The organism is Erwinia amylovora (assembly GCF_017161565.1).
GTDB classification, from domain to species: domain Bacteria; phylum Pseudomonadota; class Gammaproteobacteria; order Enterobacterales; family Enterobacteriaceae; genus Erwinia; species Erwinia amylovora.
This window is the reverse complement of record NZ_CP066796.1, coordinates 2991214-3048884: the sequence shown is the minus strand read 5'-3', so window position 1 is coordinate 3048884 and position 57671 is coordinate 2991214. Positions and strand designations below refer to the sequence as shown.

40 protein-coding genes and 4 pseudogenes (1 of these 44 running past the window's edge) are annotated in these 57671 nt (G+C 56.5%); 25 read left to right on the top strand and 19 right to left on the bottom strand.

What is annotated here, in order from left to right:
* Positions 1-348 precede the first annotated feature (348 nt).
* The 3 genes and pseudogenes from dnaK to nhaA all read left to right on the top strand — a co-directional run bounded on the left by dnaK (position 349) and on the right by nhaA (position 5139).
* Positions 349-2261 (top strand): annotated as a pseudogene (dnaK, locus tag JGC47_RS13925) (molecular chaperone DnaK).
* A 107-nt stretch (positions 2262-2368) separates the two neighbouring features.
* On the top strand, positions 2369-3514 hold the full coding sequence (dnaJ, locus tag JGC47_RS13920; RefSeq protein WP_004159772.1) for a molecular chaperone DnaJ: 1146 nt from the start codon (positions 2369-2371) through the stop codon (positions 3512-3514).
* Between the two features lie 464 nt (positions 3515-3978).
* Positions 3979-5139, top strand: coding sequence for a Na+/H+ antiporter NhaA (gene nhaA / locus JGC47_RS13915; protein ID WP_004159770.1), 1161 nt, complete (start codon positions 3979-3981; stop codon positions 5137-5139).
* Positions 5140-5406: 267 nt separating this feature from the next.
* On the opposite strand, the gene rpsT is transcribed toward nhaA, so the two are convergent.
* Positions 5407-5670, bottom strand: coding sequence for a 30S ribosomal protein S20 (rpsT, locus tag JGC47_RS13910; protein WP_004159769.1), 264 nt, complete (start codon positions 5668-5670; stop codon positions 5407-5409).
* 315 nt (positions 5671-5985) lie between these two features.
* Between rpsT and ribF the strand changes: the two genes are divergently transcribed.
* The 8 genes and pseudogenes from ribF to carB all read left to right on the top strand — a co-directional run bounded on the left by ribF (position 5986) and on the right by carB (position 17629).
* A complete protein-coding gene (gene ribF / locus JGC47_RS13905) occupies positions 5986-6924 on the top strand; it encodes a bifunctional riboflavin kinase/FAD synthetase (protein ID WP_004159767.1) in 939 nt (312 codons plus the stop codon).
* 36 nt (positions 6925-6960) lie between these two features.
* On the top strand, positions 6961-9777 hold the full coding sequence (gene ileS, locus JGC47_RS13900; protein WP_004159766.1) for an isoleucine--tRNA ligase: 2817 nt from the start codon (positions 6961-6963) through the stop codon (positions 9775-9777).
* Positions 9774-10283, top strand: coding sequence for a signal peptidase II (gene lspA, locus JGC47_RS13895; RefSeq protein ID WP_004159765.1), 510 nt, complete (start codon positions 9774-9776; stop codon positions 10281-10283). Before ileS ends, lspA begins: the two co-directional genes overlap by 4 nt.
* Positions 10284-10286: 3 nt before the next feature.
* Positions 10287-10757, top strand: a complete 471-nt coding sequence (fkpB, locus tag JGC47_RS13890) for an FKBP-type peptidyl-prolyl cis-trans isomerase (protein WP_004159763.1) — start codon at positions 10287-10289, stop codon at positions 10755-10757.
* On the top strand, positions 10738-11691 hold the full coding sequence (gene ispH / locus JGC47_RS13885; protein ID WP_004159761.1) for a 4-hydroxy-3-methylbut-2-enyl diphosphate reductase: 954 nt from the start codon (positions 10738-10740) through the stop codon (positions 11689-11691). The genes fkpB and ispH overlap by 20 nt, the downstream gene beginning before the upstream one ends.
* Before the next feature lie 260 nt (positions 11692-11951).
* Complete coding sequence (gene dapB / locus JGC47_RS13880) at positions 11952-12773, top strand: 4-hydroxy-tetrahydrodipicolinate reductase (RefSeq protein ID WP_004159760.1); 822 nt, start codon at positions 11952-11954, stop codon at positions 12771-12773.
* Between the two features lie 469 nt (positions 12774-13242).
* Complete coding sequence (gene carA, locus JGC47_RS13875) at positions 13243-14391, top strand: glutamine-hydrolyzing carbamoyl-phosphate synthase small subunit (protein ID WP_013035859.1); 1149 nt, start codon at positions 13243-13245, stop codon at positions 14389-14391.
* A 14-nt stretch (positions 14392-14405) separates the two neighbouring features.
* Positions 14406-17629 (top strand): annotated as a pseudogene (carB, locus tag JGC47_RS13870) (carbamoyl-phosphate synthase large subunit).
* Between the two features lie 133 nt (positions 17630-17762).
* Here the strand turns inward: carB and JGC47_RS13865 are convergent.
* A pseudogene (locus JGC47_RS13865) lies at positions 17763-18376 on the bottom strand (LysE family translocator).
* 189 nt (positions 18377-18565) lie between these two features.
* Here JGC47_RS13865 and folA point away from each other — a divergent pair.
* Positions 18566-19048, top strand: a complete 483-nt coding sequence (gene folA, locus JGC47_RS13860; protein ID WP_004159756.1) for a type 3 dihydrofolate reductase — start codon at positions 18566-18568, stop codon at positions 19046-19048.
* Positions 19049-19089: 41 nt separating this feature from the next.
* On the opposite strand, the gene apaH is transcribed toward folA, so the two are convergent.
* From apaH to lptD, 6 genes are read right to left on the bottom strand one after another with little or no spacing between them, the layout of a single operon-like run.
* The gene (gene apaH / locus JGC47_RS13855; RefSeq protein WP_004159755.1) at positions 19090-19914 is read right to left on the bottom strand and encodes a bis(5'-nucleosyl)-tetraphosphatase (symmetrical) ApaH; all 825 of its coding nucleotides are present in this window, start codon (positions 19912-19914) and stop codon (positions 19090-19092) included.
* Between the two features lie 13 nt (positions 19915-19927).
* Positions 19928-20305: a Co2+/Mg2+ efflux protein ApaG gene (gene apaG / locus JGC47_RS13850; RefSeq protein ID WP_004159754.1), complete on the bottom strand. Its 378-nt coding sequence runs from the start codon at positions 20303-20305 to the stop codon at positions 19928-19930.
* Complete coding sequence (gene rsmA, locus JGC47_RS13845; protein ID WP_004159752.1) at positions 20302-21129, bottom strand: 16S rRNA (adenine(1518)-N(6)/adenine(1519)-N(6))-dimethyltransferase RsmA; 828 nt, start codon at positions 21127-21129, stop codon at positions 20302-20304. The genes apaG and rsmA overlap by 4 nt, the downstream gene beginning before the upstream one ends.
* Positions 21122-22114, bottom strand: a complete 993-nt coding sequence (pdxA, locus tag JGC47_RS13840; RefSeq protein ID WP_013035861.1) for a 4-hydroxythreonine-4-phosphate dehydrogenase PdxA — start codon at positions 22112-22114, stop codon at positions 21122-21124. The genes rsmA and pdxA overlap by 8 nt, the downstream gene beginning before the upstream one ends.
* Complete coding sequence (surA, locus tag JGC47_RS13835) at positions 22104-23399, bottom strand: peptidylprolyl isomerase SurA (RefSeq protein WP_004159750.1); 1296 nt, start codon at positions 23397-23399, stop codon at positions 22104-22106. The genes pdxA and surA overlap by 11 nt, the downstream gene beginning before the upstream one ends.
* A gap of 53 nt (positions 23400-23452) precedes the next feature.
* A complete protein-coding gene (lptD, locus tag JGC47_RS13830) occupies positions 23453-25828 on the bottom strand; it encodes an LPS assembly protein LptD (RefSeq protein ID WP_004159749.1) in 2376 nt (791 codons plus the stop codon).
* Between the two features lie 211 nt (positions 25829-26039).
* On the opposite strand from lptD, the gene djlA reads away from it, so the two are divergent.
* Positions 26040-26864, top strand: coding sequence for a co-chaperone DjlA (gene djlA / locus JGC47_RS13825; protein WP_004159747.1), 825 nt, complete (start codon positions 26040-26042; stop codon positions 26862-26864).
* Between the two features lie 167 nt (positions 26865-27031).
* Here djlA and rluA read toward each other — a convergent pair whose 3' ends face one another.
* From rluA to polB, 3 genes are all read right to left on the bottom strand, one after another.
* Positions 27032-27685: a bifunctional tRNA pseudouridine(32) synthase/23S rRNA pseudouridine(746) synthase RluA gene (rluA, locus tag JGC47_RS13820; protein ID WP_004159746.1), complete on the bottom strand. Its 654-nt coding sequence runs from the start codon at positions 27683-27685 to the stop codon at positions 27032-27034.
* 41 nt (positions 27686-27726) lie between these two features.
* Positions 27727-30633 carry an RNA polymerase-associated protein RapA gene (gene rapA / locus JGC47_RS13815; protein WP_004159745.1) on the bottom strand — a complete coding sequence of 969 codons (2907 nt, stop codon included), beginning with the start codon at positions 30631-30633 and terminating at the stop codon, positions 27727-27729.
* Positions 30634-30803: 170 nt separating this feature from the next.
* Complete coding sequence (polB, locus tag JGC47_RS13810) at positions 30804-33167, bottom strand: DNA polymerase II (RefSeq protein WP_004159744.1); 2364 nt, start codon at positions 33165-33167, stop codon at positions 30804-30806.
* A 170-nt stretch (positions 33168-33337) separates the two neighbouring features.
* On the opposite strand from polB, the gene JGC47_RS13805 reads away from it, so the two are divergent.
* Positions 33338-34099, top strand: coding sequence for a DedA family protein (locus tag JGC47_RS13805; RefSeq protein ID WP_004159743.1), 762 nt, complete (start codon positions 33338-33340; stop codon positions 34097-34099).
* Here JGC47_RS13805 and thiQ read toward each other — a convergent pair.
* The 4 genes from thiQ to sgrR form a co-directional block, all read right to left on the bottom strand.
* Positions 34079-34792 (bottom strand): thiamine ABC transporter ATP-binding protein ThiQ, encoded by a 714-nt coding sequence (gene thiQ / locus JGC47_RS13800; RefSeq protein ID WP_004159742.1) that lies wholly within the window; start codon positions 34790-34792, stop codon positions 34079-34081. The genes JGC47_RS13805 and thiQ overlap by 21 nt on opposite strands.
* Positions 34776-36386, bottom strand: coding sequence for a thiamine/thiamine pyrophosphate ABC transporter permease ThiP (thiP, locus tag JGC47_RS13795; RefSeq protein WP_004159741.1), 1611 nt, complete (start codon positions 36384-36386; stop codon positions 34776-34778). Before thiP ends, thiQ begins: the two co-directional genes overlap by 17 nt.
* A complete protein-coding gene (thiB, locus tag JGC47_RS13790) occupies positions 36362-37348 on the bottom strand; it encodes a thiamine ABC transporter substrate binding subunit (protein WP_004159740.1) in 987 nt (328 codons plus the stop codon). The genes thiP and thiB overlap by 25 nt, the downstream gene beginning before the upstream one ends.
* Before the next feature lie 292 nt (positions 37349-37640).
* Positions 37641-39335: an HTH-type transcriptional regulator SgrR gene (sgrR, locus tag JGC47_RS13785; RefSeq protein ID WP_004159738.1), complete on the bottom strand. Its 1695-nt coding sequence runs from the start codon at positions 39333-39335 to the stop codon at positions 37641-37643.
* A gap of 255 nt (positions 39336-39590) precedes the next feature.
* Here sgrR and JGC47_RS13780 point away from each other — a divergent pair, with 255 nt between their 5' ends.
* Positions 39591-40796, top strand: coding sequence for an MFS transporter (locus tag JGC47_RS13780; protein WP_004159734.1), 1206 nt, complete (start codon positions 39591-39593; stop codon positions 40794-40796).
* Positions 40797-40851: 55 nt separating this feature from the next.
* Here JGC47_RS13780 and leuD read toward each other — a convergent pair whose 3' ends face one another.
* The 4 genes from leuD to leuA are packed head-to-tail and all read right to left on the bottom strand — an operon-like array spanning position 40852 to position 45527.
* Positions 40852-41457, bottom strand: coding sequence for a 3-isopropylmalate dehydratase small subunit (gene leuD, locus JGC47_RS13775; protein WP_004164778.1), 606 nt, complete (start codon positions 41455-41457; stop codon positions 40852-40854).
* A gap of 9 nt (positions 41458-41466) precedes the next feature.
* On the bottom strand, positions 41467-42864 hold the full coding sequence (gene leuC, locus JGC47_RS13770) for a 3-isopropylmalate dehydratase large subunit (protein ID WP_004159731.1): 1398 nt from the start codon (positions 42862-42864) through the stop codon (positions 41467-41469).
* 4 nt (positions 42865-42868) lie between these two features.
* On the bottom strand, positions 42869-43957 hold the full coding sequence (leuB, locus tag JGC47_RS13765) for a 3-isopropylmalate dehydrogenase (protein ID WP_004159730.1): 1089 nt from the start codon (positions 43955-43957) through the stop codon (positions 42869-42871).
* Between the two features lies 1 nt (position 43958).
* Positions 43959-45527: a 2-isopropylmalate synthase gene (gene leuA / locus JGC47_RS13760; protein WP_013035863.1), complete on the bottom strand. Its 1569-nt coding sequence runs from the start codon at positions 45525-45527 to the stop codon at positions 43959-43961.
* A 902-nt stretch (positions 45528-46429) separates the two neighbouring features.
* Between leuA and ilvI the strand changes: the two genes are divergently transcribed.
* The 10 genes and pseudogenes from ilvI to mraY form a co-directional block, all read left to right on the top strand.
* Positions 46430-48154 carry an acetolactate synthase 3 large subunit gene (ilvI, locus tag JGC47_RS13750; protein WP_004159728.1) on the top strand — a complete coding sequence of 575 codons (1725 nt, stop codon included), beginning with the start codon at positions 46430-46432 and terminating at the stop codon, positions 48152-48154.
* Positions 48155-48156: 2 nt separating this feature from the next.
* Positions 48157-48648 carry an acetolactate synthase small subunit gene (ilvN, locus tag JGC47_RS13745; protein ID WP_004159727.1) on the top strand — a complete coding sequence of 164 codons (492 nt, stop codon included), beginning with the start codon at positions 48157-48159 and terminating at the stop codon, positions 48646-48648.
* Between the two features lie 162 nt (positions 48649-48810).
* A complete protein-coding gene (gene cra / locus JGC47_RS13740; RefSeq protein ID WP_004159726.1) occupies positions 48811-49821 on the top strand; it encodes a catabolite repressor/activator in 1011 nt (336 codons plus the stop codon).
* Positions 49822-50337: 516 nt separating this feature from the next.
* Positions 50338-50796 (top strand): division/cell wall cluster transcriptional repressor MraZ, encoded by a 459-nt coding sequence (gene mraZ / locus JGC47_RS13735; RefSeq protein ID WP_013035865.1) that lies wholly within the window; start codon positions 50338-50340, stop codon positions 50794-50796.
* A gap of 2 nt (positions 50797-50798) precedes the next feature.
* On the top strand, positions 50799-51737 hold the full coding sequence (rsmH, locus tag JGC47_RS13730; RefSeq protein WP_004159722.1) for a 16S rRNA (cytosine(1402)-N(4))-methyltransferase RsmH: 939 nt from the start codon (positions 50799-50801) through the stop codon (positions 51735-51737).
* Positions 51737-52057: a cell division protein FtsL gene (gene ftsL, locus JGC47_RS13725; protein WP_004159721.1), complete on the top strand. Its 321-nt coding sequence runs from the start codon at positions 51737-51739 to the stop codon at positions 52055-52057. Before rsmH ends, ftsL begins: the two co-directional genes overlap by 1 nt.
* A gap of 15 nt (positions 52058-52072) precedes the next feature.
* Positions 52073-53845 carry a peptidoglycan glycosyltransferase FtsI gene (locus JGC47_RS13720; RefSeq protein WP_004159720.1) on the top strand — a complete coding sequence of 591 codons (1773 nt, stop codon included), beginning with the start codon at positions 52073-52075 and terminating at the stop codon, positions 53843-53845.
* Positions 53832-55318 (top strand): annotated as a pseudogene (gene murE, locus JGC47_RS13715) (UDP-N-acetylmuramoyl-L-alanyl-D-glutamate--2,6-diaminopimelate ligase). Before JGC47_RS13720 ends, murE begins: the two are co-directional and overlap by 14 nt.
* On the top strand, positions 55315-56673 hold the full coding sequence (gene murF, locus JGC47_RS13710) for a UDP-N-acetylmuramoyl-tripeptide--D-alanyl-D-alanine ligase (protein ID WP_004159717.1): 1359 nt from the start codon (positions 55315-55317) through the stop codon (positions 56671-56673). Before murE ends, murF begins: the two are co-directional and overlap by 4 nt.
* Positions 56667-57671: the 5' portion of a phospho-N-acetylmuramoyl-pentapeptide-transferase gene (gene mraY / locus JGC47_RS13705; protein WP_004159716.1), read on the top strand. The gene runs 78 nt beyond the window's last position; the window shows 1005 of its 1083 coding nt (coding positions 1-1005); it begins with the start codon at positions 56667-56669; its stop codon lies beyond the right edge, outside the window. Before murF ends, mraY begins: the two co-directional genes overlap by 7 nt.

Genomic DNA, 57671 nt, shown 5'->3' with positions numbered 1-57671 from the left:
GCAACTTAGCTAACGTGCACTTGCCACAGGTTATCGACTGAGCCACACGGGGGGACTCCGACCGCTGGCAAGCCGACGGCTAAATTGACGCCGGCCGCGCAGGCCAACAAAGTGCCCGGGCCGGGGCGGCACGGGGAGGCGTTCATCCCGGTTGCTAATTTTTTTGCCGCAAAGTGAAAAATTTTTTACCTGCCCCCTTGATGCCGCGTTGCCAGGCCCCATCTTAGTTGGCATCCGAGGCTACGGACCTGGAAAAAAACGTAGGGCGAGCAGTTGAAACTGTAAAAGATGCCCACATCTCATGGTTCATAACCTGATTGATACAAAATTTAAGTGGGAGATGTTTAGATGGGTAAGATTATTGGTATTGACCTGGGTACAACCAACTCTTGTGTTGCCATTATGGATGGCGGCAAAGCGCGCGTACTGGAAAATGCAGAGGGCGATCGTACCACGCCTTCGATTATTGCTTATACCCAGGATGGTGAAACGCTGGTCGGTCAGCCTGCTAAACGTCAGGCCGTTACTAACCCGCAGAATACCCTGTTTGCGATCAAGCGCCTGATTGGCCGTCGTTTCCAGGACGAAGAAGTGCAGCGTGATATTAAAATCATGCCATTCAAAATCGTTGGCGCTGACAATGGCGATGCCTGGCTGGACGTGAAAGGCCAGCGTGTGGCTCCGCCACAGATTTCAGCTGAAGTGCTGAAAAAATGAAGAAAACCGCTGAAGATTATCTGGGTGAAGCGGTGACCGAAGCGGTTATCACCGTACCAGCCTACTTCAACGATGCACAGCGTCAGGCGACCAAAGACGCCGGCCGTATTGCCGGTCTGGACGTTAAACGTATCATTAACGAACCTACCGCAGCCGCTCTGGCTTATGGTTTGGACAAAGGCCAGGGCAACCGCACCATCGCGGTATATGACCTCGGCGGCGGTACTTTCGATATCTCTATCATCGAAATCGACGAAGTTGACGGCGAGAAAACCTTCGAAGTACTGGCAACCAATGGTGATACCCATCTGGGCGGTGAAGACTTCGACAGCCGTATGATCAACTACCTCGTGGCTGAATTTAAGAAAGACCAGGGCATCGATCTGCACAACGATCCGCTGGCAATGCAGCGTCTGAAAGAAGCCGCAGAGAAAGCCAAAATCGAGCTTTCTTCAGCACAGCAGACTGATGTTAACCTGCCTTACATCACGGCGGACGCCACCGGTCCTAAGCACCTGAACATCAAAGTGACCCGCGCAAAACTGGAATCACTGGTTGAGGACCTGGTAGCCCGTTCTATCGAGCCGCTGAAAGTAGCACTGCAGGATGCTGGCCTGTCCGTATCTGATATCAACGACGTTATCCTTGTCGGTGGTCAGACGCGTATGCCAATGGTGCAGGCGAAAGTGGCAGAGTTCTTCGGTAAAGAACCACGTAAAGACGTTAACCCGGATGAAGCGGTTGCCGTAGGTGCAGCGGTTCAGGGTGGCGTGCTGGCCGGTGAAGTGAAAGACGTTCTGCTGCTGGACGTCACCCCGCTGTCGCTGGGTATCGAAACCATGGGCGGCGTGATGACCTCACTGATTGCCAAAAACACCACGATCCCTACCAAGCACAGTCAGGTGTTCTCTACTGCGGAAGATAACCAGTCTGCTGTGACCATCCATGTGGTACAGGGTGAGCGTAAACGTGCTGCGGATAACAAATCTCTGGGTCAGTTTAACCTTGACGGTATCCAGAACGCGCCACGCGGTATGCCGCAGATCGAAGTGACCTTTGACATCGATGCTGATGGCATCCTGCACGTTTCCGCCAAAGATAAAAACAGCGGTAAAGAGCAGAAGATCACCATCAAGGCTTCTTCCGGTCTTAATGACGAAGAGATCGAAAAAATGGTGCGCGATGCGGAAGCTAACGCCGAGTCTGACCGCAAGTTTGAAGAGCTGGTACAGACGCGTAACCAGGGTGACCAGGTTGCTCACAGCACGCGTAAGCAGCTGGACGAAGCGGGCGATAAACTGCCAGCAGACGACAAGGCGCCTATTGAAGCAGCCTTGACCGAGCTGAACACCGCGCTGAAAGGTGAAGACAAAGCGGAAATTGAAGCCAGGATCCAGGCTCTGATGGAAGTGTCCGCTAAGCTGATGGAGTTTGCACAGCAGCAGCAGGCCGCTGGCGGCGCAGCGGATGCCACCGAAGGTGCGAAAAAAGATGAAGACGTTGTCGACGCTGAATTTGAAGAAGTGAAAGACAGCAAAAAATAATCGCCCTTGAGCGGGCACGGTGGCCCGAGGGCTACCGGGATAAACCAGCACGGGCGTAGGATATTATCCACGCCCGTGCACGCATGTTAAGGGCAGGATCAATAACAATGGCGAAAAGAGACTATTACGAGATTTTAGGCGTTGCCAAATCGGCGGATGAGCGTGAAATCAAAAAAGCCTATAAACGTCTGGCAATGAAGTTTCATCCCGATCGCAACCAGGGCGATAAAGAATCTGAAGGCAAATTTAAAGAGATTAAAGAAGCCTATGAGATCCTGACCGATGCTCAGAAAAGAGCGGCCTACGACCAATATGGCCATGCTGCGTTCGAACAGGGCGGAATGGGCGGCGGTGGCCACGGCGGATTTGGCGGCGGCGGCGGCGCTGATTTCAGCGATATCTTTGGCGACGTATTCGGCGATATTTTTGGCGGAGGCCGCCGTCAGCAGCGCGCCGCTCGCGGTGCCGATTTGCGCTACAACATGGAGCTGTCGCTGGAAGAAGCGGTACGCGGCGTGTCCAAAGAGATCCGTATCCCTACGCTGGAAGAGTGTGGCGTTTGCCACGGCAGCGGAGCGAAAGCGGGGACTAAACCGCAAACCTGTTCAACCTGTCATGGTGCAGGCCAGGTGCAGATGCGCCAGGGCTTCTTTACCGTGCAGCAGGCATGTCCTGCCTGTCACGGCCGTGGCTCGGTGATAAAAGATCCGTGTAATGCCTGTCACGGCCATGGCCGGGTTGAGAAATCGAAAACCCTGTCGGTAAAAATCCCGGCGGGCGTCGATACCGGCGATCGCATTCGTCTCAGTGGTGAAGGTGAAGCCGGTGAGCAGGGCGCACCGGCCGGCGATCTGTATGTGCAGGTTCAGGTGCGTAAGCACCACATCTTCGAACGTGAAGAGAATAATCTGTACTGTGAGGTGCCAATCAACTTTGTCATGGCTGCGCTGGGTGGGGAAATTGAAGTCCCGACGCTGGATGGCCGCGTCAATCTGAAGGTGCCAGCAGAAACGCAGACCGGCAAGCTGTTCCGCATGCGCGGTAAAGGCGTTAAATCAGTGCGCGGTGGCGCGCAGGGCGATCTGCTGTGCCGCGTGGTGGTAGAAACACCGGTCAGCCTGAATGAAAAACAGAAAGCGCTGCTGCGTGAACTGGACGAGAGCTTCGGTGGCCCGTCCGGCGAGAAAAACAGCCCGCGTTCCAAAACGTTTTTCGATGGCGTGAAGAAGTTTTTCGACGATTTGACCCGCTAATGAAACTGGACGTGGCTTCCTGCTCAGGCGCAGGAAGCCACGTCCAGTTCTTCCCTCTGATATACGCCTCTGTTGCTCAGTTTCACGTTCTGTTGACGAAAATACTCTTCCTGATATCAAAGATTAATGAATCTGTTGCTAATGGCGTCTGGAATTATTTTATTAAGATGATTCACTTCAATTTGCCTGATGGACTCAGGTTCATTAAGTCGCTTCAGGTATCTGTTTCCCGCGTGAAGCGCATGGATCTTGTACAGGGTAAACTGGCGATACTCCACGGCGCCCCGGGCGGCATTAACTTGCGTGCTGGTTCATTATTCTGTTTCAGCCTCTCCTTGCCTGATATAAACAAATCGTCAATATCGATATTTTTGTAAGAAATAAACTGTTTTTTTTGAACGGCCTTAACACGTATTCTATCCGTAATCCGGACAACATCATCCGGGTATTCAGCGGAGCCTGTAATGAACCTGTTTCTAAAAAAACTAGTAAAAAATGACGCCACCGGTGGCGTTATACTGATTATCGCTGCAGCGATCGCCATGTTTCTTGCCAATAACGACAATACCCGGCAACTCTATCAGGCGCTGCTGGCACTGCCGGTCCAGTTTCGTGTTGGCGCGCTGGATATCAATAAAGATCTGCTTTTGTGGATTAATGATGCGCTGATGGCGCTGTTCTTCCTGTTGATCGGGCTGGAAGTAAAGCGTGAGCTAATAATGGGTTCGCTGAAGGGAAGGGAACGCGCCATGTTCCCGCTGATCGCCGCGCTGGGCGGTATGCTGGCACCGGGCCTGATCTATGCCACATTTAATCACCATGATGCACAGGCGCTAAACGGCTGGGCTATTCCTACCGCCACCGATATTGCGTTCGCGCTGGGGATCCTGGCCCTGCTCGGCAGTCGCGTGCCGGCGGCACTGAAAATGTTCCTGATGGCGCTGGCGGTGATTGATGACCTTGGTGCCATCGTCATTATCGCTTTTTTCTATACCAGCGATCTGTCACTGCTTTCACTGGCCGTGGCGGCTGCCTCCATTGCGGTTCTGGCCGTACTCAATCTCTGCGGCGTGCGTAAAACATCGGTTTACCTGGCGGCCGGTATGGTGCTGTGGGTGGCGGTACTGAAATCCGGCGTACATGCCACGCTTGCAGGGGTGATTGTTGGCCTGTTTATTCCCCTTAAGAAGCAGGAAGGGCATTCCCCGGCGGTTGAGCTGGCGCACGGTCTTCACCCCTGGGTTAGCTGGCTGATCCTGCCGCTGTTTGCTTTCGCTAATGCCGGTGTTTCTTTGAGCGGCGTTTCTTTTGATGGCCTGTTTTCGGCGGTGCCGATCGGAATTATGCTTGGATTATTCATCGGCAAACCGCTGGGGGTCACCCTGAGCTGCTGGCTGGCGATAAAGCTAAAAGTGGCCGCGCTGCCGGAAAATACCCGACTGCTGGATATTGCTGCGGTCGGCGTGCTCTGCGGTATTGGATTTACCATGTCGATATTTATCGCCTCGCTGGCCTTTGACGGCGCACACGAAGCGCTGGTGACGCTGGCTAAACTCGGCATTCTGAGCGGTTCGGTTATCTCTGCGCTGGTCGGCTATACGCTGCTGCGGATGAAACTAAGATAGTCGCTGACGGAGGCAGGGCAAGGCGCAGCTGAACGGTTGCCCGCTTTGCAACTTCTGGCTGGCGTAACAGGCTTTTTGATACCGTACAGAGTGCGGTGAGGCAAGGCAAAAAGTAACAATAAAGCGCAGCTTACTGCAGTAAGTGAGCATGTTGAGGCGCTTTTTAATGCAGCATCAGCGCCGCGCGGCAAACGGCCATATTCCACTCAAATAAAAAAACCGCCGGGAAGGCGGTTTCTTTATCAAAGCTCGACTAACAAGCAGGCATTAAGCCATTTTGCCGATCTGTGCAGCCAGGTTTGCTTTATGGCGTGCAGCTTTGTTTTTGTGGATCAGGCCTTTAGCAGCCTGGCGATCCACAAGTGGTTGCATTTCGTTAAATGCATTCTGCGCAGCCGCTTTATCGCCGGTAGCGATAGCCGCGTAAACTTTCTTAATAAAAGTACGCATCATTGAACGACGGCTAGCGTTATGCTTACGACGCTTCTCAGACGTTACGGCGCGTTTCTTAGCTGATTTGATATTAGCCAAGGTCCAACTCCCAAATAGTTCTATGAGGACATTCAAAGGCCGAGGAATATGCCCTTTTCGCCTTCGGTTGTCAATGGATTTGTGCAAATAAGCGCCGGTGAAGCTAAGGCACTTGGTTACGTTTCGATGGCGCAAGATTCTATCAGCTTCGGCCCGGCTAATACAGCTTAATCACAAGAAAAATATCATCCCGCGCTGGAACAGCACCATACACAACCAAATGCCAGGAAGAAAGCATCAAAGCCGTTATTCGTGGGTTAACCTTCAGGGCTGTACAAGGTATAATCCGCCGATTTCCACAAATTTGAGCCAGCCATGAAGTTGATACGCGGCATACATAACCTTAGAGAGCAGCATCGCGGCTGCGTACTGACTATCGGCAACTTCGATGGTGTACATCGCGGGCACCAGGCGCTGCTGGCGCAGCTGTGCGCAGAAGGGCGTCAACGTCATTTGCCGGTGGTGGTCATGCTGTTTGAACCTCAGCCGCTGGAAATGTTCGCGGCAGAAAAAGCGCCCGCCCGGCTAACAAGGCTGCGCGAAAAACTGCGTTACCTGGAACAGGCTGGCGTTGATGCGGTGCTGTGTATAGGCTTCGACCGCCATTTTGCCGCGCACAGTGCGCAACGATTTATAACTGACCTGCTGGTGAAAAAACTCCGCGTGCAGCTGCTGGCGGTGGGCGATGATTTTCGCTTTGGCGCTGGTCGCCAGGGCGATTTCCTGTTATTACAGAAAGCTGGCGTTGAATATGGCTTTAATGTCATCAGTACCCAGACTTTTTGCGATGGCGGAAAACGCATCAGCAGTACGGCGGTGCGCCAGGCGCTGGCTGAAGATGATTTACCGCTGGCGCAATCCCTGCTGGGGCGTCCGTTCAGCATATCCGGTCGGGTGGTGCATGGCGATGCGCTTGGCCGTACTCTGGGTTTCCCTACTGCCAACCTGCCACTCAGGCGTACCGTTTCTCCGGTAAAAGGGGTATATGCCGTTGAAGTGCTGGGGCTGGGCGAGCGCGCGCTGCCCGGCGTGGCAAATATTGGTACAAGGCCCACCGTTGCCGGGCTACGTCAGCAGCTGGAAGTGCATCTGCTGGACGTCGCCATTGACCTGTACGGGCGACATATTGAGGTGGTATTGCTGGATAAAATACGCGATGAGCAGCGCTTCACATCGCTCGACGCACTGAAAGAACAAATTGCTAACGATGTGGTGACAGCCCGACGTTTTTTTGGGCAGCAAACATCGGTCTAAGTTTAAACAGAACCGACATACGGAACCGAGAATCTGATGAGTGACTATAAATCTACCCTGAATTTGCCGGAAACGGGGTTCCCAATGCGTGGCGACTTAGCCAAACGCGAACCTGGCATGCTGCAACGCTGGTATGATGACAAGCTCTACAGCGTCATCCGCGAAGCTAAGAAAGGGAAAAAGACCTTTATTCTGCACGATGGCCCCCCTTACGCTAACGGCAGCATTCATATTGGTCACTCGGTTAACAAGATTCTTAAGGACATTATCGTTAAGTCGAAAGGCCTGGCGGGCTATGACTCGCCTTATGTCCCGGGCTGGGACTGCCACGGTTTGCCGATTGAGCATAAAGTCGAGCAAACCATTGGTAAGCCGGGTGAGAAGGTCAGCGCGGCGGAATTCCGTGCCGCCTGCCGTGAATACGCCGCCCGGCAGGTAGAAGGCCAGAAAGCGGACTTTATTCGTTTGGGCGTGCTGGGTGACTGGGATCGTCCTTACCTGACGATGGACTTCAAAACCGAAGCCAACATCATTCGTGCGCTGGGCAAAATCATCGGTAACGGCCATCTGCACAAGGGGGCCAAGCCGGTACACTGGTGCATGGACTGCCGCTCTGCGCTGGCCGAAGCGGAAGTGGAGTATTACGATAAAACCTCCCCTTCCATTGATGTGATGTTCAATGCCGTGGACAAAGACGCGGTGCAGGCCAAATTTGGCGCTGCCAGCGTTGACGGTCCGATTTCACTGGTTATCTGGACTACCACGCCGTGGACCATGCCGGCCAACCGTGCCATCGCCCTGCATCCTGAATTTGAGTATCAGCTGGTGCAGATTGAGGGGCGTGCGCTGATCCTCGCTAAAGATATGGTCGACAGCGTGATGAAGCGTGTTGGCGTGCCGCAATGGACCGTGTTGGGCAACGTGCAGGGTGCGGCGCTGGAGCTGATGGGCTTCCGGCATCCGTTTCTTGCCCAGGTTTCTCCGGTGGTTCCTGGAGAGCATGTGACGCTGGAAGCCGGTACCGGTGCGGTTCACACCGCTCCAGGCCACGGGCCGGACGACTATGTTATCGGTCAGAAGTACGGGATTGAAACCGCCAATCCCGTCGGGCCGGACGGCAGCTTCTTGCCGGGAACTTATCCAACGCTGGACGGCGTAAACGTATTTAAAGCCAACGATATAATCGTCGAGCTGCTGCGTGAGAAAGGCGCACTGCTGCATGTTGAAAAACTGCATCACAGCTACCCGCACTGCTGGCGTCACAAAACCCCGATTATCTTCCGCGCCACGCCGCAGTGGTTTATCAGCATGGATCAGAAGGGGTTGCGCGCACAGTCACTGAAAGAGATTAAAGGCGTGCAGTGGATCCCGGACTGGGGCCAGGCGCGTATTGAATCGATGGTCGCCAGCCGCCCCGACTGGTGCATCTCGCGCCAGCGTACCTGGGGCGTGCCGATGGCGCTGTTCGTGCATAAAGACACCGAGCAGCTGCACCCGGATTCGCTGGAGCTGATGGAAAAAGTCGCCGTGCGCGTAGAGCAGGACGGTATTCAGGCGTGGTGGGATCTCGATGCCCGCGAGCTGATGGGCGCTGATGCGGACAACTACGTGAAAGTGCCCGATACGCTGGACGTCTGGTTTGACTCGGGTTCCACCAGCTATTCAGTGGTTGAGGCGCGCCCTGAATTTGGCGGCAATGCGCCGGATATGTATCTGGAAGGTTCCGATCAGCATCGTGGCTGGTTTATGTCATCCTTGATGATTTCGACCGCGATGAAAGGCAAAGCGCCCTATCGCCAGGTACTGACGCACGGTTTCACCGTTGATGGTCAGGGCCGCAAGATGTCAAAATCGCTGGGCAACACCGTCAGCCCGCAGGACGTGATGAACAAGCTGGGCGCGGATATTCTGCGCCTGTGGGTGGCATCGACCGACTATTCGGGTGAAATTGCCGTTTCCGACGAAATTCTGAAACGCTCTGCCGACAGTTATCGCCGCATCCGTAATACCGCGCGTTTCCTGCTGGCCAACCTCGCCGGGTTCAATCCTGAAACCGATAAGGTCAAGCCCGAAGAGATGGTGGTGGTTGATCGCTGGGCGGTCGGCCGTGCGCTGGCGGCACAGAATGACATCATTGCCTCATACGAAGCTTATGATTTCCATGAAGTCGTGCAGCGCCTGATGCAGTTCTGCTCGGTTGAAATGGGTTCTTTCTACCTGGATATCATCAAAGACCGCCAGTACACCGCTAAGGCCGATGGCCTGGCGCGCCGCAGCTGTCAGACTGCGCTGTGGTACATCGCCGAAGCGCTGGTGCGCTGGATGGCCCCGATCATGTCCTTCACCGCTGATGAAATCTGGGGCTACCTGCCAGGCAAGCGCGCGCAGTATGTGTTTACCGAAGAGTGGTTTGACGGCCTGTTCAGCCTGGCGGATAACCAGCCGATGAACGATGCCTACTGGGCTGAACTGCTGAAAGTGCGCGGTGAAGTGAACAAGGTGATTGAGCAGGCGCGTGCTGACAAGCACGTGGGCGGTTCGCTGGAAGCCAGCGTAACGCTGTATGCCGATGCCCGGCTGGCGGATAAACTGAGCGGCCTGGGTGAAGAACTGCGCTTCGTACTGCTGACATCGGGGGCCGAAGTGGCAGATTACGCGCAGGCTCCCGACAATGCCCAGCAGAGTGAAACGGTAAAAGGTCTGAAAATTGCCTTGAGCAAAGCGGAAGGCGAGAAATGCCCACGCTGCTGGCACTACACTGGCGATATCGGCCAGAATGCCGGGCAGGCTGAAATGTGCGGCCGCTGTGTCACTAACGTCGCTGGTAGCGGCGAAGAGCGTAAGTTTGCATGATGAAAAAATCCGTTCTTTCAACCGGACTGCGCTGGCTGTGGCTGGTGCTGGTGGTGATTGGCATTGATTTTGCCAGCAAGCAGTGGATTATGAATAATCTGATGCTGCACGAATCGATGTCGGTAATGCCGTTCTTCAACTTCTTTTACGCTCACAACTACGGCGCGGCGTTCAGTTTCCTTGCCGATAAAGGTGGCTGGCAGCGCTGGTTCTTTGCCGGCATTGCCATCGCTATTGTTGTGGTGCTGCTGGTGATGATGTATCGCAGTAAAGCCAGCAACAGGCTGAACAACATCGCCTATGCGCTGATTGTTGGCGGCGCGCTGGGTAACCTGTTCGATCGGGCATATCATGGCTTCGTCGTCGACTTCATCGACTTTTATGTCGGTGACTGGCACTTTGCGACATTCAATATTGCCGACTGCGGCATCTGTATTGGTGCTGCATTGATCGTACTGGAAGGGTTTATCAGCCCGGCCAGTAAGCAGTCTGAGCATAAAGGGTAGTGCATGACTGATTCAGTACAAAGTAGCAGCGCGGTGCTGGTGCATTTCACGCTAAAACTGGCGGACGGTTCTACGGCGGAATCCACGCGTAATAATGGTAAGCCGGCCCTGTTTCGTCTGGGCGACGGGAGCCTGTCGCACCGGCTTGAAAGCCATCTGGTCGGGCTTGCCGTTGGCGGTAAGGCGGCGTTCGCGCTGGATGCACAAGACGCGTTTGGCAGTATCAGCCCGGATCTGATCCAGTATTTTTCGCGTCGCGACTTTGTTGATGCCGGAGAGCCAGAAATTGGTGCCATCATGCTGTTCAGCGGCATGGACGGCAACGAAATGCCGGGGGTGATCCGTGAAATCTCCGGCGATTCCATCACCGTCGATTTCAACCATCCGCTTGCCGGACAAACTATTCACTTCGACATCGAAGTGCTGGAAATCGATCCGTTACTGGAGAAGAGCAATGCAGATCCTGTTGGCTAACCCGCGTGGCTTCTGTGCGGGCGTTGATCGCGCTATCAGCATCGTCGAGCGTGCGCTGGAGATGTATGGCGCCCCGATCTACGTGCGTCATGAAGTGGTACATAATCGTTACGTGGTCAACAGCTTGCGTGAACGCGGTGCAATCTTTATCGAAGAGATCGAAGAAGTACCGGATGAATCAATTCTGATTTTCTCCGCTCACGGCGTTTCACAGGCGGTGCGAGCTGAAGCCAAAGCGCGTAAGTTGACGATGCTGTTTGACGCGACCTGTCCGCTGGTCACCAAGGTGCATATGGAGGTGGCGCGTGCCAGCCGCAGGGGCACCGAGGCAGTGCTGATTGGTCATGCCGGTCACCCGGAAGTCGAAGGCACCATGGGGCAATATAATAACCCGCTTGGCGGCATGTATCTGGTTGAAAAGCCGGAAGATGTGTTAAAGCTTCAGGTGAAGAGCGAAGATAACCTGTGCTTTATGACGCAAACCACACTGTCGGTTGATGATACCAGTGATGTGATCGACGCCTTGCGCGCTCGTTTCCCTAAGATTGTCGGGCCGCGCAAGGATGATATTTGCTATGCCACCACAAATCGTCAGGAGGCGGTACGCAACCTCGCGCGTGAGGCCGATGTGGTATTGGTCGTCGGTTCTAAAAACTCCTCCAACTCCAACCGCCTGGCGGAGCTGGCTCAGCGAGCAGGCAAGCCGGCGCGGCTGATTGATTCCGCGGAGGATATTCAGGAAGCGTGGGTGGAAGGGGTGAGCTGCGTTGGCGTCACAGCCGGAGCGTCCGCGCCGGATATTCTGGTTCAGCAGGTGATACAGCGGCTGAATGAACTGGGTGGCGAGGATGCCGTTGAGCTGGTCGGGCGGGAAGAAAACATTATTTTCGAAGTGCCGAAAGAGCTGCGAGTAGCGGTTCGGCAGCTGGACTAATTTCTCCGGGGCGCGAAAATAGCGCCCCGCTTTTTTGCCTGCATCGCGCAATGACTTTCATCATATACCGATTGCGTTGCTGCCTGTTTACCCTCTCTGGCTTTCCCTTTTTCCTCATCTCGAAAAATCTGTTTTACTGATAATCATCGCGCTCTGGCGTAAAATCCTAATAACAGGTGGTTAATGGTGGCGCAGGGGTTAACGCATGATTAACCTGTAAGCGTTGTACAGGCACAGATATCAGTCAGGAATGAATAATTATGAGTAATGCAGAAATCCGTATCGCCATTGTAGGAGCAGCAGGGCGTATGGGACGTCAGCTGATACAGGCAACTGAGCAGGCTGAAGGGGCGCGTTTGGGGGCTGCACTGGTACGCAGCGGTTCATCACTGGTTGGAAGCGATGCCGGAGAGCTGGCTGGCTGTGGCGCATTGGGGATTACCATCACCGATAACCTTGAAGCGGTGGCCAATGACTTCGACGTGCTTATCGATTTCACGCGTCCGCAAGCCACGCTGCACTATCTGGCGTTTTGCCGCCAGCATCAAAAAACGATGGTGATCGGCACCACCGGTTTTGACGACGCCGGCAAAGCCGCCATCGAGGCAGCAGCGCAAGAAATTGCTATCGTCTTTGCCGCCAACTTCAGCGTTGGGGTGAACCTGGTGCTCAAGCTGGTGGAAAAAGCGGCCAAAGTGATGGGCGAATATGCGGATATCGAAATCATCGAAGCGCATCATCGACATAAAGTGGATGCGCCATCCGGAACCGCGCTGGCAATGGGGGAAGCCATTGCCGACGCGATGAACTGGGACCTGAACCAGCATGCGGTGTACGCCCGTGAAGGCTTCACCGGAGAGCGCGAAGCGCAGACCATTGGCTTCGCCACCGTTCGTGCCGGTGATATTGTCGGCGAGCACACGGCGATGTTTGCAGATATTGGCGAACGTGTCGAAATCACCCACAAGGCATCAGATCGTATGACCTTTGCCAAAGGCGCTGTTCGTGCGGCAAAATGGCTTGGTGCTAATAAAGCAGGTCTTTATGGTATGAGAGATGTGCTAAATTTGCATGGCTTATAGTTGCATGGCACAGTTTTTAACAGGCTGTCTTTCCGTTTAGGTTTATGATTTAAAGGGTGATATAGATATTGCCCTTTTTTTATCTTGTTAAAATAATGCTTTGTTGCCTTTATCAACACAAGGCTTGTATAAGTGATAATTTAGTCAGTTACTGAGCCTGTAAAAACGCTATTTCTGACCATTTGGTCCACTTTCTGGCCCACGCGCGCCGACATTCCGTAAAAGATTGCAGACAACCGATTTTATCAGCCGGATATGTTATGTTTTCAGAGTTAATCTTCCGATTTTTACTTCAATGAGCTAAAAAAAGGTGAAAAACGGCCTTGCAGGGTAGACATTATCAGGGGCGATCATTAGAATGCGCGCAATTTGCCAAAAACTGAGCAGTCAGGCAGTTTTGACATTGATTTTGGCCAGGTTCCTGAATTAATATGCAGATATTATGACTGTTTATTCCCCGGAGGATGTTTTGATTAAGTCAGCGCTTTTGGTTCTGGAAGACGGAACCCAATTCCACGGTCGGGCCATAGGGGCAACCGGATCGGCAGTGGGAGAAGTTGTTTTCAACACTTCAATGACCGGTTATCAGGAAATCCTCACTGATCCTTCCTATTCCCGCCAAATCGTCACTCTTACTTACCCCCATATCGGCAATGTCGGCACCAACTCCGCAGATGAAGAATCGACTCAGGTTCATGCAGCAGGGTTGGTTATCCGCGATTTACCGCTGATTGCCAGCAACTACCGCAATGAAGAAGGGCTGTCGGAATATCTGACCCGCCACAACATTGTCGCTATTGCCGATATCGATACGCGCAAACTGACCCGTCTGCTGCGCGAAAAGGGGGCACAAAACGGCTGTATTATTGCCGGAGAGGCGCCGGATGCCGCCGCCGCTCTGGAAAAAGCGCGCACGTTTCCTGGCCTGAAAGGCATGGACCTGGCGAAAGAAGTGACCACCCCGGATGCCTATACATGGCTTCAGGGCAGCTGGACGCTGGAAACGGCGCTGCCAACGGCGAAAGCAGAAGGTGAGCTGCCGTACCATGTGGTGGCTTACGACTATGGCGTGAAGCGTAATATCCTGCGTATGCTGGTCGATCGCGGCTGCCGCCTGACGGTGGTTCCGGCACAAACCAGCGCAGAAGAGGTGCTGAAGCTCAATCCGGACGGCGTGTTCCTCTCTAACGGCCCGGGTGACCCGGAGCCGTGCGACTACGCGATCACCGCGATTAACCGCCTGCTGGAAACGAATATTCCACTGTTTGGCATTTGCCTCGGTCATCAGCTACTGGCGCTGGCCAGTGGGGCTAAGACGGTGAAAATGAAACTCGGCCACCACGGCGGTAACCATCCGGTTAAAGACCATGATAATAATACGGTCATGATCACCGCGCAGAATCACGGTTTTGCCGTTGATGACAGCAATCTTCCGGCCAATCTGCGCGTCACCCATACCTCACTGTTTGACCACACGGTACAGGGCATTCACCGCACCGATAAAGCGGCATTCAGCTTCCAGGGCCATCCGGAAGCAAGTCCTGGCCCGCATGATGCTGCCCCGTTGTTCGATCACTTTATCGAACTGATTGACGCTTACCGTTCGACTGCCAAATAATCAGGAGCGAAGAAATGCCAAAACGTACAGACATAAAAAGTATCCTGATCCTTGGTGCTGGCCCGATTGTTATTGGCCAGGCCTGTGAATTTGACTACTCGGGTGCGCAGGCGTGTAAGGCGCTGCGCGAAGAGGGTTACCGCGTCATCCTGGTCAACTCCAACCCGGCAACCATTATGACCGACCCGGAAATGGCCGATGCCACCTACATCGAGCCGATCCACTGGGAAGTGGTGCGCAAAATCATAGAAAAAGAGCGCCCGGATGCGGTACTGCCGACGATGGGCGGTCAAACCGCGCTCAACTGTGCGCTGGAGCTGGAACGCCAGGGCGTGCTGGCTGAATTCGGCGTCACCATGATCGGCGCTACCGCCGATGCCATTGATAAAGCGGAAGATCGTCAGCGCTTCGATAAAGCAATGAAGAAAATCGGTCTCGACACCGCGCGTTCCGGCATTGCGCATACCATGGAAGAGGCGCTGGCGGTGGCCGCGGATGTTGGCTTCCCGTGTATTATTCGTCCCTCCTTTACCATGGGCGGCACCGGCGGCGGCATTGCCTATAACCGTGAAGAGTTCGAGGAGATCTGCGAGCGCGGTCTTGACCTGTCGCCGACCAATGAGCTGCTGATCGATGAGTCGCTGATTGGCTGGAAAGAGTACGAAATGGAAGTGGTGCGTGATAAAAACGACAACTGCATTATCGTCTGCTCCATTGAAAACTTCGATGCGATGGGCATCCACACCGGTGACTCAATTACCGTTGCGCCGGCACAAACTCTGACCGATAAAGAGTATCAAATCATGCGTAACGCCTCGATGGCGGTGCTGCGTGAAATCGGCGTGGAAACCGGCGGCTCTAACGTTCAGTTCTCGGTCAACCCGGAAAATGGCCGGTTGATCATCATTGAAATGAACCCGCGCGTCTCGCGCTCCTCGGCGCTGGCTTCAAAAGCCACCGGCTTCCCGATTGCCAAAATTGCCGCCAAATTGGCGGTGGGCTATACGCTGGATGAGCTGCTGAACGATATCACCGGCGGCCTGACCCCGGCCTCGTTTGAGCCGTCCATCGACTATGTTGTCACCAAAATCCCTCGCTTTAACTTTGAGAAATTTGCCGGGACTAACGACCGTCTGACCACGCAGATGAAATCCGTGGGGGAAGTGATGGCGATTGGCCGTACCCTGCAGGAGTCAATGCAGAAAGCGCTGCGCGGCCTGGAAGTCGGCGCGCACGGCTTTGACCCGAAAGTCGACCTGAACGATCCTGAGGCGCTGGCCACCATCCGTCATGAGCTGAAGGATGCCGGTTCTGACCGTATCTGGTATATCGCCGATGCCTTCCGCGCCGGACTGACGGTGGAAGATGTTTTTGCCCTGACCAACGTCGATCGCTGGTTCCTGGTACAGATTGAAGAGCTGGTGCAGCTGGAGCAGCAGCTGGCGCAACAGGGCGTTAGCGCGCTTACTTACGATTTTCTGCGCACGTTGAAGCGCAAAGGCTTTGCCGATGCGCGCCTGTCGGTGCTGGCCGGCGTACCTGAAAGTGAAATCCGTCAGCTGCGCGAACAGCACAACCTGCACCCGGTCTATAAGCGCGTGGATACCTGTGCGGCGGAGTTCTCCACCGATACCGCCTACATGTACTCGACGTATGAAGAAGAGTGCGAGGCTCATCCAAATCAGGACCGTGACAAAATCATGGTGCTGGGCGGTGGGCCGAACCGTATCGGCCAGGGCATCGAGTTTGACTATTGCTGCGTGCATGCCTCACTGGCGCTGCGCGAAGACGGTTTCGAAACCATTATGGTCAACTGCAACCCGGAAACCGTTTCCACCGACTACGACACCTCCGACCGCCTGTACTTTGAGCCGGTCACGCTGGAAGACGTGCTGGAAATCGTGCGCATTGAGCAGCCGAAAGGGGTGATTGTGCAGTACGGCGGTCAGACTCCGCTCAAGCTGGCGCGCGCGCTGGAAGCGGCAGGCGTGCCGGTGATCGGCACCAGCCCGGATGCGATTGACCGCGCTGAAGACCGCGAACGTTTCCAGCAGGCGGTTGAGCGCCTCGGCCTGAAGCAGCCGGCAAACGCTACCGTGACCGCCATCGATATGGCCGTAGAGAAAGCCGCGATTATTGGCTACCCGCTGGTGGTGCGCCCTTCGTACGTGCTGGGCGGCCGCGCAATGGAAATCGTCTATGACGAAACCGACCTGAAGCGCTACTTCAACACCGCCGTATCGGTATCCAACGATGCGCCGGTGCTGCTGGATCGCTTCCTTGACGATGCGGTTGAAGTCGACGTTGATGCCATCTGCGATGGCGAACAGGTGCTGATTGGCGGCATTATGGAACATATCGAGCAGGCTGGCGTGCACTCCGGTGACTCGGCCTGTTCATTGCCCGCTTATACGCTGAGCGCAGAAATCCAGGACGTGATGCGTCAGCAGGTGGAAAAGCTGGCGTTTGAGCTGGGCGTGCGTGGCCTGATGAACGTGCAGTTTGCGGTCAAGGATAATGAAGTTTACCTGATTGAGGTCAACCCACGCGCCGCCCGTACCGTACCGTTCGTCTCCAAAGCGACCGGTATGCCGCTGGCGAAGGTGGCCGCACGCGTGATGGCGGGTAAAACGCTGGCCGCGCAGGGCGTGACCAGAGAGATCATTCCACCGTATTACTCGGTTAAAGAAGTGGTACTGCCGTTTAACAAGTTCCAGGGCGTTGACCCGATCCTCGGCCCGGAAATGCGGTCAACCGGCGAAGTAATGGGCGTGGGCCGTACCTTTGCCGAAGCATTCTGCAAAGCGATGCTTGGCGCACAAAGCAATATGAAAAAAGCGGCCGTGCGCTGCTGTCGGTGCGCGAAGGCGATAAAAAACGTATCGTTGAGCTGGCGCAGCGCCTGCAGGCGTTCGGCTTCGAGCTGGATGCCACCGCTGGCACCGCGTCAGTGCTGAAGGCTGCCGGTATTGAGGTACGTCAGGTGAACAAGGTGCATGAAGGTCGTCCGCATATTCAGGACCGCCTGAAGAACGGCGAGTACGCTTATATTGTCAACACCACTGCCGGGCGTCAGGCGATTGAAGACTCGAAGCTCATCCGCCGTAGCGCCCTGCAGTACAAGGTTCACTATGACACCACGTTAAACGGCGGCTTTGCCACCACCACCTCACTGAACGCCAGCGCCACCGGGCAGGTGATTTCGGTGCAGGAGATGCATGCGCAGATCGTCGGCTAAATCCAGCTAGCGGGGAAATGCTCCCGCTCAGGTGATGATAACCAGGCATGTAAGCGGCCATAAAAAAAGCCCTCCCTGTTAACCAGGGAGGGCTTTTTTAGGCCAGAAGAATATGGCAGCGCCGTGACAACCGTCAGGACAATGCGACTTTAATCCCTAACGCAATCAGCACGCCGCCAAGCAGTTTGTCCACCACTCGCTGGGCTTTAGTTAACCCACGACGTACCGGACCGCTTTGCATCAGCATCACCAACAACGGCCACCAGATGGACGACAGGCCCAAGATAATACCGGCATACAGGAGCTTTTCGCTGATGCCTGAATTGACGTCCAATACCTGAGTAAAGATCGACAGGAAGAACAGCGTGGCTTTCGGATTCAGTAAATTGCACAGGTAGCCTTGCAGGAAAGCTTTTTTTAGCGAGGTCTCTTCCTGTACGCCATTGTTGAAGTTAATTTTACCGTTACCGCGCGACATAATTGCCTGAATACCAATATAAATCAGGTAGGCAGCACCGGCGTATTTCAGCAGCATAAACAGCCACGGCGTGGTGGTGATCACCACCGCCAGTCCGGCGACGCAGTAGGCCATGTGCGTGGCAACGGCGCAGTTGACGCCCAGCGCGCTCATCATCGCGGCGCTGCGGCGGTAACGAGCGGCGTTTTTAACGATCAGGAAAAATCGGGTCCGGGTGAGAGCATCCCGAGCACCACGATGGTGGCAACAAATAAGCCGGTTTCTAACATAGCGATAGTCCGTGGTGAATGAATCGCAGAATTTTAGCATGCCCGCCTGATTTCAGCGGAGAAAAACATCAGCGGGTTGACGAAAGCGCTATCTTGATAAACCTTTACCTAATTACTCCTGCTTAGCTATCGACGAAAGTTTCGCCTTTACGTATGATGGCGCCAATTTTATCCCCTGTTGAGTTTTATATGATGATTAGCCTGATTGCGGCCCTGGCGGCCGATCGCGTAATTGGTATGGAAAATGCCATGCCGTGGCACCTGCCAGCCGACCTGGCGTGGTTTAAAAAGCAGACGCTGAATAAACCGGTGATCATGGGACGCCGTACCTGGGAATCCATCGGCCGCCCGCTGCCGGGTCGTCTGAATATTGTGATCAGCCGTCAAAAAGGCGTTGCTGAAGGCGTGACCTGGGTGACGACGATCGAAGATGCGTTGAAGGCGGCAGGAGAAGTGCAAGAGCTGATGGTGATCGGCGGTGGGCATGTTTATGAACAGCTGCTGCCGCAAGCTGACCGCCTGTATCTGACGCATATTGATGCTGAAGTGGAAGGTGACACGCATTTCCCGGACTACGAGCCGGATGAATGGCAGTCGACTTTTAGCGAGTTTCACGATGCCGATGAGAAGAACTCGCACAGTTTCTGCTTTGAGATCCTCGATCGCCGCTAATCCCCTGACGGACCTGCTTTCAGGTCCGGCTTTCAGGCTGACTACAGCTGTTTTTCTCGTTGTGATGGCTGTGTGAACATCTGTTTATCTTCCCAGCGCATCATCGTCAAGTTGCCCCCCCAGCAGCAGCCGGTATCAAGGCCGATAATCCCTTCTGGCGTACCCTGGCCTTCCAGTGACGCCCAGTGACCAAAGACAATGGTGTAGTCGCGTGAGACCGGGCCTGGAATGCTGAACCACGGTTTTAACGGCGGCGGCGCGCTGTCTGGGGACTCTTTGGCAATCATGTCCAGCTGACCATTCGGGAAGCAGTAACGCATGCGCGTCAGGGCATTGGTGCTGAAGCGTAAGCGGGCGAGTCCGCTCAATTCCGGTGACCAGTTGTTCGGCATATCGCCGTACATCGCATTAAGAAACAGCGGATAGGTATCGCTGCTCAGTACCGCTTCGACCTCGCGTGCACAGGTCTGCGCGGTGTCAATATCCCACTGCGGCGTGATCCCGGCATGAGCCATCACCAGCTTTTTTTCATTATCGATTTGTATCAATGGCTGGCGACGCAGCCAGTTAATCAGCTCATCGACGTCGTCAGCTTCCAGCAGGGCGCTGAGGCGGTCTTTCGGTTTATTGCGGGCGATGCCGGCGTAGACCGCCAGCAGATGCAGATCGTGGTTTCCCAGAACCAGCTTTACGCGGTCGCCAAGGGCGCGCACAAAGCGCAGAACGTCCAGCGATCCTGGCCCACGGGAGACCAGGTCGCCGGTTAACCACAGCTGGTCGGTTTCAGGGGCAAATTGCACCTGATCAAGAAGCGATCGCAACTCAGTGTAGCAACCGTGGATATCGCCAATTAGGTAAGTGCTCATGCATCAAGCCGGGTTAGTGGATATGGGTGGCAATCGCCAGACGGAACACCGGAATGTCCACGAGAAAGCTTTCGTTATCGGCATCGATCATCTGATAGTGGCCCTGCATGGTGCCGATGGGCGTTTCCAGAACGGCACCGCTGGTGTACTGGTATTCGCCGCCGGGTTCAATATGCGGCTGTTCTCCCACCACACCTTCTCCCTGAACCTCAATTTCGCGGGCGTTACCGTTAGTGATCAGCCAGTAGCGGCCAATCAGCTGCACTGCAATACGCCCCACGTTACGAATGGTAACGGTGTAAGCAAACACGTAGCGTTCTTCATCAGGCGCAGACTGCGACTCAACATAGGCGCTTTGTACCTGAACACAGACTCGGGGCGTATCGTTCATAGGGGGTTCTCCTGCGGCTGAGGATGTGCAGTCAACCAGTTAGCCAGCTGGCAATATTGCGCAACGGTGATGTTTTCTGCGCGCAATGTCGGGTCGATATTCATCTCTGCCAGGACGTCAGTGGTGAACAGGTGACCGAGGCTGTTGCGCAGCGTTTTGCGGCGCTTACCAAAGGCTTCCGTGGTGATGCGGCTCAGAGCGCGAATATCGTCAACCGGGTGCAGTGGCTGTGCATAAGGCATCAGGCGTACCACCGCAGAGTCCACTTTCGGCGCCGGGGTGAAGGATTCGGGTGGAACCTCCAGTACCGGGATCACCTGGCAGTAATACTGCGCCATTACCGTCAGACGGCCATAGGCTTTGCTACCCGGCCCGGCAACCAAACGGTTGACCACCTCTTTTTGCAGCATGAAGTGCATATCTTTGATCGCACCGACATAGCTAAACAGATGGAACATCAACGGCGTGGAAATGTTGTACGGCAAATTACCAAAAACGCGTAATGGCTGACCTTTTTCCTGTGCCAGGGCAGCAAAATCAAAGGTCATGGCGTCCTGCTGGAATATCGTCAGCTTAGGCCCGAGAAACGGATGGCTTTGCAAACGCGCGGCAAGGTCGCGATCGAGTTCGACAACCGTCATGCTATCCAGCCGCTCTCCCACCGGTTCGGTCAATGCGCCGAGACCAGGGCCGATTTCAACCACCGCTTCACCGCGCTGAGGGTGGATGGCATTGACAATGCTGTCGATAATATACTGATCGTTCAGGAAGTTCTGTCCAAAACGTTTGCGGGCGAAGTGCCCCTGGTGAACGCGACTATTCATTACTGCTCTTAATCATGGTAATGGCGAGGTTAAGCGCCGTCTTAAAGCTGCCCGCATCGGCCTGACCGCTACCGGCCAGCTCAAGAGCCGTGCCGTGGTCAACAGACGTGCGGATAAATGGCAGACCAAGGGTGATATTCACCGCCCGACCAAAGCCCTGAAATTTTAGCACCGGAAGCCCCTGATCGTGATACATCGCCAGCACGGCATCGGCATGTTGCAGATATTTCGGCTGAAACAGCGTATCGGCAGGAAGCGGTCCGGTTAGCTTGATCCCACGCTGGCGAAGCTCGTCCAGCGCCGGAATCATTACATCAATCTCTTCACGGCCCATATGGCCGCCCTCGCCAGCGTGGGGATTGAGACCACAAACAAAAATATGGGGTTCAGCCAGGCCAAACTTACTTTGCAGGTCGCGGTGCAACACGGTGATGACTTCATGCAGCGTGGCGCGGGTAATACTGGCCGCCACGTCTTTCAGCGGCAGATGCGTGGTTGCCAGCGCAACGCGCAGCTCCTCCGTTGCCAGCATCATCACCACGCGCTCACAGCCCGCGCGATCGGCGAAAAATTCGGTATGCCCGCTGAATGCAATGCCGGCATCATTGATCGCTCCCTTGTGCACCGGGCCAGTGACCAGTGCGGCGAACTCGCCGCTCAGGCAGCCGTCACAGGCGCGGGCAAGGGTTTCCAACACGAAGTGACTGTTATCCACGCACAGCCTGCCCGCGCTAACCGGCTGGGCAAGGCGCGCGGGCAGAACGGTAAGCGAACCGGCCCGCTGCGGCCGGGCGCCGATCCCCTGCTGGTACTGACGCAGCGTAAGGGGTAAATGCAAAGCTGCCGCGCGGGCGCGCAGCAGCTCAGGGTCAGCACAAACTACCAGTTCAACCGGCCAGTCTTGCTGGGCCAGTTGAACCACCAGATCGGGGCCAATGCCGGCGGGTTCACCGCTGGTGACGACAACGCGTTGCTTACTGAGCATTGGCATCCAGGATCTTGACGTAGGCAGCAGCCCGTTCTTCCTGCATCCAGGTTTGGGCTTCTTCGGCGAATTTACGGTTAAACAGCAGCCGGTAAGCTCGTTCTTTTTTCGCCGCGTCGGTTTTATCCACTTTGCGGGTGTCCATCAGCTCAATCAGGTGCCAGCCGAATGAGGAGTGAACCGGATCGCCGATTTGGCCTTTTTTCAGACGCAGCAGAGCATCACGGAATGCCGGATCAAAAACTTCAGCCGAGCTCCATCCGAGATCGCCGCCCTGGTTTGCTGAACCCGGGTCCTGTGACAGCTGTTTAGCCGCAGCGCTAAAGGTCAGCTTGCCGCTTTTAATATCACTGGCGACCTGCTGCAGTTTCTGCCGTGCCTGATCGTCGGTCATGATGGGTGAAGGTTTCAGCAGGATGTGGCGGGCATGGACTTCGGTCACCGAAATGCTCTGGTTATCACCGCGCATATCGTTCACTTTCAAAATATGAAAGCCAACGCCGGAGCGGACAGGGCCGATAATATCGCCTTTTTTCGCCGTTACCAGCGCCTGAGCAAACAGAGACGGCAGCTCCTGGATGCGCCCCCAACCCATGTTGCCACCTTTCAGCGCCTGAGGATCGGCAGAGTGAGCAATCGCCAGTTTACCGAAATCGGCACCGCCTTTGGCTTCGCTGACCAGCTGCTTCGCCAGGTTTTCCTGGTCGTCGACCTGCTGCTGCGTCGGGTTTTCCGGCAGTGGCAACAGGATGTGGCTGATATTCAGTTCAGTACCGGCACTGTTCTGCGAGGCCAGTTGGCTTGCCAGCGAATCGACCTCCTGGGGCAGGATAGTGACTCGGCGGCGAACTTCGCTATTACGCACTTCCGAGGTGGCCATTTCCTTGCGGATCTGCTCACGATAGCTGGCATAGTTCATGCCGTCATAAGCCAGACGGCTACGCAGCTGGTCAATGCTCATTTTGTTTTGCTGGGCAATATTTGCAATCGCCTGGTCGAGCTGGGCATCGCTGACCTGCAGGCCAGCCTGCTTTGCTTTCTGCAGCAGGATATTGTCCATCACCAGGCGTTCCAGAATCTGGTGACGCAAGGTTCTGTCATCCGGCAACTGCTGACCAGCCTGCTGTGCCTGACCTTTTACGGACTGCATCATGCTGTCCAGATCGCTTTCCAGAACCACGCCGTTATTCACAACAGCGGCAACTTTATCTACAACTTGCGGGGCTGCGAACGCGGTGCTGGCTGTCAGAGCGGCACCGAGGATCAGCATTCTCCAGTTATTCATACTTTTTCCATTCTTCTATCCGCACTGCGGGTTGGCATTCTAAAGACACAACATCAGAAAGCGCGTTGATAGGGCAGAATGCCCTGGCGCAGCATTTGACCGGTACCTAAGCCATAGCCTGGGCTGAGGCCACGCAGTTCAATGTTGAACGAGATTTTGTTGTCGTATTTACTACTGTCGTTTTCCCAACCGGTGATTTTACGTTCATAGCCCAGGCGCAGCGCATAGCAACAGGAGCTGTACTGGACTCCCAGCAGCTGATCGGCTGGCTGGTTTGCTTTGGTATCGTAGTACCAGGCGCCAACCACTGACCAGGCGTCAACAACTGGCCAACTGGCGGTAGCTCCGACCTGAGAGATACCCCTTTGATACAGTGCCTGATTGCTGTAGTTCGGTAACGTCTGCCTGATATACTCCGCGCTGGTGTAGCGATAGTTCAGCTGCACCATGCGGTCAGCATCACGACGCCACTCCAGCACGGTATTCCCCTGCGATACGTTATCCAGACGGGTGTCATACTGCAATCCACCGCGTGCTGCCCAGCGGTCACTGATCCTCCAGTAGCTGTCACCTGCCCATACCAGGCTGCCTCTGTCGTCATCATCGACGCTGTTCAACCCGGTTCGTGCCGGTGTAAACGAGTAGATTTGACCTACGGAAGCATTAAAACGTTCAACCAGATCGTTATCAAAAATTCGCGTTGTCACGCCGGTAGTCATTTGATTGGCAGAGGCGATACGATCCAGACCGCTGTAACTACGGTCGCGGAACAGGCCGGTATAGTCACTTTGCAGCAGCGTGGAGTCATAAACACGGGTATGGCTTTGGTCGCGGTAAGGGACGTAAAGGTACTGCGCGCGCGGCTCCAGCGTTTGGGTATAGCCTGGTGACCAGTTCATATCCCGGTCAAAGACCATCTTGCCGTCGACTTTAAACTGCGGCATCACGCGGTTAACCGAATTTTTCAGCTGATTATTACTATTTTGTAAATTGTAATCATCGATGTTGTTTTGCTCATAATGGGTGGCCAGCAGCTTGGTTTCGGTATTCAGGCTTCCCCAGCGGTTAGACAGCGGCAGATTGATGCGCGGCTCAAGGTGCAAACGCGTTGCGTCTGGCATACTTGAATCAACATTGGTGAATTTCACCGCCTGGGCATAAACGTGCGTATCAAACGGTCCGACGTCATTCTGATAATAGTTGAAGTCGAACTGGGGTTCAGCGCGATAGACATCGTTGCTGGAGTTGGTAGAGAAGATTTGGAACTGCTTAGTTGACAGCGTGGCATCCCAGTTCTTTTCCGCGTAGCCAACGCTAAATTTTTGCGTGACATAGCCGTCAGTGGTCGAGCCATAAGGCGAATCAAGATCGGTAAAGTACCAGGGATCGCTGACCTTGGTATAGTCGGCGTTAAAGCGCCAGTTCTGATCGTAGACGCCGGCATGTTGCCAGTGGAACAGCCAGCGGCTTGATGCTTTGTCATCCGCATGTTGATCATCGTAGACGCGGTCGGAGTTCAGATAGTCAAACCCCACCAGCCCCGGCCCGGCACCGGTCAGGTAGCGGAATTCATTCTGCCACTGCATGCCGCGGCGGCCGATATAGTGCGGCGTCAGGGTGGCATCGGCCTGCGGGGCGATGTTCCAGTAATACGGCAGCATAAACTGGAAGCCGCTGTTTTTACTGTAACTCGCATTTGGGATCAAGAAGCCTGAACGGCGCTTATTGCCCACCGGCATTTGCAGGTACGGGCTGTAGAAAACAGGTACCGGGCCGAGTTTGAAGCGAGCGTTCCAGATTTCCGCCAGCTGTTCATCGCGGTCATGAATAATCTCGGAACCCTCTACGCTCCAGCTGTTCTGCCCGGGCAGACAGGAGGTGAAAGTGCCGTTTTCCAGGATAGTGTAGCGGCTGTCGCCGCGCAGCTTCATCTGATCTGCAACGCCGCGTCCCTGGCGATCGACCATCTGATAGTCGCCTTGCCATACGTTGGTGTCTTTAGTATTGAGATTGGACCAGGCTTTCGGACCTGTCAGGATCACCTGATTATCGTCGTAGCGTACATGACCTAATGCATCGACGGTGCGCGTTTCAGCGCTTTGTCCGCTCAGTATTTTTTGGTGCAGCTGGACTTCGTCGGACTGCAGGCGGCCGTTACCCTGCTGGATATCAACATGACCGCTGAAAACGGCGTCGTCGGGATAATTGCCTTTGGCCTTATCCGCATTGATCGTCACCGGTAACTGGTTAGTGCTTTTTCCCTCTACCAGAGGACGATCGTAACCGGGCACCCCAAGCATACATTGTGATGTGAGGTCGTCGGCCAGCCCTTGTTGGCTGTAGAGTGCTGAGCCAATTAGCGTGGCCAGCAACGTAGGTAGTCTTTTTTTCATACGCGGTATCGAAAATTCCGTAATCACTGGCATCATGCCGACAAACGGTCAGAGACTATCGCACTCAGTAGCGTTGCGCTAGTCATACTCTCAATCTTTCCGCTGCAAAGGCGCTAGCTATTACCTTTACCGGCAAGACAATCGGGTATACTTCCGTTTTGTTTGGCCGCGTACCAATAGGCTATGAGATAAATGACGGGTATGATAATGCAAATTTTAGCCTTCAGCATGGCCTAATGAGGAGTTTATGCGCTATTGGGGAAAAGTATTAGGGCTGGTTCTGGGTTTATTGTCCGGTGCGGGCTTTTGGGGCGTGGTTATTGGCCTGCTGGTCGGGCATATGATTGATAAAGCGCGATCGCCTGCCCGACATGGCTATTTTGCCGATCAGCAAACGCGTCAGGCGCTCTTTTTCAGCACCACGTTTCAGGTGATGGGTCATTTGACGAAATCTAAAGGGCGGGTAACGGACGCCGATATTCAGATGGCATCCCTGCTGATGCAGCGCATGCAGCTGCATGGCGAAGCGCGAACGGCAGCACAGCGTGCCTTCCGCGAAGGGAAAGAGGGGGACTACCCGCTGCGCGATAAGCTGCGTGAGCTGCGCAGCGCCTGTTTTGGTCGTTTTGATCTGATCCGCATGTTCCTGGAAATTCAGATCCAGGCGGCGTTTGCCGATGGTTCATTGCATCCTAACGAGCGCCAGGTGCTGTACGTCATTGCCGAAGAGCTGGGCATCTCGCGCACGCAGTTCGATCAGTTCTTGCGCATGATGGAAAGCGGCCAGCAGTTTGGCGGTGGTTACCAGAGCGGCGGGTCTTCGCAAGGCGGCTACCATGGCCGGGGGCAGCGCGGCCCGACGCTGGAAGACGCCTGCAATATGCTCGGGGTGAAAAGCAGCGATGATGCCACCACCATTAAGCGGGCCTACCGCAAGCTGATGAGTGAACATCACCCGGACAAGCTGGTGGCGAAGGGATTACCGCCAGAGATGATGGAGATGGCGAAGCAGAAAGCGCAGGAGATTCAGGCGGCATATGACCTGATCAAACGCGAAAAAGCCTTTAAGTAACCGGGCAGGGTTACTGGTCATGTCGGGCTTGGGCGGCACGTTAATCCTCACTTACTTCGGGTATGCCGCGGTTTTGACGCACCGCCCGCACCTGAACTGACGGTGCCGCCTACGTCTGGCGAAATTTGTCAAAAGTGCATGGGTTGGCTGCCGTGATGCCAGCGGCGTCAAAAATCTGCCGGCTGGCGAAAGGTCATCGGCGTGCGGTAGTGCGGATGGGTGATGCTCAGGCTTTCGGCATGCAGTTGCAGTCGCGGTGCCATCGCCCGCGCTTCATCATGAGCATAGAAGTTATCGCCCAGGATCGGATGGCCAAGCGCCAGCATATGCACGCGCAGCTGGTGCGAGCGCCCGGTAACAGGTTTTAGCCGGACGCGCGCGCTGTGATCGCTGGCGTAGTCCAGCACCTGATATTCAGTCTGCGCAGATTTACCTGTTTCAAAACACACCTTCTGTTTGGGCCTGTTCGGCCAGTCGCAAATCAGCGGTAAATCCACCGATCCGCTTTCCGGCTGCGGATGCCCCCAAACGCGCGCCACATAGGTTTTTTGCGGCTCGCGTTCGCGGAACTGGCGCTTCAGCTCGCGCTCGGCGGCTTTGGTTAACGCCACCACCATCACGCCGCTGGTGGCCATATCCAGACGGTGAACCGATTCTGCCGCCGGATAATCACGCTGCACGCGCGTCATCACGCTGTCCTTGTACTCGGCAAGCCGTCCCGGCACCGACAGCAGGCCGCTGGGTTTGTTCACCACGATGATGTGTTCGTCCTGATAGAGGACGTGCAGCCAGGGTTCCAGCGGGGGATTGTAGGGTTCCATAGAATTCTCATCGGGGCCAGCGTGGGCTGGCCCCGTTTGGTTTATTGGTGCGTCACGACGATCAGACGCAGCGCGTCGAGACGCCAGCCCGCTTCATCGAGATTGCTCAACACCTGCTGCCGGTTGCTTTCCAGCGCGTCAATTTCATCCTGGCGGATGTTCGGATTCACCGCGCTCAGTGCCTGCAGGCGTGACAGTTCGGCGCTCAGCTTCTCGTCGGCTTCCTGACGGGCGGCGTCGATCACTTTACGCGCCTCTGCGGCGGCCTGATCTTCCGACAGGGTGATAATGTCATGCACATCCGACTGCACCGCGCTCACCAGCTTGCTGCCGGTATGGCGGTTGACCGCATTAAGCTGGCGGTTGAAGCTCTCAAACTCGACTTTTGCCGCCAGATTGGTGCCCTTGCGGTCAATCAGCATACGGACAGGCGTTGGCGGCAGGAAGCGGGTGAGCTGCAGATGCTTCGGTGCCTGGGCTTCCACCACGTAGACAAGTTCCACCAGCAGCGTACCGACCGGCAGCGCCTTATTCTTCAGCAGTGAAATGGCGCAGCTGCCGGTATCGCCGGAAAGGATCAGATCCAGACCGTTGCGGATGATCGGGTGCTCCCAGCTGACGTACTGGGCATCTTCACGCGACAGCGCCTGGTTGCGGTCAAAAGTGATGGTACAGCCATCTTCCGGCAGACCGGGGAAGTCCGGCACCAGCATATGGTCGCCGGGCGTCAGGACGATCAGATTATCGCTGCGATCTTCCTGATTGATGCCGACGATATCGAACAGGTTGAGCGCAAAGTTCACCAGTTCGATATGATTATCCTGTTCGGCAATCATATCCGCCAGCGCCTGGGCTTTTTCGCCGCCGTTGGAGTTCAGCTCCAGCAGGCGGTCACGCCCCTGCTCCAGCTGCGCCTTCAGCGCATCATGCTGTTTGCGGCACTGCCGGATAAACGGCTCCAGGCCTTCGCTGTCTTCCGGCGCGGCAAGGTACTCAATCAGCGAGGCGTAGACGCTGTCGTACACCGCACGCCCGGTCGGGCAGGTGTGCTCAAAGGCATCCAGCCCCTCGTGGTACCACTGCACCAGCACCGCCTGGGCGGTTTTTTCCAGGTAAGGAACGTGGATCTGAATATCGTGCGCCTGGCCAATACGGTCAAGACGGCCAATACGCTGTTCCAGCAGGTCCGGGTTGAACGGCAGGTCAAACATCACCATCTGGCTGGCGAACTGGAAGTTACGCCCTTCAGAACCGATCTCTGAGCACAGCAGAACCTGAGCGCCGTCCTCCTCTGAGGCAAACCATGCCGCAGCGCGATCGCGCTCAATGATCGACAGCCCCTCATGGAATACCGCGGCACGAATGCCTTCGCGCTCGCGCAGTACCTGCTCCAGCTGCAGGGCGGTGGTCGCTTTGGCGCAGATCACCAGCACCTTTTTGTCCCGGTTGCTGGTCAGAAAGCCCATCAGCCATTCGACGCGCGGGTCGAAGTTCCACCAGGTGCCGCTGTCGCCCTCAAACTCCTGATAGATCTGCTCCGGGTAGAGCATATCCTGGGCGCGTTCGTCGGCGCTTTTACGTGCGCCCATAATGCCGGACACTTTAATGGCCGTCTGGTACTGCGTCGGCAGCGGCAGGCGGATCTGGTGCAGTTCACGTTTCGGGAAGCCCTTCACGCCGTTACGGGTGTTACGGAACAGCACGCGGCTGGTGCCGTGACGGTCCATCAGCATGCCGATCAGCTCCTGACGTGCTGCCAGCTTGCCTTCGTGGTCGCTGTTGGCCGTTTGCAGCAGCGGCTCGATATCCTGCTCGCCCATCAGATCGTTAAGCAGGTTCAGCGCATCGTTGCCGATGGTTTTGTCGGCCAGCAGCATCGTCACCGCATCGGCAATCAGACGGAAGTGCTTTTGTTCTTCAACAAACTGGGCAAAGTCGTGGAAACGGCTGGCATCCAGCAGGCGCAGACGGGCAAAATGGCTCTCCATGCCCAGCTGTTCCGGGGTAGCGGTCAGCAGCAGGATGCCGGGAATTTGCCCGGCCAGCTGTTCGATAACCTGATATTCGCGGCTCGGCGCGTCTTCCGACCAGACGAGGTGATGCGCTTCATCCACCACCATTAAATCCCACTCGGCATCGGCCAGTTTAGCCAGGCGCTGTTTATTGCGGCGGACAAAGTCCAGCGAACAGATAATCATCTGTTCGGTATCAAACGGGTTGTCGCTGTCAAGCTGTGCCTGTGCATAACGGTCGTCATCAAACAGCGCAAAGCGCAGATTAAAGCGGCGCAGCATTTCTACCAACCACTGGTGCTGCAACGTTTCCGGCACCACGATCAGCACGCGCTCGGCGCGACCGGCCAGCAGCTGCTGATGAATGATCATCCCCGCTTCAATGGTTTTACCCAGGCCCACCTCATCCGCCAGCAGCACGCGCGGAGCGTGGCGGCGGCCGACATCGTGGGCGATATGCAGCTGGTGAGGGATCAGGCTGGTGCGCATACCGCGCAGGCCGCTGGTCGCCAGGCGGTACTGCTCGCTTTGATACTTGCGCGCGCGGAAGCGCAGCGCGAAGCGGTCCATGCGGTCCAGCTGCCCGGCGAACAGGCGGTCCTGAGGTTTGCCGAATACCAGTTTACTGTCGAGCATCACTTCGCGCAGCACCACGCCGGTTTCAGCGGTGTCCAGCCGGGTACCGATATAACTGACCACGCCGTTGGCAGTGGTGACCTCGTCAACGTTCAGCTGCCAGCCTTCATGGCTGGTGATGGTGTCACCGGGATTAAACACCACGCGGGTGATGGGAGAATCATTTCTGGCATAAAGACGGTTTTCGCCCGTAGCAGGGAACAGCAGGGTGACCATGCGCGTATCAACGGCAACCACGGTTCCCAGTCCCAGTTCGCTTTCCGTATCGCTTATCCAGCGTTGACCAAGTGTAAAAGGCATAAATATTCGGCTCGATTCTCGTCTAGTGTTTCAGGCAATAGCACTGCTGCCGGGCAACTGGCCTGGCAGTGGATAATGGGTGATACCAACACGGCAGCAGCTTCAGGTATGAGGGTGTTAATACACAGGCAGCCCCGTATGGTACTGGAAGGCTGCCCGTTCGTCACCTGTCAAAACAGCCCTAACTGCCCGGTGACCAGGGTAGCGAAATCATCCTGCATAAAAGGCAGGATCCCGTCTGCCACCGGCTGCAGCTGGCGTGTCAGATAATGATCGTAGTCCAGCGGGGTGATACGCGCCTCCAGCGGTTCCGGGCCTGAGGTGGCGATCACATAACGGATCTTGCCGCCGTTCTGATACTGCAGCGGTCGGCCCAGCTTCTGATTCTGCTCATCGGCAATGCGCGCGGCGCGCACATGCGGTGGGACATTGCGCTGATAGTCGTCCAGCGGCCGGCGCAGACGTTTGCGGTAGACCAGCTGTTCATCCAGCTCGCCATTCAACAGCTGACGCACGGTTTCCCGGATGTAATCCTGGTAGGGTTGTCCGGTGAAAATTTTCAGGTACAGCGCCTGCTGGAATTTTTGCGCCAGCGGCGTCCAGTCGGTACGCACCGTTTCCAGCCCTTTAAACACCATGCGCTGGGCGTCGCCGCTGCCGGTTAACCCGGCATAGCGTTTCTTGCTGCCCTGCTCGGCCCCGCGGATGGTGGGCATCAGGAAGCGGCTGAAGTGGGTTTCGTACTCCAGCTCCAGCGCACTCTGCAGGCCATATTCGCTTTGCAGATGCTGCTGCCACCACTGATTGACCTTCGCCACCAGCCGCTGGCCAATGTGTTCTGCCGCCGCTTCATCATGTGCCGACTTCAGCCAGACAAAGGTCGAATCGGTATCGCCATAAATCACGTCGTAGCCTTCGGCCTCAATCAGTTCGCGCGTTTGCAGCATGATGTCGTGGCCGCGCAGGGTGATTGATGAAGCCAGGCGCGGGTCGAAGAATCGGCAGGCGCTGGTTCCCAGCACGCCGTAAAAGGCGTTCATGATGATTTTCAGCGCCTGTGACAGCGGTTTATTTCCCTGTTTTTTGGCGGCTTCACGGCCCAGCCAGATGTGACTGACGATCCCGGGCAGGCAGTGGGTGGTGCGTGAGAAGCGAGCGTCGAGGTAGCCGCTGACGGAATCTGCCTCTTGCGGGTGCGCCATCCCCTCCACCAGGCCGACCGGATCGATCAGGAAGCTGCGGATAATTGACGGGTACAGGCTTTTATAGTCCAGTACCAGCACCGAGTCATACAGGCCGGGGCGTGAGTCCATCACGTAGCCGCCGGGGCTGGCCTGAGGCGCGACATCGCCGAGATTGGGTGCGACAAACCCGGCGCGGTGCATACGCGGTAAATAGAGATGACTAAACGCCGCCACCGAACCGCCGTGACGATCGACCGCCAGGCCGTTGACCGCGGCGCGTTCCAGCAGGAACGGCATCAGTTCGGTATGCTGGAAAATGCGCGTGACCAGCTCACAGTCTTTCAGGTTGTAGTGAGCCAGCGCCGGTTTATCTTCGGCAAAACGCTGGTCGATCTCCTCCATACGCTGCCAGGGGTTATTGATCGCCTTGCCTTCGCCCAGCAGCTGGCGCGATACCGCTTCCAGACTGAACGAGTCAAAATGCCAGAAGGCGGATTTGAGCGCCTCAATGCCGTCGATGATCAGGCGACCGCTGGCCTGGGCGAAGAACACGCCGGGCTTAAAGCCGTGCTCGCGCCATTCCAGCCTGGCGTTGTCGCCGCGCCCCAACATAAGCGGGATGCCGTAGCGGTCGGCATGTTTTTGCAATACGCGCAGATCAAACTGCACTACGTTCCAGCCAATCAGCACGTCGGGATCATGTCGGGCAAACCACGCATTGAGCTTTTCCAGCAGTTGCGGACGGCTGGCGACATACTCAAGGTGAAAGTCGAGCTGGCTGGCATCGCCATTTTCCGGCCCGAGCATATAGACGTCTCGCTGGCCGCAGCCCTCAAGGCCGATGCAGTACAGCTCACCGTGGCGGGTGGTTTCAATATCCAGCGACACCCATTGCAGCGGCGGGCGATAGTCAGGATGCGGTTTTAGCCGGGCATTCACCAGACGATCCCCGGCGGGTTGGCCGCTAAACCACACCGCGGCGGTGATAAAGCGCTCCATCAGGAAACGATCCGGCGGGCGCACGTCGGCTTCATACAGCGTGATGCCGTTTACGCGCAGCCGTTTTTCCAGCTGCTGTAACTGGCGATGCTGTTTACAGTACAGGCCAACCACCGGGCGCTGATGAAAGTCTTTTAGCTCCAGTGCGGCAAAGCGCCAGTGGCGATCCCCCGCCAGCAGCCTGCTGGCCGCCTCCTGCTGAACGGCCGGGATAAACGCCACGGATTCCTGTGGCGGCAGTACCACCTGCTGCGGGCCGCTGTCGGTGGCCAGCCACAGCACCACTTCACTTCCGGCCGGGGTATCCCGCCAGTGGCGGGTTAACAAGAATCCTGCACGTGCGTCGTTCACTCAACCTCCTCAGGCGGTTATCAGTTAATAATAGCATGTTTATTTATACAGTATTTATTAACATGTCGACAGCGGCTGCGCGGCCGCCGCCCCGCAGATCAAAATCAGCGCTTGACGCTTTCCGGCGTCCCCTGGACAATCCACCGGTCTGTTAATCAGTTTGGAACAATATGGAAGCCTGGCTGCAACATTTAATTACTCAATCGCTGGCATGGTCGCTGTTCGCTATCGGACTGGTGACTTTCCTGGAATCACTGGCGCTGGTCGGGCTGCTGCTGCCGGGTACGGTGATGATGGCATCATTCGGCGCGCTGATCGGCAGCGGGCAGATTGGCCTTTATCCCGCGTGGGCGGTGGGGACCATCGGCTGTTTGCTGGGGGACGGGATCTCTTATCTGATCGGCTGGCAGTTCAAGGGGCCGTTACACCGCTGGTCGTTTATCCAAAAACACCACAAGCTGATGGATAAAACCGAGCATGCGCTGCACCAGCACAGCATGTTTACCATCATCGTTGGCCGCTTTGTTGGCCCAACGCGGCCGCTGATCCCGCTGGTGGCGGGGATGCTGGAGCTGCCGGTAAGCAAGTTTATTCCGCCTAATATCATTGGCTGTATTCTGTGGCCACCGCTCTACCTGCTGCCCGGCATCCTTGCCGGGGTGGCAATCGACGTGCCGAAAGATGCCAGCAGCGGCATGTTTAAATGGCTGTTGTTGGCGGTGGCGCTGCTGGTGTGGCTGGGCTGCTGGCTGGGCTGGCGCTGGCTGCGTGCCGGTAAGCAGAATGACTGGGCGACGCCTTACCTGCCTGCATCGCGGCTTCGCTGGCTGGCGCCGCTGATGCTGCTGCTGGCCGTGGCAAGTTTTACCGCCATCCAGTTCCATCCAATGATGCCGGTATTTCGTCACCTGTTATGGCAAGTGTTCTTTTAACGCGATCCCCAGTACCGCCGCCTCCGGCACCGCACCGCACTGCAAGCGTGCGGTGCTGCCATCCCAGTAGAGCCGACCGTCAACAATCAGCAGGCTGCGCGCGGCGATACGCGCCGCATCCTCTATGCTGTGCGACACCATTAACAGGGTGATATCGCGTTCGCCACAAACCTCATCCACCAGTTGCAGCATCTCCTGGCGTAGCGCCGGGTCAAGGGCGGAAAAGGGTTCGTCCAGCAGCAGGATCGGCTGCTGACGCACCAGGCAGCGGGCAAGGGCAGCACGCTGACGCTGGCCGCCGGAAAGCTGATGCGGCAGGCGTGACAGCTGTTCTGTCAGTCCGACGCGCTGCGCGATGTCCTGCAACTGATGTTTCTGCTGGTGGTTGAGCTTCAGTCCCGGATGCAGTCCCAGGCCGATATTTTGCGCCACCGTCAGATGGGGGAACAGGTTGTTTTCCTGGAACAGCATTGAAACCGGACGCTGCGCCGGAGCAGTGGCGCGGTGATCGCCGCCGTTAAGCCACAAATCGCCGCTCTTCGCCGCAAGAAACCCGGCAATCAGGCTTAGCAGCGTGCTCTTGCCCGCGCCGCTCGGCCCGAGGATCGCCAGCCGTTCTCCAGCCCGGGCGCTGAAGGTAAAGCGCATCGGCAGAAGGTGATACAGATAGGTCAGATTAGTCAGGCTTAACATGGCGCCCCGGCAGTTTTTCAATCAGGGTAAAGAGCAGCAGGCATAGCAGCAACAGCAGCAGTGCGGTTACCGCGCCGTCGCTGCTGCGATAGGATCCAATCTGCTGATACAGGTAGAAAGGCAGCGTGCGGAAGTTCTCGTTACCGAACAGCGCCACCGCGCCAAAATCCCCCATCGACAGCACGCAGGCAAAGGCCAGCGCCTGGGCCAGCGGGCGCTGCAACGCACGTAGCTCAATCAGCCGCAGACGGTTCCAGCCGCGAATATCCAGCGACAGGCACAGGCGGTTGTAGCGTTCGGCAATATCGCGCAGCGGGTTTTCCAGCACCTTCATCGCATAGGGGATGGCCATCAGCGCATTGGTAAAGGCGACGATGCCGTCCGCTGATTCGGGCAGCCCGACGGTCTGATTCAGCAGCAGGAAAAAGCCGGTCGCCAGCACAATACCCGGCATGGCAAGGATCAGCATGCCGCTCAGTTCCAGCGTCTGCCCCCAGCGCGGGCGCTGATCCAGCCGCAGTTCGCGGCTGCTCCACAGTAGCATCATCGTCAGCAGCACGCACAGGGCGCCGGCGGCAAGGGCAATGCGCAGCGATGTCAGCATCGCCTGCCACAGCGCCGGCTGCTGCAGCACGCCGCTCAGGCTGCGGTTAAGGCCATCGGCCACTACCGCCAGCAGCGGCGGCAGGATCAGCAGCAGGGCGGCGGCGATAACCACTGCGTCCAGCACGCGTGCGCCCCGGCTATCCTCGGGATTGCGCCAGTCACTGAGGCCGTTGCTGCCCGCCGGGATGGCTTTACTCAGGCGCTGGCTCAAGGTCACCAGCGCCAGGCAGCACAGCATCTGTAACAGCGCCAGCAGCGCGGCACGCCCCGGATCGTAGTCAAAGCTCAGTGCCTGGAAGATCGCCAGCTCGATGGTGGTAGCCTGCGGACCGCCGCCAAGCGACAGCACGGTGGCAAAGCTGGCAAAGCACAGCATAAAGATCAGAGCGGCAGCGGGCAGGATCTGCCGCCGCAGCCACGGCCATTCGACAATGCGAAAATGCCACCAGCCGCTTAATCCCAGCTGTGCGGCGAGCTGACGCTGTTCCGTGGGGATCTGTTCCAGCGCCTGCAGCAGCAGGCGGCCAGCCAGCGGCAGATTGAAAAAGACGTGCGCCAGCAGGATGCCCTGCAGGCCGTACGGCGTAAAGGCGTAGTCAATACCGAGCAGGGCGCAGAACTGTGCCAGCCAGCCGCTGCGTCCATAAACGCTCAGGATGCCAAATACCGCCACCAGCACCGGCAGCACCAGGGTCATCGCACACAGGCGTAGCAGAGCAGTACGCCCGGGAAAGCGGCGACGGTACAGGGCGCGAGCCAGCGGAATGGCCGGCAGCACCGACAGCGCGGCCGACAGCAGCGCCTGCCACAGGGAGAAACGCAGAACGTGCCACAGATAGCCGTCCTGCCAGACGCCGCGCCAGTCGGTGGCCGGCGCGTTTTGCCACAGGGCAAAAAACGTCAGCACGGCAACGCTGGTCAGAAGCCATGCGGCGAGGGCGCCAGGCAGCAGCCAGCCGGGGATCAGCGGCTGACGGCGCGTTGCCATTCACCGATCCACTGGCTGCGTTGGCGCGCCACGTCTTGCGGGCCGTACTGTAACGTGGTTTTCGGCACCGTCAGGGCAGCGAAACCCTCAGGCAGAGGGGTTTTCATCGCCGGGTACATCCAGTTGCCGCTGGCCATGTGCTGCTGGAAGGGCTGGCTCAGTACAAACTGCATAAACTGCTGCGCCAGCTGTGGTTGTTGGCTGGCCTTCAGCTGACCGACCACCTCAACCTGTAGGTAATGGCCTTCGCTAAAATCAGCCGCCGCGTAGCGATCCTTTTTTTCTTCAATCAGGTGATAAGCCGGCGAGGAGCTGTAGCTCAGCACCATATCGCTTTCCCCTTTCAGGAACAGGCCGTAGGCTTCGCTCCAGCCTTTGGTGACGGTGACGGTTTTTTTGCTCAACTGCTGCCAGGCCTGCTGACTGTTATCGCCGTACACTTTCTGCATCCACAGCAGCAGCCCCAGCCCCGGCGTGCTGGTGCGCGGATCTTCGTAGATCACTTTTAACGGGCGGTCGCTTTCCACCAGCTCCTTCAGGCTTTTCGGCGGATTCGGCAGTTTGCTTTTGTCATAAACAAAGGCAAACCAGCCGTAGTCATAAGGAATAAAGGTGCGGTTGTGCCAGCCGCCGGGGACGGTGCTGGCGGCCGTATCGACGTTGGACGGGGCAAACAGCCCGGTCTTTTCTGCGGCGTCCAGCAGGTTATTGTCCAGCCCCAGAACCACATCGGCCTTGCTGTTTTTGCCTTCCATGCGCAGGCGGTTGAGCAGCGAGACGCCATCTTCCAGCGCCACGAATTTCAGCTCGCAGTTGCACCGGGCTTCGAACGCTTTTTTGACCGCCGGGCCAGGGCCCCAGTCGGCCGCGAAGGAGTCGTAGGTATAGACGGTTAACGTATCTTTCGCCGCCAGGCAGGGCAGGGAGAACAGCGCCAGCAGAGGTAACCAATTTTTTAACACTTTGCGTTCCTTAAATGGGAGATGCGCAAAGGATCTGAGTGAGCAACACTCTCAAATCCCTACGCCGGTATTATCCGGGTCAGGTTCGACGGGTTTTTCTCAGCGGAAAACGTGCTGCGCGCCATTGATCCGGCGTCGGTCAATGCTCGCAATCCCCACATACTTCTTTGTATGCTGCGGTTGCTGCGCGCCGGCTTTCACCGGCTGAATGGCTGCTCGCGGCGTTTCGACCTGCTGCTCGCCATCAATCCGGCATCAATACCCGGGTTTTCCGCACCCCGTTGAGAACGGCTTATTCTAGTGGTTTCGTCGTTGCGGCGAAAGTCTCATCATCAGGCGGGGCAAACCAGGCAGATTTAAAATCGAACCAGCCGAGGGTATTCATGCGTACGCCGCGCATACTGCGCTGGCCGTGCAGCAGCAGCCAGTGGTGGAACAGCGGGTGCAGATAGTGACTGTCAATCAGCTGTTTGCACCAGTCTGCCAGCGGCAGCCGCTGCTCGCGCCACTGGCGCGCCGTCTCATGCCAGTCGATGGGGACACAGTGGTGGAGCAGCGGCATTTCATACAGCATGGAGAACAGGGAAAACTCCAGCGGCAGCGTGAAGTTGGCGCTGCCGAGCCACAGATCGCTCTGCGCCTCGCCGCGATGCCAGCGCTCATAGTCGATCTCCTGGGTTATCAGTTCGACGCCGTGCGCGGCGAGGATCGGGCCAAGCGCGTTAGCAATGCCCTGGTGTTCAATATGGTCACTGTACCAGGTGATGGTCAGCGACATCAGACCAGCCGGTTTTTCCGCCGTCGCCATATGGCGGCGATGATGCCAGCGTGGCAGCAGGCCGTAAGCGGGGAACCAGTAGCGCTGGTAGGCAATCCCGCTGTGATTCAGCAGGGCGATGGGATTGAAAATGGTACTGATCCAGCGCCGTAGCTGCTCGTTGCGCCCCTGTGCTGAACGCTGGTCGAACAGCAGAAAGTAGCAGCCCTCTTCCAGACGGCTCTCTTCTGATTTCTCATCGCTGTTTTCGCTATGCAGCTTGACGCCGGAATAGACCAGCTCGTCGCTGATCTCCGGCAGCACCCAGATGTTGACTTCGTCTATCAGCGCCCGATAGCCGAAATAATCATCAAAGGCAGCAATGCGTAGCTGGCTGTGCTGGTTGCGCTCCACCGCGTAGGCCCCGGTTCCCAGCGGCTGACGTGAGAAGTTACGCAGTGATGGCCACTCCTTCGGCAGGATCATCGCGCTTACGCTGGCCAGTAGCCAGGGCAGCCAGCCGTCGGGATGGCTCAGATGAATATCCAGCGTCCACGGTGTGGGGCACTCGATGCGCGTCAAATGGCTGAACAGCGGCTGGGGCGTTAGCCGTTGCAGCGTGGTGATGACATCCTCGATCTCCAGTTCACGCCCGTGGTGAAAATGGATGGCCGGACGAACAAAGAAGCGCCAGTGTAACGGGCTAATCTGCTGCCAGTGATGGGCGATGTCCGGCTCGACTTCCCCATTTTCCTCATTTATCCGTGCCAGACCGTTGAAGATCTGCCGTGCCAGATGGGTTTCCGAACGCCTGAGCGGCGTGCCGGGCAGTAGATTGAGCAGCGGGCGGTAATACAGCACGCGCAGAATATGCTTGCCCTGGCGAAAGCTGCGGCCCAGATGGGAAAGCAGCATCTGGCGCACGCGCCCCTTGTCCCCTACCATCTGCACCAGCAGGTCGATATGGTCGCGATCGAGCAGTTCTTGCGCCCGCTGCTGTTGCAGGGCCAGCCCGCTGTAATGGAAAGTCAGGGCGGAACGTTTGCCGCGCCCGGCTTCGGCCTGCCATGCCAGCCATCCCTGCTGCTGCATGGCGTTGAGCAAATTACGCATATGGCGACGTGAACAACTGAGCTGCACCGCCAAATCACTGAGCGTGGTTTCCTGCGGCTGGCCTTCGCAGCACTGCCAGAGCCGGATAAACTGCTGCTGCAAACGCTTCGATGGCATAAAAGGGGAACCCCAAGTTGAAAGCTGTCTGTTTTTCTTGCCTGATATTATGGCGATAATAGCAGCAGATGGAAGAGCGGGAGGCATTCATTATCTGAATGGCGTTCTGGCATCTTACCCAAAAGCGATGGCTTGATAGGGTATTTCTGAGTATGGTGCTTTTCACCAGCCAGCTGGCATGCGTGTCGCTGGCTTTTTTCGTGGTTTTTCTTTTAAGCTATATGATGAACACCCCGATCAGTTGAGGCATCAGTCATGAAAGCGCTTTTGAGCCGTCGTCGTCGTATTCATCCGGTCTATCTGGCTTTTATGGCGGTTTCATTTATGGTCGGCATCGCCGGCGCATTGCAGTCTCCCACCCTGAGCCTGTTCCTCAGCCGCGAGGTAGGCGTACGACCATTCTGGATCGGGCTGTTTTATACGCTGAATGCGATAGCGGGAATTATCGTCAGCCTGCTACTGGCAAAGCGTTCAGATAATCAGGGCGACCGGCGCATGCTGATCCTGTTCTGCTGCGTGGTGGCCATTGCCAACGCGGTGCTGTTTGCCTTTAACCGCCATTATCTGACGCTGGTCATCGCCGGCGTGCTGCTATCGTCGATTGCCAGCGTGGCAATGCCGCAGATATTCGCCCTGGCGCGTGAATATGCCGACAGCTCGGCGCGTGAAGCGGTGATGTTCAGCTCGGTAATGCGTGCGCAGCTGTCGCTGGCATGGGTTATTGGCCCGCCACTTTCATTCGCCATTGCATTTAATTACGGTTTTACTACCATGTTCATGGTGGCAGCACTGCTGTTTTTAGTCTGCGTGGCGCTGATCTGGTTTGCGCTGCCGTCGGTGCCGCGTGCGGAGAACAGCGCTGCGGTGCCTCTTACCGATATCAGCGGCTGGAAGCATCGCGATGTGCGCATGCTGTTTATTGCATCGGTGTTTATGTGGACCTGCAATACCATGTATGTGATTGATATGCCTTTGTATATCAGCGGCGTGCTCGGGCTGCCTGATAAGCTGGCTGGCCTGCTGATGGGGACGGCGGCCGGGTTGGAGATCCCCGTGATGCTGCTGGCCGGGCATTATGTGAAACGTTTTGGTAAACGCCCGATGATGCTGCTGGCCGTGGGCTGCGGTGGGTTGTTTTATCTCGGGCTGGTGCTGTTTCATGGCCGCACCGCATTAATGCTGCTACAGCTGCTTAATGCGGGGTTTATCGGCATTATTGCCGGGATAGGTATGATCTGGTTTCAGGATCTGATGCCCGGCCGCCCGGGTTCTGCCACCACGCTGTTTACCAACAGCATTTCCACCGGGGTGATTCTGGCCGGGGTGCTGCAGGGCGTAATGGCGGAAACCTTCGGCCACCATGCGGTTTACTGGCTGGCATCGCTACTGGCGCTGATTTCATTCGCTTTATGCTGGCAGGTGAAGGAGGCGCGCCAGCCACAACCGGTGGCGCTCTCATAGCCAGTGGCAGCAAGGGGTCGGTGCGTGCGGCAATCTGCACGCACCGGTGCGGGGTTCAGCGCAGAAATGACCGCTGCTGCCGCTCATAGGCGCTGATATCAGCCTCATGCTGCAAGGTCAGGCCAATGGCATCCAGGCCATTAAGCAGACAGTGACGGCGGAAAGAATCGATAGCGAACGGGTAAACGTTATCGCCTGCCTGTACCTGCTGATTTTGCAGGTCGACGGTGAAGCTTACCCCCGGACGTGTCGCCACCAGCTGAAACAGTTCATCGACCTGCTGCTCGCTTAGCGTCACCAGTAACAGCTGATTATTGAAGGCGTTATTGGCAAAGATGTCCGCAAAACCAGAGCCGACGATCGCCTGAATACCGTAGTCGGTTAACGCCCAGGGCGCATGTTCACGCGATGAGCCGCAGCCAAAGTTTTCGCGCGTCAGCATGATGCTGGCAGCGCTGAACTCGGGTTTATTCAGCACGAAATCCGGGTTGGCAATCTGCCCTTCGGCATCGAGGTAGCGCCAGTCGTAGAACAGGTTGCGGCCAAAGCCGGTGCGCGTCACCATCTGCAAAAACTGCTTGGGGATAATCGCATCGGTATCGACGTTGGCGGCATCCAGCGGCACCACGATGCCGCTATGTTGAGTCAATTTTTTCGCCATAATGATTCCTTACGCCAGCTCGCGGATATCGGCAAAGTGACCGGCTACCGCTGCCGCTGCCGCCATCGCCGGACTGACCAGATGAGTAAGCCCGCCGCGCCCCTGGCGGCCTTCAAAGTTACGGTTGCTGGTTGACGCACAGCGTTCACCCGGCTGCAGGCGGTCATTATTCATCGCCAGGCACATTGAACAGCCCGGCAAACGCCATTCAAATCCGGCAGCAATAAAGATGCGATCCAGCCCTTCCGCTTCCGCCTGCGCCTTCACCGGGCCGGAACCTGGCACCACATAACCCTGTACGCCCTTGGCAATTTTTTGCCCTTTGACGATTGCTGCCGCCGCACGCAGATCTTCAATGCGCGAGTTGGTACAGGAACCGATAAACACCTTATCGATGGGGACGTCGGTCAGACGGATACCGGGCTTGAGCCCCATATAGGCCAGCGCTTTTTCCGCCGAGGCGCGCTCCAGCGGATCGCTGAAAGAGGCCGGATCGGGGATCGGATCGCTGACGGCGATCACCTGTCCGGGATGGGTTCCCCAGGTTACCTGGGGGGCAATGGCCGCAGCATCGATAATCACCACCTTGTCAAAGCGCGCGCCCTCATCGGTGTGCAGGGTGCGCCAGTAGTCGACCGCCTGCTGCCATTCGGCCTCTTTGGGGGCATAACGACGGCCTTTTACGTAGCTGAACGTGGTGTCGTCCGGGGCGATTAATCCGGCCTTAGCGCCCAGCTCAATCGCCATATTACACAGCGTCATGCGGCCTTCCATGCTCAGGGCTTCCACCGCCGCACCGCAGAATTCGACAACGTGACCGTTACCACCGCCGCTGCCGGTTTTGCCGATAATCGCCAGCGCAATATCTTTGGCGGTGATGCCCGCCGCCGTGTCACCACGCACTTCGATCTTCATGGTTTTGGCGCGTGACTGCTTCAGTGTCTGGGTAGCCAGAACGTGTTCCACTTCCGAGGTGCCGATGCCGAACGCCAGCGCCCCCAGAGCGCCGTGGGTGGATGTGTGGGAATCACCGCAGACGAGGGTCATGCCGGGCAGCGACAGCCCCTGTTCCGGCCCCATCACATGGACGATCCCCTGGAACGGGTGACTGAGGTCAAACAGCTGTACGCCAAAGGCTTCACAGTTTTTCACAAGCGTTGACATCTGGATGCGCGCCATTTCGCCGCTGGCGTTAATATCGCGCGACTGGGTAGACACGTTGTGATCCATGGTGGCAAAGGTTTTCGACGGCTGGCGCACCGCACGACCGTGGGCGCGCAGACCGTCAAAGGCCTGGGCAGAGGTCACTTCATGCACCAGGTGCCTGTCGATATAAATCAGCGGCGTTTCGCCGTGGGTTTCATGCACGACATGCGCATCAAACAGCTTCTCGTACAGTGTCTTCATCGTATTATGCTTCGCGAATAAATCGGGCAATCACGCTGCCCATTTCATCGGTGCCGATGGCCTTGCCGTTTCCGGCCAGGTCTCCGGTACGGTGACCCTCTTCCAGCGCCCGGTTGATCGCCCGCTCAATGGCGTCGGCCGCTGCGGCTGCATCCAGACTGTAGCGCAGCAGCAGCGCCAGCGACAGAATTTGCGCCACCGGGTTGGCGATGTTTTTACCGGCGATATCCGGTGCGGAGCCGCCTGCCGGTTCGAACAGGCCAAAGCCCTGCTCGTTAAGGCTGGCGGAAGGCAGCATGCCCATTGAACCGGTGATCATCGCGCATTCATCCGACAGGATATCGCCGAACAGATTCGAGCACAGCATCACGTCGAACTGCGATGGCGCTTTGATTAGCTGCATGGTGGCGTTGTCGATATACATATGGCTTAACGCAACATCCGGGTAATCCTGTGCCACCTCACTCACGATTTCACGCCAGAGAATGGAGGATTGCAGCACGTTGGCTTTGTCAATCGAGGTCACTTTGTGACGGCGTTTACGCGCTGATTCAAAGGCAATACGTGCAATGCGCTCGATTTCAAAGCGGTAATAGACTTCGGTATCAAAGGCGCGTTCATGCATCCCGCTGCCTTCGCGGCCCTTCGGCTGACCAAAGTAGATCCCGCCGGTCAGCTCGCGCACCACCAGAATATCGAAGCCGCGATCGGCAATATCCCGACGCAGCGGGCAAAAATCCTCCAGCCCCTGGTACAGGCTGGCCGGACGCAGGTTGCTGAACAGCTTAAAGTGTTTACGCAGCGGCAGCAGCGCGCCGCGTTCGGGCTGTTCTGCCGGGGGCAGATGTTCCCACTTTGGCCCGCCGACCGAGCCAAACAGGATGGCATCGGCCTGCTCACAGCCTTTTACCGTGCTGTCCGGCAGCGGCACGCCGTGACGGTCGATAGCAATACCGCCGACGTCGTATTCGCTGGTAGTGATACGCAGATCAAAGCGCTGGCGGATAGCGTCGAGCACCTTGCTGGCCTGAGCCATCACTTCCGGGCCGATGCCGTCACCGGGTAACACTGCAATATGGTAAGTACGGGACATGTTATACGGTTTCCTTGTGATCTTTGACCTGGGACTTACGCTGTAATTCCTGCTCAACCTGACGCGCGCGCCAGATGGTGTTCAGCGCGTTTACCATCGCTTTTGCCGAGGATTCGACGATATCGGTCGCCAGGCCGACGCCGTGGAATTTGCGGCCGTTGTACTGCACCACAATATCGACCTGGCCCAGCGCGTCTTTACCGTGGCCTTTGGCGGTCAACTGATAACTGATCAGCTCGGCGTTGAATTCAGTCATACGGTTTATTGCCTGATAAACCGCGTCGACCGGACCGTTTCCGGTAGCGGCTTCGGTTTTCTGTTGGTCGCCGCAGCACAGCTGCACGGTGGCGGTGGCAATGACGCTGGAGCCGGACTGCACGTTGAACGTATCCAGCCTGAAGTATTCCGGTTCTTCCGACTGTTGACTGATAAATGCCAGCGCCTCCAGATCGTAATCAAACACCTGGCCTTTTTTATCGGCCAGCGCCTTGAACGCGTCGTACAGCCTGTCCATGTTGTATTCGTCTTCGCCGTAGCCCATCTCTTCCATGCGGTGTTTCACGGCGGCGCGGCCGGAACGCGAGGTCAGGTTCAACTGTACCTGTTTCAGGCCGATCGATTCCGGCGTCAGGATCTCGTAGTTTTCGCGGTTTTTCAGTACGCCGTCCTGGTGAATACCGGAAGAGTGCGCAAATGCGTTGGATCCAATAATTGCCTTATGCGCCGGGATCGGCATATTGCAGATTTTGCTCACGGTCTGACAGGTGCGGTAGATTTCCTGGTGATGGATGCGCGTATGCACGTTCATCAGCTGACCACGAGTTTTGATCGCCATAATGGTCTCTTCCAGCGCGCAGTTACCGGCGCGTTCACCCAGTCCGTTCATTGCCCCTTCGATCTGACGCGCACCGGCATTCACCGCCGCCAGCGCATTACCGACGGCCATGCCCAGATCGTCGTGGGTATGCACCGACAGGATCGCTTTATCAATATTCGGCACGCGTGCGCGCAGCGCGCTGAAAATACTGGCGTATTCGTAAGGTAAGGTATAACCCACGGTATCGGGGATATTGATGGTGGTGGCACCGGCGTTAATCGCGGCTTCCACCACGCGGCACAGGTCGTCAATCGGGGTACGACCGCCGTCTTCGCAGGAGAACTCCACGTCGTCGGTGTAATTGCGTGCGCGCTTAATCATCTTCACGGCGCGTTCAATCACTTCCGGCAGGGTGCTGCGCAGTTTGGTGGCGATATGCATCGGTGAGGTCGCCAGGAAGGTGTGAATACGATAGGCATCCGCCACGCGCAGCGCTTCATAAGCCGCGTCGATATCCTTTTCCACACAGCGTGCCAGGCCACACACCCGGCTGCTCTTGATCTGGCGGGCAATGGTTTGTACCGATTCAAAATCCCCGGGGGAAGAGACCGGGAAACCGACCTCCATGACATCAACCCCCATCCGCTCCAGCGCCAGGGCAATCTGCAGCTTTTCTTTCACACTCAGACTGGCCTGTAATGCCTGCTCGCCATCGCGCAGAGTGGTATCAAAAATAATGACTTGTTGGCTCATTGAGTGGTTCCTTGTCGTCTGTATGTCGCCAGTTTCCGCGAGCATAAAAAAACCCGCGCATCGGCGCGGGTTTCTTAGTTTTGCAAGTCTGAATCAGTGATTGATTCCGCCCACAAGCCTGCCGCGCATTAAGAATGCGTTTAGTAGTAGGCCGAAAAGGCGGTTGAAACGAATCATTGGCTCAAACCTTATAAATTCAAAGTGGCAATATTGATACCTGATAAAGGCTGGGGCTGTCAACTCAATCTGCCCGCACAATGAATGTGCTGTGGAGAAAACCATAAGGAAATTATTCTGGTGACGGGCCAGGCAACAGCAGAATAGCGAAAAAGGGTTGCCCGGCAGATAAATGGCGGTGCCCGTCATCGCTATGATTTGCGGGGTTTTTTTCTTTATCCTAATGATTTAAATTGGTTTATTTTTTATGGCTGCGCTATTTGCCCTGCTGGCAGCGCTAAATTCCCTGGATGAATATTCCACCTTTAATCTGAAAGTTAGCATATAAATCCAGAAATAAGCGCTGATTAGAACGGCTGACCGTTCTTTAACCGTGATGAAGAATTTATAACAAAACGATTGCGCTGAAAAATAACGCTGTAGCAGTACATTCCGCTTTTATAACGCTTTATTCTTAGTGTTATTGCCGCTGGCTGGGGGATGAGGCAGAGCCTTAGCACCCTTTTTCCGCGCCCGCACCAGGGTTTGCCGTTTGCCTGTCAACTTTTCTACGGTTATGGTATTTGCCATAACCTCAACACTGGGGCTTCGCCCCGTACCCAGATTGCGGAAATGATTTCCAAAATCTCAGCATAAACAGGTTTTGACCTTGTCCGTCGCCGGTAGAAAGCGCATGAATGCCGTCAGCGACCGACAAATCAGCACCTTAAAGCCTGGAGGCAAAAATGGAGATGTTGTCAGGAGCCGAGATGGTGGTCCGATCGTTAATCGATCAGGGCGTAAAACATGTATTCGGCTACCCCGGCGGAGCGGTTCTTGATATTTATGACGCTCTGCAAACCGTTGGCGGCGTTGATCATATCCTGGTGCGCCACGAGCAGGGCGCGGTGCATATGGCAGATGGCTATGCCCGTGCCACCGGCGATGTCGGCGTGGTGCTGGTCACCTCCGGCCCCGGTGCGACCAATGCGATTACCGGAATCGCTACCGCGTATATGGATTCAATTCCTATGGTGGTGTTGTCTGGCCAGGTGATGTCCTCGCTGATTGGTTACGATGCCTTCCAGGAGTGCGATATGGTGGGGATCTCGCGCCCGGTGGTTAAACACAGCTTTATGGTGAAACGGGTAGAAGATATCCCCACCGTGATGAAGAAAGCGTTCTGGCTGGCCGCCAGCGGCCGTCCCGGGCCGGTGGTGGTCGATTTGCCAAAAGATATGATGAATCCGGCGAATAAGCTGCCGTACGTTTGGCCGGATGAAGTCAGTATGCGCTCCTATAACCCGACGACGCAGGGACATAAAGGCCAAATCAAGCGCGCGTTGCAGACCTTGCTGGCAGCGAAAAACCCGGTGATTTATGCCGGAGGCGGGGTGATCAATGCCGCCTGTCATGACGAGCTGCGCCAGCTGGCGGAAATGCTGAATGTGCCGGTCACCACTTCCCTGATGGGGCTGGGGGCGTTCCCCGGCACCCACCGCCAGTGCGTAGGCATGCTGGGAATGCACGGCACCTATGAAGCCAACATGACCATGCATCACTCCGACGTTATCTTTGCCGTTGGCGTGCGTTTTGACGACCGTACCACCAATAATCTGGCCAAGTATTGCCCGAACGCCACCGTGCTGCATATCGATATTGATCCGACGTCGATTTCGAAAACCATCGCTGCGGATGTGCCGATCGTGGGTGATGCCAGACAGGTTCTGCAACAGATGCTGGAACTGCTGGCGCAGAATGAAGCCCGGCAAGACTTTGACGCGCTGCGCGACTGGTGGCAGAGCATCGAACAGTGGCGCTCACGTCAGTGCCTGGCGTTCGATCGCTGCAGCGACAAGATCAAACCCCAAGCGGTTATCGAAACCATTTGCCGCCTGACGCATGGCGACGCCTATGTCACCTCCGATGTCGGACAGCATCAGATGTTCGCCGCGCTCTACTATTCGTTTGACAAACCACGCCGCTGGATCAACTCGGGCGGTCTTGGCACCATGGGCTTCGGCCTGCCGGCGGCCCTCGGGGTGAAACTGGCTTTGCCCGAAGAAACGGTGGTGTGCGTAACCGGAGACGGCAGTATTCAGATGAATATTCAGGAGCTGTCCACCGCGTTGCAGTACGGCATTCCGGTACTGGTGCTGAACCTGAATAACCGGGTGCTGGGCATGGTTAAGCAGTGGCAGGACATGATTTACTCCGGTCGCCACTCGCAATCTTATATGGAATCGCTGCCTGATTTTGTGCGCCTGGCGGAAGCTTACGGTCATGTGGGGATCTCAGTGACCCGTCCCGACGAGCTGGAGTCAAAACTGGCGCAGGCGCTGGAACAGTTAGCGAATAATCGCCTGGTGTTTGTCGATGTTAACGTTGATGGCAGCGAACACGTCTACCCGATGCATATTCGCGGTGGCGGCATGGACGAAATGTGGCTGAGCAAAACGGAGAGGACTTAATTATGCGTCGTGTATTATCGGTTCTGCTGGAAAATGAATCCGGCGCATTATCCCGCGTGGTGGGGCTGTTTTCCCAGCGCGGCTACAACATTGAAAGCCTGACCGTGGCACCAACGGACGATCCAACATTGTCACGCATGACCATCCAGACCGTGGGTGACGAGAAGGTGATTGAGCAGATTGAGAAGCAGCTGCATAAGCTGGTGGATGTGCTGCGCGTTAGCGAGCTTGGCCAGGGCGCTTACGTCGAGCGCGAAATCATGCTGGTGAAGATTCAGGCCAGTGGTTATGGCCGTGAAGAGGTGAAACGCAGCGCGGAAATTTTCCGTGGACAGATCGTCGACGTCACGCCATCGCTTTATACGGTTCAGCTGGCTGGCACCAGCGAAAAACTGGACGCATTCCTTAATACCGTGCGTGAAGTAGCGGAGATCGTTGAAGTGGCGAGATCTGGCCTCGTTGGCGTTGCGCGCGGCGATCGTATCATGCGTTAATTTCCTGTAGTGATTGTCAGGATTGTCAGCTAACCCGGCGTAATGTCGGGTTTTTTTATTTTTACAATAAAGCCGGGATTGCTGAACGAAAGCGGTTGCTCGCCACACTTTTCTGCGGTTAGATGTTACGAATTCTAATCCATAGAAAAGTATGGGGTTATTGTGAAACTGGATGAAATTGCGCGCCTTGCAGGGGTTTCGCGAACCACGGCCAGCTATGTCATTAATGGCAAAGCCAGGCAGTATCGCGTCAGTGATAAAACCGTCGAGAAGGTCATGGCGGTGGTGCGCGAGCACAACTACCACCCTAACGCCGTAGCAGCAGGATTGCGCGCTGGCCGCACGCGTTCTATAGGACTGGTTATTCCCGACCTGGAGAATACCAGCTACACGCGAATTGCGAATTATCTTGAACGGCAGGCGCGTCAGCGTGGTTATCAATTGCTGATCGCCTGTTCAGAGGATCAGCCCGATAATGAAATGCGCTGCGTGGAGCACCTGCTGCAACGCCAAGTAGATGCCATTATCGTTTCCACATCATTACCGCCAGAACATCCGTTCTATCAGCGCTGGATTAACGACCCGCTGCCAATTATCGCGCTCGATCGCGCGTTGGATCGTGAACATTTTACCAGCGTGGTCGGTGCGGACCAGGAAGACGCGCAGGCGCTGGCCGCAGAACTGCGCAAGCTGCCGGCGAAGTCCGTGCTGTTTATGGGCGCGCTGCCGGAGCTGTCCGTCAGTTTTCTGCGGGAGCTGGGTTTTCGCGATGCCTGGAAAGGTGATGAACGTCAGCCGGACTTTATTTACGCTAACAGCTTTGAGCGCAGTGCGGCAGCGGCGCTATTCGAAAACTATCTCGCTACGCATGATATGCCGGAAGCGCTGTTTACCACCTCCTTCGGGCTGCTGCAGGGGGTAATGGATGTTACACTGCGCCGCGAAGGGCGCTTGCCGCAGAATCTGGCGATTGCCACTTTTGGCGATCATGAGTTGCTTGATTTCCTGGAATGCCCGGTGCTGTCGGTCGGGCAGAAGCATCGCGATGTGGCAGAACGTGTGCTTGAGCTGGTGCTGGCCAGCCTTGACGAACCGCGTAAGCCCAAGGTAGGGCTGACGCGTATTCGCCGTAACCTTTACCGGCGCGGTCGTTTAAATCGTAAAACAAATTAAATATTTTGGCGGCGTAAGCTGCCCGTTACTTTTCCGGCATTGTTTAATTTACGCGCTTCACCACGCCCGGTGAAGGTTAAAGTCATTAAATCTGCATGCTGACTTTGCGCGTAAATAAAAGTAAAAAAAAGAATTCACCGCAGCATCTCATTATAATTGCTGGCTTTAGTATATATTCTGCCAGCACGCCTGCTGACGCGCCGTGAAAATATTAAGAACTTGCTTAAAATGTTGTCCTGCCCGCAAAGCGTACAGCTTATTTTCTGCCGGTGATAACTGGTATATTTTTGAGCAGTCGTACGGTGCGTGGAAAATTCCTGACATTATTCATCAGCTTATTTTGAAATTGATGTTATTGCGTCGGGTTTTTAACTTGCATGAGTTTTATTTCGCGCAGAAATATTACGAATCGACCGATACTGCGGCTTGACAATGTTTTCCTCCGCTCCGTACACTCTTTTGTGGGAAAATGTGGAGTAAAGTGGTGAAATCGGGTGGATGATGAGTGAGGCTGGCATGTTCCGTGGGGCAACGTTAGTCAATCTCGACGGTAAAGGCCGGCTTGCCGTGCCAACGCGCTATCGCGACATGCTGATCGAGGGATCTCAGGGGCAAATGGTGTGCACCATTGACCTGCATCAACCTTGCCTGCTGCTTTATCCCCTCCCGGAATGGGAAATCATTGAACAAAAGCTGTCTCGCCTGTCCAGCATGAACCCTGCCGAGCGCCGTGTACAACGACTGCTGTTGGGGCATGCCAGTGAATGCCAGATGGATAATGCAGGTCGCATACTGCTGGCGAGTACGCTGCGTCAACATGCGAGCCTGAGCAAAGAAGTGATGCTGGTTGGGCAGTTTAATAAATTTGAACTGTGGGATGAACAGACCTGGTATCAACAAGTCAAGGAAGATATAGACGCGGAACAGTCTTCTCAGCAGCCGCTGTCTGAGCGGTTACAGGATTTGTCATTATAACTATGCAGGATACTTATAAACATACCACGGTGTTGTTAGACGAGGCGGTAAACGCTCTCAATATCAAGCCTGACGGCATCTACATTGATGGCACCTTTGGGCGCGGGGGGCATTCGCGCCTGATCCTTTCTCAGCTTGGCGAGCACGGTCGTCTGTACGCCATTGACCGCGATCCCCAGGCCATTGCTGCTGCCGCTGACATTACCGACCCGCGTTTCACCATTATTCATGGCCCGTTTTCCGCGTTGGCAGAATACGCCGAACAACGCGGGCTGACGGGTAAAATTGACGGCATTCTGCTGGATCTTGGCGTTTCTTCCCCGCAGCTGGATGACGCCGAACGCGGCTTTTCCTTTATGCGTGACGGACCGCTGGATATGCGTATGGATCCTACGCGCGGCCAATCGGCGGCGGAATGGCTGCTGAAAGCGGAAGAGAGCGATATCACTTTTGTGCTGAAGACCTTCGGTGAAGAACGTTTTGCCAGGCGCATTGCGCGCGCCATCGTAGAGCGCAATCGCCAGCAGCCGATGACGCGTACCAAAGAACTGGCTGATGTGATCTACGCCGCCACCCCGGTCAAAGACAAATTCAAACATCCGGCAACGCGCAGCTTCCAGGCGATTCGCATCTGGGTTAACAGCGAGCTGGAAGAGATTGAACAGGCGCTGAAAGGGGCGCTTAGCGCGCTGGCGGCTGGCGGCCGCCTGTCCATCATCAGTTTCCATTCCTTGGAAGATCGTATCGTGAAGCGTTTTATGCGCGAGCAAAGCCGCGGACCGCAGGTTCCACACGGTTTGCCGATGACGGAAGCGCAGCTCAGTAGTCTGGGTGGGCGTCAGCTCAAAGCGCTGGGGAAAATGATGCCTGGCGAAAGCGAAGTCGCTGATAACCCGCGCGCGCGCAGTTCCGTGCTGCGCATCGCAGAGCGTACCGCCTGATGATCGGCAACGAACGTCATAGCTTACCGGGGGTAATCGGCGGAGACCTGATACGCCATGGCAAGATCCCCGTTGTTCTGTTCATCGCGGTGCTGATTTCTGCCCTGTTTGTTGTGACTACCGCGCATAAAACGCGGTTGCTCACCGCCCAGCGCGAGCAGCTGGTGCTGGAACGCGATGCGCTGGATATTGAATGGCGCAACCTGATCCTTGAAGAGAATGCCCTCGGCGATCACAGCCGGGTTGAGCGTATCGCCACGGAGAAAATACAGATGCAGCATGTTGATCCTTCGCAGGAAAATATTGTGGTTCACAACTAAGGACATACGGACTGGATGAGAACCGCAAAAAAAACGCCGAAGCAGAAAGCGAAACGCATGGAAGATCAGGCCAGCTTTGTCAGCTGGCGTTTTGCGTTGCTGTGTGGCTGCATTTTTCTCGCACTGGTCGGCTTGCTGCTGCGGGTAGCGTATTTACAGGTGATCAATCCTGACCGGCTGGTGCGTGAAGGCGACATGCGTTCACTGCGCGTGCAGGCGATCCCCACATCGCGCGGTATGATCAGCGATCGCGCGGGCCGCCCGCTGGCGGTCAGCGTGCCGGTGAATGCCATCTGGGCCGATCCGAAAGAGCTGCACGACAAGGGCGGGATTACGCCAGACAGCCGCTGGAAAGCGCTGTCAGACGCGCTCTCGATCCCGCTCGACCAGCTGGCGGCGCGGGTCAACGCCAATCCCAACGGTCGCTTCGTCTATCTGGCGCGCCAGGTCAACCCGGCAATTGGTGACTACATCAAGAAGTTGAAACTGCCGGGCATCTTTCTGCGCGAGGAATCACGCCGCTATTATCCCGCCGGGCAGGTCACGTCTCATCTGATCGGCTTTACCAACATTGACGGGCAGGGCATTGAAGGCGTTGAGAAAAGCTTCGATAAATGGCTGACCGGGCAGCCTGGCGAACGTACGGTGCGAAAAGACCGTTTCGGTCGCGTGATTGAAGATATTTCTTCGGTGGACAGCCGGGCGGCACACAACCTGGCGTTAAGTATTGATGAACGCCTGCAGGCGCAGGTGTACCGCGAACTCAATAATGCGGTCGCTTTTAATAAGGCGGAATCAGGCACGGCGGTGCTGCTGGATATTAATACCGGTGAAGTGCTGGCGATGGCCAACAGCCCGGCCTACAACCCAAATAATCTGAGCGGGACCACCAAAGACGTGATGCGTAACCGCGCCATTACCGACATGTTTGAGCCCGGCTCAACGGTGAAGCCAATGGTGGTCATGACCGCTCTCCAGCGCGGCGTCGTCCATGAAAGTAGCGTACTGAATACCGTTCCTTTCCGGATTAACGGCCACGAAATCAGAGACGTGGCGCGGTATAACGAACTGACCCTGACCGGGGTGCTACAGAAATCGTCCAACGTTGGCGTGTCGCGTCTGGCGTTAGCGATGCCTTCCAACGCGTTGGTGGATACCTACACGCGTTTTGGCTTAGGTAAAGCGACCAATTTAGGGTTAGTGGGAGAAAGCAGCGGCCTGTACCCGCAAAAACAACGCTGGGCAGACATTGAAAGAGCCACCTTCTCTTTCGGCTATGGGCTGATGGTTACGCCGCTACAGCTGGCGCGAGTCTATGCGACAATGGGCAGCTATGGCATTTATCGCCCGCTGTCGATTACCAAAGTTGACCCGCCGGTAGCGGGGCAGCGCGTCTTCCCTGAACCGCTGGTACGCACGGTGCTGCACATGATGGAAAGCGTTGCCTTGCCCGGCGGCGGCGGCGTCAAAGCTGCCATTAAAGGCTATCGTATTGCGATCAAAACCGGTACCGCCAAGAAGGTGGGGCCAGACGGCAAATTCGTTAACCGTTACATTGCTTATACCGCCGGCGTTGCCCCGGCCAGCAAACCGCGTTTTGCGCTGGTGGTGGTGATAAACGATCCTCAGTCGGGCAAATATTACGGCGGAGCGGTATCCGCGCCGGTGTTTGGTGCCATCATGGGCGGCGTATTGCGCACCATGAACATTGAACCGGATGCGTTACCCACTTCGGACAAGAACGAGATGGTAACTAACAAGAATGAGGGACTCAGTGACAGATCGTAACCTGCGTGACTTACTGGCTCCGTGGGTGCCTGGCGCACCGGAGCGCGCACTGCGCGAAATGACGCTGGACAGCCGCACGGCGGCGTCGGGCGATCTGTTTGTGGCGATTAAGGGCCACGCGGCAGACGGGCGGCGTTTTATTCCCCAGGCGATTGCTCAGGGCGTTGCGGCGGTGATTGCCGAAGCGGAAGGCGCCGCTAATGACGGCCAGATCGTCGAGATGCACGGCGTCCCGGTGATTTATCTGGCGCAGCTTTCTCAACGCCTGTCGGCGCTTGCCGGGCGCTTCCATCAACAGCCAGGCGCGAAGCTTAAGCTGATTGGCGTCACCGGCACCAATGGCAAAACAACCACTACCCAACTGTTGGCGCAGTGGGCGCAGCTGCTGGGTGAAACCGGCGCGGTGATGGGCACGGTCGGCAACGGCCTGTACGGTCAGCTGGCCCCGGCGGAAAACACCACCGGTTCTGCGGTGGACGTGCAGCATGTGCTGGCATCGCTGGTGGACAAAGGCGCCAGCCTGGCGGCGATGGAAATCTCTTCGCACGGTTTGGTACAGCACCGCGTAGCTGCGCTGCCGTTTGCGGCGGCGGCTTTTACCAATCTCAGCCGCGATCACCTCGACTATCACGGTGATATGGCGCGTTATGAATCCGCCAAGTGGCTGCTGTTTACCGAACATCAGGTCGGGCAGGCCATCATTAATGCCGACGATGAAGTCGGACGCCGCTGGCTGCAAAAACTGCCGGACGCGGTGGCCGTGACCATGGAAAATAATCTCCAGCCGGGCTGTCATGGCCGCTGGCTGAAAGCGACAAAGGTGGATTACCACGACCGCGGTGCCGGGGTGCAGTTTGCCTCCAGCTGGGGGACGGCCATATTGACAGCCGCCTGATGGGGGCGTTCAACGTCAGCAATCTGCTGGTGGCGTTGGCAACGCTGCTGTCTCTGGATTATCCGCTGTCTGCATTAACGGCAACCGCCAGCCAGCTGCAGCCTGTTATCGGGCGTATGGAAGTTTTCAGCGCACCGGGCAAGCCGACGGTGGTGGTGGATTATGCCCATACTCCCGATGCGCTGGAAAAAGCGTTGGCGGCGGCACGCCTGCACTGTAAAGGGCGGCTGTGGTGTCTGTTTGGCTGCGGAGGAGACCGCGATAAAGGCAAACGCCCGCTGATGGGAGCGATTGCCGAGCAGTTTGCTGATGTGGTGGTGATCACCAACGACAATCCGCGCGGTGAAGAGCCGGCGGCGATTGTCGGCGACATACTGAGCGGCCTGCTTGATGCCGGGCGCGCCCGGGTGATCCCTGGGCGTGCGCAAGCGGTCACTAACACCGTGATGCAGGCGCAGCAGGGCGATATTGTGCTGGTTGCCGGGAAAGGCCATGAAGATTACCAGATTATCGGTCATCAGCGTTTCGATTACTCAGACCGGGATACGGTCGCACGTCTGCTGGGGGTACTGGCATGATCTCCGTGACGTTACAGCAGGTTGCACAGCTAACCGGCGGTACCCTGCACGGCGATGACAGGGCGATTGCGGATGTGACCACCGATACGCGTAAAGCGGCGGAGGGAAGCCTGTTTATCGCCCTGAAGGGCGAGCGTTTTGATGCCCATGACTTTGTCGCTGATGCCATCACCGCCGGCTGTTCAGCTCTGTTAGTAAGTAAGCGCTTACCAGTAGAGTTACCTCAGGTGGTGGTCGCCGATACGCGGATTGCGCTGGGTCAACTGGCGGCATGGGTGCGCCAGCAGTCCAATGCCCGAATCGTTGCGCTCACCGGTTCTTCCGGCAAAACCTCGGTAAAAGAGATGACCGCTGCCATTCTGCGTGAGTGCGGCGAGACGCTTTATACCACAGGCAATTTCAACAACGATATTGGCGTGCCGCTGACGCTGTTGCGCCTGAAGCCTGAACATCGCTATGCGGTGATTGAACTGGGGGCTAACCACCAGGGAGAAATTGCTTACACCAGCGGGCTGGTGCGCCCGGAAAGCGCATTGGTCAATAACCTTGCCGCGGCGCATCTGGAAGGCTTCGGTTCTCTGGCAGGCGTGGCGAAAGCGAAGGGCGAGATTTTTAGCGGCTTGCCGCTCAATGGCACGGCGATTATCAACAGCGACAGCAACGACTGGCCGCACTGGCAGCAGGCGCTGCACGCTAAAACCGTCTGGCGCTTCTCACCGGAGCAGGCTGACAGCGACTTTTATGCCGCCAACGTCACTATCAGCGCGCAGGGAACGCATTTTACCCTGCATTCCCCGCTGGGTGACGTGGATGTCATCCTGCCGCTGCCGGGGCGACATAACATCGCCAATGCACTGGCGGCCAGCGCGCTGGCGCTTTCGGTGGGTGCGCCGCTCAGTGCGGTGCGTCAGGGGCTAAGTACGCTGAAAGCAGTGCCGGGGCGTCTGTTCCCGCTGGCGCTCAGTGCGGACAAACTGCTGCTGGACGACAGCTATAACGCCAACGTCGGTTCCATGACCGCCGCCGCGCAGGTGCTGGCCGGGATGCCCGGCTACCGCGTGATGATCGTCGGTGATATGGCGGAAATGGGGGCAGAAGCCGCCGAATGCCACCGCCAGGTGGGCAACGCCATTCGCCATGCCGGCATCGATAAAGTATTAAGCACCGGTTCACTCAGCCACGGAATTTCCGATGCCAGCGGCGTGGGTGAGCACTTCGCTGATAAAGCGGCGCTCGGCGTGCGGGCACTTGAGCTACTGGCACAACATCAACATATCACCTTGTTAGTTAAGGGTTCACGCAGTGCCTCAATGGAACAGGTAGTGCAAATTTTACAGGAGAAAGGCGCATGTTAGTCTGGCTGGCCGAGCATCTGGTCACTTTTTATTCCGGCTTTAACGTCTTTTCGTATTTGACGTTTCGCGCCATTGTCAGCCTGCTGACCGCACTGTTTATCTCTCTGTGGATGGGGCCGCGTATGATTGCCCGACTGCAAGAGATGTCCTTTGGTCAGGTGGTGCGTAACGACGGCCCGGAGTCGCACTTCAGCAAGCGCGGTACGCCAACGATGGGGGGGATCATGATCCTGACCTCGATCACCGTTTCAGTGCTGCTGTGGGCCTATCCCTCAAACCCGTACGTCTGGTGCGTGCTGTTTGTGCTGGTGGGTTACGGCATCGTTGGCTTTGTTGATGACTACCGTAAAGTGGTACGCAAAGATACCAAAGGGTTGATTGCGCGCTGGAAGTACTTCTGGCAGTCGGCGATTGCGCTGGTTGTCGCTTTCGCCATGTACATGATTGGCAAAGGTACGCCGGCTACCGAGCTGGTGGTGCCGTTCTTAAAAGACGTGATGCCGCAACTTGGCTTGCTGTATCTGCTGCTGGCCTACTTTGTCATTGTTGGCACCAGCAATGCGGTGAATCTGACCGACGGTCTTGATGGCCTGGCCATTATGCCAACGGTGTTTGTCGCCGCGGGATTCGCGCTGGTGGCCTGGGCTACAGGTAACGTGAAGTTTGCCGAATATCTGCATATCCCCTATCTGCGTCATGCCGGTGAACTGGTGATTGTCTGCACCGCAATTGTCGGTGCCGGTTTAGGCTTCCTGTGGTTCAACACCTATCCAGCCCAGGTCTTTATGGGTGACGTCGGCTCACTGGCGCTGGGCGGCGCGCTGGGTACCATCGCCGTGCTGCTGCGCCAGGAGTTTCTGCTGGTGATCATGGGCGGGGTGTTTGTGGTAGAAACACTGTCGGTGATCCTGCAGGTGGGTTCCTTCAAACTACGCGGCCAGCGTATTTTCCGTATGGCTCCTATTCACCATCATTATGAATTGAAGGGCTGGCCGGAG

Excerpts from the sequence above, each read along its gene's own strand:
- rluA (WP_004159746.1), bottom strand. The coding sequence starts at position 27,685 with ATGGAACCCTACAATCCCCCGCTGGAACCCTGGCTGCACGTCCTCTAT.
- rsmH (WP_004159722.1), top strand. The coding sequence starts at position 50,799 with ATGCAGGATACTTATAAACATACCACGGTGTTGTTAGACGAGGCGGTA.
- leuD (WP_004164778.1), bottom strand. The coding sequence starts at position 41,457 with ATGGCGAAAAAATTGACTCAACATAGCGGCATCGTGGTGCCGCTGGAT.
- ispH (WP_004159761.1), top strand. The coding sequence starts at position 10,738 with ATGCAGATCCTGTTGGCTAACCCGCGTGGCTTCTGTGCGGGCGTTGAT.
- rsmA (WP_004159752.1), bottom strand. The coding sequence starts at position 21,129 with ATGAATAGTCGCGTTCACCAGGGGCACTTCGCCCGCAAACGTTTTGGA.
- folA (WP_004159756.1), top strand. The coding sequence starts at position 18,566 with ATGATGATTAGCCTGATTGCGGCCCTGGCGGCCGATCGCGTAATTGGT.
- ftsL (WP_004159721.1), top strand. The coding sequence starts at position 51,737 with ATGATCGGCAACGAACGTCATAGCTTACCGGGGGTAATCGGCGGAGAC.
- JGC47_RS13780 (WP_004159734.1), top strand. The coding sequence starts at position 39,591 with ATGAAAGCGCTTTTGAGCCGTCGTCGTCGTATTCATCCGGTCTATCTG.
- JGC47_RS13720 (WP_004159720.1), top strand. The coding sequence starts at position 52,073 with ATGAGAACCGCAAAAAAAACGCCGAAGCAGAAAGCGAAACGCATGGAA.
- leuA (WP_013035863.1), bottom strand. The coding sequence starts at position 45,527 with ATGAGCCAACAAGTCATTATTTTTGATACCACTCTGCGCGATGGCGAG.
- lspA (WP_004159765.1), top strand. The coding sequence starts at position 9,774 with ATGATGAAAAAATCCGTTCTTTCAACCGGACTGCGCTGGCTGTGGCTG.
- dapB (WP_004159760.1), top strand. The coding sequence starts at position 11,952 with ATGAGTAATGCAGAAATCCGTATCGCCATTGTAGGAGCAGCAGGGCGT.
- murF (WP_004159717.1), top strand. The coding sequence starts at position 55,315 with ATGATCTCCGTGACGTTACAGCAGGTTGCACAGCTAACCGGCGGTACC.
- ilvI (WP_004159728.1), top strand. The coding sequence starts at position 46,430 with ATGGAGATGTTGTCAGGAGCCGAGATGGTGGTCCGATCGTTAATCGAT.
- leuC (WP_004159731.1), bottom strand. The coding sequence starts at position 42,864 with ATGAAGACACTGTACGAGAAGCTGTTTGATGCGCATGTCGTGCATGAA.
- lptD (WP_004159749.1), bottom strand. The coding sequence starts at position 25,828 with ATGATGCCAGTGATTACGGAATTTTCGATACCGCGTATGAAAAAAAGA.
- JGC47_RS13805 (WP_004159743.1), top strand. The coding sequence starts at position 33,338 with ATGGAAGCCTGGCTGCAACATTTAATTACTCAATCGCTGGCATGGTCG.
- rapA (WP_004159745.1), bottom strand. The coding sequence starts at position 30,633 with ATGCCTTTTACACTTGGTCAACGCTGGATAAGCGATACGGAAAGCGAA.
- djlA (WP_004159747.1), top strand. The coding sequence starts at position 26,040 with ATGCGCTATTGGGGAAAAGTATTAGGGCTGGTTCTGGGTTTATTGTCC.
- surA (WP_004159750.1), bottom strand. The coding sequence starts at position 23,399 with ATGAATAACTGGAGAATGCTGATCCTCGGTGCCGCTCTGACAGCCAGC.
- pdxA (WP_013035861.1), bottom strand. The coding sequence starts at position 22,114 with ATGCTCAGTAAGCAACGCGTTGTCGTCACCAGCGGTGAACCCGCCGGC.
- fkpB (WP_004159763.1), top strand. The coding sequence starts at position 10,287 with ATGACTGATTCAGTACAAAGTAGCAGCGCGGTGCTGGTGCATTTCACG.
- apaG (WP_004159754.1), bottom strand. The coding sequence starts at position 20,305 with ATGAACGATACGCCCCGAGTCTGTGTTCAGGTACAAAGCGCCTATGTT.
- leuB (WP_004159730.1), bottom strand. The coding sequence starts at position 43,957 with ATGTCCCGTACTTACCATATTGCAGTGTTACCCGGTGACGGCATCGGC.
- ilvN (WP_004159727.1), top strand. The coding sequence starts at position 48,157 with ATGCGTCGTGTATTATCGGTTCTGCTGGAAAATGAATCCGGCGCATTA.
- thiP (WP_004159741.1), bottom strand. The coding sequence starts at position 36,386 with ATGGCAACGCGCCGTCAGCCGCTGATCCCCGGCTGGCTGCTGCCTGGC.
- thiQ (WP_004159742.1), bottom strand. The coding sequence starts at position 34,792 with ATGTTAAGCCTGACTAATCTGACCTATCTGTATCACCTTCTGCCGATG.
- ileS (WP_004159766.1), top strand. The coding sequence starts at position 6,961 with ATGAGTGACTATAAATCTACCCTGAATTTGCCGGAAACGGGGTTCCCA.
- mraZ (WP_013035865.1), top strand. The coding sequence starts at position 50,338 with ATGTTCCGTGGGGCAACGTTAGTCAATCTCGACGGTAAAGGCCGGCTT.
- ribF (WP_004159767.1), top strand. The coding sequence starts at position 5,986 with ATGAAGTTGATACGCGGCATACATAACCTTAGAGAGCAGCATCGCGGC.
- dnaJ (WP_004159772.1), top strand. The coding sequence starts at position 2,369 with ATGGCGAAAAGAGACTATTACGAGATTTTAGGCGTTGCCAAATCGGCG.
- nhaA (WP_004159770.1), top strand. The coding sequence starts at position 3,979 with ATGAACCTGTTTCTAAAAAAACTAGTAAAAAATGACGCCACCGGTGGC.
- sgrR (WP_004159738.1), bottom strand. The coding sequence starts at position 39,335 with ATGCCATCGAAGCGTTTGCAGCAGCAGTTTATCCGGCTCTGGCAGTGC.
- apaH (WP_004159755.1), bottom strand. The coding sequence starts at position 19,914 with ATGAGCACTTACCTAATTGGCGATATCCACGGTTGCTACACTGAGTTG.